We start from the raw sequence: 55190 nt of genomic DNA, 5'->3' as shown, positions 1-55190 counted from the left end.
CACCAGCAGGACTCGCCCGCTGCCTTCGCCCACCGTGCTGGCCTGGGGCGTCGCGCCGGGCAAGGTGGCAGGAGCGCTGGCCAGGGCCAGCGGCATTTCCAGGGTGAAGGTCGAGCCCAGCCCCTCGCGGCTCTCGCCGCGTAACTGGCCGCCCATGCGCTCGGCCAGGGTGCGGGCGATCGACAGGCCCAGGCCGGTGCCGCCGTAGCGCCGGGAAATGGTGTTGTCGGCCTGCTGGAAGGCCACGAACATCATCTCCAGGCGGTTGTTGTCGATGCCGATGCCGGTGTCGCGTACGGTGCAAGTCAGCCAGATCAGCTGGCGGTCGAGCACCTGCCAGCGGGCCTCGATGGCCACCTCGCCGCGCTCGGTGAATTTCAGCGCATTGCCTACCAGGTTCAGCAGGATCTGGCGGATGCGCGTCGGATCACCCACCACCTGCAGCGAGTTCATGCCCGCTGGCAGCTGCAGGCGCAGGTCCAGGTTGCGCTGCTGGGCGCTGTGCTGGAACGACAGCACGCTGCTGGTGATCAGCTCGCCGAGGTTGAAGTCGATATGTTCCAGCTCCAGGGTGGTGCGCTCGATCCGTGAGAAATCGAGGATGTCGTTGATCACCTTGAGCAGGTGGCCGGTGGATTCGCTGGCCACCGCTGTGTAGTCGGCCTGCTCGCTGGTCAGCTCGGTGGTCTCCAGCAGTTGCAGCATGCCCAGCACGCCGTTCATGGGCGTACGCAGCTCGTGGCTCATCATCGCCAGGAAGTCCGACTTGGCGCGGTTGGCCTGCTCGGCTTCCTCGCGGGCCTGGATCAGCTGGCCCATGGCCTGTTGCTGTTCATGGGCGGCCTGGTCGAGGGCGCTGGCCAGGTTGTTGATGTGCCGGGCCAGGTGGCCCAGCTCGCTGTCGTCGACCACCGGCAGCGGCGCGTTGAAGTCGCCCTGCTGGATCGCCCGGACCGCGTGGCCCATGTCACTGATCGGCTTGGACAGGCTGGTGGCCAGGCGCCGGGCCAGCAGGAAGGTGAACAGCAGGGCGAACAGGGCGAGGATCGCGGCCTTGATCACGATCTCCTGCTGGCGCTGACTGAAGGCGTCGTCGGACATGCCGACGATTACTCGACCCAGATAGTCGTCGCCAATGTTCGGCGCTGGCGCCTTGCCCTGCAGGAAGTCATTGTCCAGGCGGATCTGCTGCAGGCGGATCGGAGCCTGGAACACCTCGACGCGTTGGGCGCGGCTGTGGCTTTCGTCGGGTTGCTCGACGTACACCAGGATATGGTTGCGGCTGTCCTGCACCTCGAGGAAACGCACGTGGGGAATGCTCAGAGTGGCGCGCATCAGGCTCTCGAGCACTTCATTGTTGCCCGAGATCACGCCGTACTCCGAGGCCGGCGCCAGCTGGTTGGCGATCAGTTGCCCGGTGTGGTTGAGTTCCTGGCGCAGGTCCTGGATCCGCACGAAGGTGAAGAAGCTGATCAGCAGCAGGGTCAGCAACAGGGCGGGGCCAAGGCTGATGATCTGGGTGCGGGTATGGATGTCCCAGCTCAGGCGCTTGCTCATGGGGTGGAGGCTCCTTCGGCAAGGGCCAGGGCGGCGGCGACCGGGTCGATCGCCTCCAGGCCCAGGGCGCGGGCCACCTGCTGGTTGCCGCTGACACCGAAGTGCGCGGGGTAGAGACTGCGCGGCCAGCGGATCGGTGGCAGGTCGAGCAGTTGCCCGAGCACCGCCAGCCAGTCGTCCTGGTCGCTATAGGTGCTGGCCAAGGCGCCGGCGCGGACGAATCCGACGTTCGGCCCGATCAGCGCCATCTGCCGGCCATAGCTGCTGAGCAGCACGTTCTTGGCCGACTTGGAGTTGTACAGGTCGGGATCGTCCAGGCCGAGCAGTACGTCGCTGTTGCCCAGCAGGTCTTGCAGGGGACGGCTGTCGCGCAAATCGGGCCAGTCCTGGGCGACGATTTCCAGGCCCAGTGCACTGGCGGCCTGGCGCAACTCGTCGAGCAGGAAACGGCTGTGTTCGCCATAGAGCACGCCGATACGCCGCGCCTGCGGCAACAGGTAGCGGGCCAGGCGCAGCTGCCGGGCCAGGGGCGGATCGCTCCACAGCAGGGTCAGGTAGGCAGGGCGCGAGGTGCCCAGGCGCTGTTCGATCTGGACCCGGCTGACCCGCAACGCCAGCGCCGCCGGCCCTGCGGATTCAGCCAGGCGCCACTCCAGGGCCGAGGTGTCGAGGAGGATCAGGCGGGTGTCGGCCTTGAGCTTGGCCGGGCTTGGCAGCTGCTCGACGGTCTGGAACCGCACCTGGTCGTTGGGACGACGTTTTTCCAGGGCCGTGACGAAGCTGCGGATGCCGGGCTGGTCCTCGGCGCCGACCAGCAGGATTTCGCTGGCGGACAGCGATCCCAGGGGCCAGAGGCACAGCAGCAACAGGCGCAGCAGACGGACCATCAGAATTCCAGCTCCGCACTGACGCTCAGGCGGTGGCGGCTGTCGTAACGGTTCTGTTCCAGGGTGATCGGCTCGTCATCCAGGCGCTGCTGCCACAGCGCGGCCAGCTCGAGGTTGCTGCCTTGCACTTTGAAACGCTTGGCCAGGCGCAGGTCGACCCGTTCGTAACGGTAACCATTGAGGGCGTCGTCACCGTAGTAGAAGAGGGCGCTGGACCAGCCTTCGCCCCAATCGCGCAGCCAGCCGGCCGAACCGCTGTTGCGGGCGCTCAGGCGCCGGTCGTTGGGGTTGCTGGCCCAGGCGTCGACGTAGGCGTAGGTCAGACGCAGGCGGTCGCGCTGGGTGGCGTGCCAGTCGAACTGCGCCTCGCTGCCGCTGAAGCGGGCCTTGTTGGCGTTGCTGGCGATGTACTGGTTGTTCTTCAACGGTTCGCTGATCATCCCGGTGATCTCGTCGTAGAACAGTTTCACGTCCATGCTCAGGTCGAGGTCGGTGAAGTAGCCGTTGTAGCCAAGCTCACGCGAGCGCATGCGCTCCTGGTCGAGGTTACCCGGGCCGCGGGTCTTGACGAAATATTCGCCGTTCTGCAGGCCGTAGCGGTTGGGCGTGAGGTTCTTGACGGTGTAGCTCCAGTTGACATTGTTCTCGAACATGTCCGGCGAACGGATCGCCTCGGAATACACCGCGCGCAGGCCATGGCGCGGGGTGATCAGGTAGTTCACCGCCACCCGCGGGGTGAGCGAGTTGCCCGACAGCTGCGAGTGCTCGTGCATCGCCCCGCCCTGGACGATCCAGTGCTCGTCGATGCGCCACTCGAGCTGGCCGAACAGGCGCCAGGTCTGGTCGTCGATGCTGCCGTTGAAGTAGGTCTGCGAGTCGGCCTTGTCGTAGCGGTAGTTCATGCCGGTGACCAGGCGCAGGCTGTCGGTCAGGCTCAGGGTGTCCTGGATTTCCAGGTCGTAGCGGGTCTCGCGGGTGCTTTGGTCGACGTCGCCGCAGATCGTGTTGCGGCCACCGTTGGCCCATTGGTCTTGTACCTGGCCCATCAGCGAACCGAGCTCGGGGTTGCTGGTGGTGGGCAGGTTGCCGGTAAACAGATTGCGCGCGACCTTCTCGGCGAAGTTCGGGTCGAGCTGCCACAGGCGGGTCAGCTCCGGGCTGAAGGCGATCGCCGCATCGCAGGCGCGCCACACCTGCTGGCGGTCGAAGTGCTGGGCCGAGCCCTGCACATACAGGCTGTGCTCGGGGTTCAGGTCGAGGTTCCAGCGCACCGAGCCTGCGTAGTCCTTGGCGTTGACGTCGGCGTTGTCGCCGGCCCGGTAGTTGCCGAACACCGGCTGGTAGGTATAGGGCCGCTGGTTGCTGCCTTCCTTGGCCGCCAGTTGCCATTCCAGGGTCTGGTTCGGCGCCAGGGTGTGGCTGGCGTTGAGGTTGACGCGGTTGAGCCGGCGGCTGTCGCGGTAATCGCGACCGAACTGGTCGTGGTCGAAGCCATCGTCCTGCTGGCCGGAGAGCGACAGGCGCAGGTCGCCGCTGTCCCAGCCAAAGCCCTGGCTCGCGTAGTAATCGTTGATGCCATCCTGGCCACGGGTCAGCTTGACCCGCGAGCCGTGGCTGTCGGCCGGGTTGCGGGTGAGGATGTTGACCACCGCCATCAGCGCGTTGGCGCCGTAGCTGACGGTGTTGGGGCCGCGGAACACCTCGATGCGCTCGATGTCCTCGATCGCCACCGGGATATCGCTCCAGTCCACCGTGGCCAGGCCTGCGCGGTACACCGATCGACCGTCGATCAGCACCTGCATGCGCCGGGCGTCGCTGACATTGCTGCCATGGTAGTTGACCGTCGGCTGGTTGCCGGCGCCGTAGCCGATCATCATCCCTGGCACCAGGCGCAGCAGTTCGGGGATGTCGCGGGCGCCGCTGGCGCGGATCAGCTCGTTGTCGAGCACAGTCATGCTGCCCGGGACCGCCGCCGGGGATTGTTTCAGGCGCGTGGCGGTCAGAACCTGCGGCAGGTCCTGGTTGTCGATGAACAGGTCGTCGGCCACGGCCGGGCCGCCTAGCAGGGCAGTCAGCAACAGCAGGCGTGGATAGGGAGGCGTGCCAGGGAACACGAAACGGCCTTGTTTCACAAATGAATCAGGCATGTTAACCGACCGTACGGCTTTTGCCAGTGATCGACGGATGGCCTATTGCCGCATCGCACCACCTGAACTTTCTCTTGATTGTGTCCGGGTGCGTGGGAGCGGGCTTGCCCCGCGATGCATACGCACTGGTTCTGTCGCAACGGCACCGTATAATGCCCCGGTCGCCACTTACTTTTATTGGTTAACGGATTGGATATGACTGAACAGCAACCTGTTGCGGTTCTTGGAGGCGGCAGCTTCGGCACCGCCGTGGCGAACCTCTTGGCCGAAAACGGCCATCCGGTGCGGCAGTGGATGCGCGACCCGGCGCAGGCCGAGGCGATGCGCGTCGATCGCGAGAATCCGCGCTACCTCAAGGGCATTCGCCTGCACGACGGCGTCGAGCCGGTCAACGACCTGCTCGCCACCTTGCAGGGCAGCGCGTTGATCTTCGTTGCCTTGCCCTCCAGCGCCTTGCGCAGCGTGCTCGCGCCCCATGCCGAACTGCTGCGTGGCAAGGGCCTGGTCAGCCTGACCAAGGGCATCGAGGCGCACACCTTCAAGCTGATGAGCCAGATCCTCGAAGAGATCGCCCCCCAGGCGCGCATCGGCGTGCTGTCGGGCCCTAACCTTGCCCGCGAGATCGCCGAGCATGCGCTGACCGCCACCGTGGTCGCCAGCGAGGACGAGGCGCTGTGCCAGCAGGTGCAGGCCGTGCTGCATGGCCGTACCTTCCGCGTCTACGCCAGTGCCGACCGTTTCGGCGTCGAACTGGGCGGCGCGCTGAAGAACGTGTACGCCATCATCGCCGGCATGGCCGTGGCCTTGGGGATGGGCGAGAACACCAAGAGCATGCTGATCACCCGCGCCCTGGCCGAGATGACCCGCTTTGCCGTGAGCCAGGGCGCCAACCCCATGACCTTCCTGGGGCTGGCCGGGGTCGGCGACCTGATCGTCACCTGCTCCTCGCCCAAGAGCCGCAACTACCAGGTCGGCCACGCCCTTGGCCAGGGCCTGAGCCTGGAGCAGGCGGTCAGCCGCCTGGGCGAAGTGGCCGAGGGCGTCAACACGCTCAAGGTGCTCAAGGCCAAGGCCCAGGAAGTGGGCGTGTACATGCCGCTGGTGGCGGGCCTGCACGCGATCCTGTTTGAAGGGCGCACGCTCAACCAGGTGATCGAGCACCTGATGCGTGCCGAACCCAAGACCGATGTCGATTTCATTTCCACCAGCGGTTTCAACTGAAGGAGCGACCCATGAACGATACTCCCGAGCGCGCCCAGCGCGAGTCGATCATCCTGCGGGTGCTGTGGATGCTGGTATTCCTGGTGGCCTGGCAACTGGCCGAGCTGCTGCTTGGCGGCCTGGTGCTGGTGCAACTGATCTACCGGCTGATCTACGGCGCGCCCAGCGCCAGCCTGATGAACTTCGGCGACAGCCTCAGCCAGTACCTGGCACAGATCGGCCGCTTCGGCACCTTCCACTCCGACCAGAAGCCCTGGCCGTTCGCCGACTGGCCGACGCCGCGCACCCCGGAAGGCGAGGCACCGCATGCCGTCACCCCGGCAGCGCACCCGGTGCGTGATGAGGAGCCGAAGCTGTGAAGCTCTGGGTGCTGCGTCACGGCGAGGCGGAACCCCGGGCCAACAGCGACGCCGAGCGCCGCCTGACCGGCCACGGTCGCGAGCAGGTGCTGCGCAGCGCCGCGCACCTACTCGGCCAGCCGTTGCAGGCGATCATCGCCAGCCCCTACGTGCGCGCCCAGCAGACCGCCGCCCTGGTGCACGGCGCGCTGGGCTTTGCCGAACCGGTGCGCACGGTGCCCTGGCTGACGCCAGACAGCGACGTGCAGCAGGTGATCGGCGAAGTCGAGCGCCTGGGGTTCGAGCACGTTTTACTGGTCAGTCACCAGCCGCTGGTGGGAACCCTGGTCGGCCTGCTCGAGCACGGCCACGGCCAGCAGCCGGCGCCGCTGAGTACGGCCAGCCTGGCGGAGCTGGAAGGGGATTGGCCGCTGGCCGGCCTGATGACCCTGTGTAGCCTGCGTCATTCCGGCTGAGCCCTCAGCCCTTTCAAGGTTTTGCGATTTTTTGGATATGACCGCTCCAACTCAGGATTGCCGGGGTCGCTTTGCGACCCTTTCGCGGCACAAGGCCGCTCCTACAGGAGCACGCGGTCGCCTGTAGGAGCGGCCTTGTGCCGCGAAAGGGCTGCAAAGCAGCCCCGGCAAGTCCAAGCCGGACGCCAAGTATCAAGACCTTGAAAGGGCTGGGCTGAGCCCTGGCAACTGGCATTTCTGTCAGTTGCCAGCCGGGAGGCGGCCCAAGTAGCGTGGCGCGGTGAATGATTCATGGGGCCGACAGGCACAGGGAGTGATGAGTGAGCCGTTATCGCATGGCGCTGGTGCGCTCGGTCGACCCGCAGTGGCTGCTCGACAAGCTGACGGACGATGGTCGGCTGGATTTCGCCGAGTATCGCCTGATGCAGGACATCGCCGATGCCAAGCTTGATGAGCTGATACGCCGGTTCGAAGGCCAGCATGAGTTCGAGCAACTGCGCCAGGCCAGCATCCGCATGGCGCACCTGCTGCAGACCAGCTGCCTGGCCCTGCGCCGGCTGGCTGACAATGAGAACGACTGCAGCCTGGGCCGCCAGGCCCTGGAGTGGCAACTGGGCTACATGCAAGCCTGCCTGCACCGTTCGCTGGCCAGCCTCGAGCGCTGCTGAATGACCTGATCGCCACCGGCGATGACCTTTCCGAACGTTGCCGCCAGGGTCCGGCTTGCCGACAATGGGCTATCCATCCCTCGTGCAGAGCAGGCGGCCATGTCGCAGCAGATCTTCTTCGCCCACGCCAACGGCTTCCCCTCGGCCACCTACGGCAAGCTGTTTGCCGCCCTGGGGCCGGACTACGAGGTGCATCACCTGGCGCAGCACGCCCACGACCCGCGTTTTCCGGTCAACGACAACTGGCAGAACCTGGTGGACGAACTGCTGCATCACCTCGAGCAGCAAGAGGCGCCGGTCTGGGGTGTCGGCCACTCTCTGGGCGGCGTGCTGCACCTGCATGCGGCGCTGCGTCGTCCGGAGTTCTACCGCGGGGTGGTGATGCTCGACTCGCCAGTGCTGACCCGTGCCGATGAATGGCTGATCCAGGCCGCCAAGCGCCTGGGCTTCATCGACCGCATCACCCCGGCCGGGCGCACCCTGGGCCGGCGCGAGGCATTTCCCGACCGCGACAGCGCCCGCCGCTACTTCGCCGGCAAGACCCTGTTCCGCCACTTCGACCCGGACTGCCTGGAAGCCTACCTGGAACATGGCCTGGAGCAGGGCGAGGAGGGCCTGCGCCTGCGCTTCGACCCGGCCACCGAGATCAGCATCTACCGCAGCATTCCCCATGTCAGCCCGGCCCGGCCACGCCAGTTGCAGGTGCCGCTGGCGATGGTACGCGGCGCCCAGAGCCGGGTGATCCGCAAACACCACGCCCTGGCCGTGCGCGCCATGGCCAAGGGCGAGTACCACAGCCTGCCGGGCGGGCACATGTTTCCGCTGGAGCGGCCCACCGACACCGCTGGCCTGATCAAGGGCCTGTTCGACCGCTGGAGCCAGGCATGAGCGCCCAGGTCGAGGAGATCCGCCTGACGCTGGGCCATATCGAGCTGGCCGCGCACCTGTTCGGCCCGGCCGACGGCCTGCCGGTGATCGCCCTGCATGGCTGGCTGGACAACGCCAACAGCTTCGCTCGCCTGGCGCCGCAACTGAAGGGGCTGCGTATCGTCGCCCTGGACCTGGCCGGGCATGGCTACTCCGAGCATCGTCCGGTCGGCGCCGGCTATGCCCTGGCGGACTACGCCCATGACGTGCTGCGGGTTGCCGAACAACTGGGCTGGAAGCGCTTCGGTCTGCTCGGTCATTCGTTGGGCGCAATCATCTCGGTACAGCTGGCCGGGGCCTTGCCCGAGCGGGTCAGCCACCTGGCGCTGATCGACGGGGTGATTCCGCCGACGCTCAGCGAACAGGACGCTGCCGAGCGCTTGGGGCTGGCGCTGCAGGCGCAACTGCGCCTGGAGGGCAAGCGCAAATCGGTGTACGCGACCCTGGAGGCGGGCGTCGAGGCGCGCATGAAGGGCATGGTCGCGGTCAGCCGCGAAGCTGCCGAACTGCTGGCCCAGCGCGGCCTGATGCCGGTGCCCGGCGGCTACAGCTGGCGCAGCGACAGCCGCCTCACCTTGCCCTCGCCAACCCGCCTGAACCAGGACCAGGCCATGGCCTTCGTCAAACGCATCGCCTGCCCGGCCTGCCTGGTGGTGGCCGCCGACGGCATGCTGGCGCGCCACACGGAATTGCTGGAGCAGCTACCCTTCGAGCGGGTGACCCTGCCGGGCGGCCACCACTTGCACCTGAACGACGCCGAGGGCGCGGCCCTTGTCGCAGACTGTTTCAATCGCTTCTTTGGCATTCCTTGACTTGCACCGGACAAGTGTCGAGGCTTGGCGGGTTGAAAGGGAGACAACCATGTACATGCCAGACATCCACGCGCCTTGCCCCGCCACCTGTGAGGGCGGTCGATGAGCGCACCTGTTTTCGTTCGCGGCGCCATTGCCGCCTGCTTCGCCATCGCCAGCCCCCTGTTGTGGGCCGGCAGCCTGCCGGTACCGCCTGACGCCAAGGTGGTCGACCAGCGCCCGGCGGTGGAGCAGGAGCGGGTCTACCCCATGGGACCGCTGCGCAAGATCAGCGGCCGCCTGCGGGTCGACGACAAGGTCGAGAGCCGTGGCCAGGTCAGCTCGGTGACCTATGAGCTGCCGGTCGAGCGCAGCGCCCGCGAAGCTTTCACCAGCGCCCGCGAGGCCCTGCAGCAGGAGGGCGGCTATCCACTGTTCTGGTGCCAGGGCCGCGATTGCGGCGAGGCCAGCCTGTGGGCCAACGACGTGTTCGCCAATGCCCGGCTCAATGGCGGTGACGAGCAGCAAGCGTTCATCCTGCTGCGTCGCTCAGCCGAGGAAGCCGACACCCTGGTGGCGCTGTACAGCGTGACTCGCGGCAACCGCCGTGCTTATCTGCATGTCGAGGAGTTCGTCGCCGGCAGCCCGCTGGGCGAGCTGCTGCCCACTGCCGCCACGGTGCTGCGCGAACTGCGCGATACCGGCAAGCTCGACTACCCTGATCTGGCCGAGCCCCAGGCTACCTGGGCAACGTTGCTGGCGCGTAGCCTGAACCTCGACAGCACCCTGCGCGTCAGCCTCAGCGGCAAGGGCGCCGAGGCCTGGCGCGAGCAGCTGGTCAAGGCCGGCGTGCGCAGCGCGCGGCTGGAGGTCGGTGACGCCCCGACCGAGGGCCTGCACCTGGAACTGATCCGTTGAGTGAGCGCCACCATGGCCAACAATGACCGCCTGTTGATCCAGATCCTGCTGCTGACCCTGCTGGGGGCCGCGCTGTGGGTGATGGCACCGTTCATCTCGGCGCTGCTGTGGGGCGCCATCCTGGCCTTTGCCAGCTGGCCGCTGATGCGCCTGCTGACCCGTGTGCTGGGTGGGCGCGAAACCCTCGCCGCGAGCCTGCTGACCACGGTGTGGATCCTGCTGGTGGCGCTGCCGCTGGTGTGGCTGGGTTTCAACCTGGCCGACCATGTGCGCGATGCCACCGCGTTCATTCGCGACGTGCAGGTCGATGGCCTGCCGGACGCGCCCGCCTGGGTGGCGGGCATTCCGTTCGTGGGCGAGCGCCTGGTGAGCTGGTGGGAATCCTTCGACCAGCAGGGCGCGGCCTTGTTGGCCTCGGCCAAGCCGTACCTGGGCCAGGTCGGCAACTGGTTGCTGGCGCGCAGCGCGCAGATCGGCGGCGGGGTGCTGGAGCTGACCCTGAGCCTGGTGTTCGTGTTCTTCTTCTACCGCGACGGGCCACGCTTGGCAGCTTTCGTCCATCGTCTGCTGCAACGGCTGGTGGGCGAGCGCGCCGAGTACTACGTCGACCTGGTGGCCGGCACCGTGCAACGGGTGGTCAACGGCGTGATCGGTACCGCCGCGGCCCAGGCCCTGCTGGCGCTGATCGGCTTCCTGATCGCCGGCGTGCCGGGGGCCATCGTGCTCGGCCTGGTGACCTTCATGCTCAGCCTGATCCCCATGGGTCCGCCGCTGGCCTGGATCCCCGCCACCGCCTGGCTGGTATGGAAGGGTGACTACGGCATGGCGGTATTCCTGGGGGTGTGGGGCACGTTCATCATCAGTGGCGTGGACAACGTGCTCAAACCCTACCTGATCAGCCGGGGCGGCAACCTGCCACTGGTGATCGTGCTGCTGGGGGTGTTCGGCGGCCTGATTGCGTTCGGCTTCATCGGCCTGTTCATTGGGCCGACGTTGCTGGCGGTGGGGTACAGCCTGCTGCTGGACTGGAGCCGCAATTCGGTGCAGCAGACGCCGCAAAGTTAAGTGGTGGGCTGCAACCGATAGTGGACCAGGTGGACTTGGCTGCGTCCCAACCGCGTGGGGACGCAAGATGAAGCAAGGCCTCAAGTCGCGTCCGTGTGGCTGACCATGCCCTCGATCTCCGCCGCAATTGTCGGCCAGCACTTCCGGAACCACTTGCGCGGTGAGTACTTCTTCGAAATGCGGCTGCCGCCAAGAGGTTGTCCGGGCTTTGCTCTGCGGATATGCAAATACCCTTGGCGGCAAGTCTGCGCCGCCAGTGAGGGTGTTAGGGTCTGTACGAAATGTGTCTGCGCGAAGGCCAGACAAGGCGAAACGGGGGGAGGAAGCGAAGTGTATTGGAGTACATGAGCATTCCGAACCCCGTTACAACGCAGTAAGGGCGAGTGCAGATACATTTCGTACAGAGCCTAGGGTGAAACGATCCAATGCCTATTGCAATCACACCAAGCTGAAAGAGTATGCCACTAAGTGCTGCGTGCTTCAGGCTTGCTCCGCTCTGTCGCGTCAGTATTGGCAGCCAGTTCGTTGGCAAATAGATAATGACCAGCCCCGTGAAAGTGGTCAGCCACATCACGCGCGTGCCGCCTTGGCCATTGCGTAGGGTCTACTTGGGGGCAGCGTCTTGCATATGCTGCCTGCACCGGCGTTGCGCACAACTTGATGGCAAGCCTGGCTTCACAAATATAACGGGGATTTTTTTTGGACCTGCGGGGCCGATGATCGCAACGTGAGTGTCAGTGTCAAGATAAACAATAGACAAAGAAAGCCGACAAGGTCTTTGGTTTTTATTGGAGTTTTCTTCCGTTGTAAGTCTGTTCTGTATTGTCATGCAGAAGTTTCTGCGTAAGGGGTGTGTTGTTATATTCGTATGTAACATTGTTTTTCTTGGTGGTATTTATGTGTTTTATTTTTTGTTTTTCTGCGTATGCTTCGTGTGCTGTCAACATTCTGGCAATTAAAGGTTTGAGGGTAATATGAAGAGGTTTGTCAAAGCCGCTGCGGCTACTGTTGTTATTTCTGCTGTTGCTCTTTTGTCGGGCTGTGCTGGTCAAGTTTACAACGAGGCCAAGAACTGCTCGTACAACTACCTGTTGCACCCGGCGCTCTCCGTTTCGAAGGTTGTCGGTGGCTGCGGTCCAGTGGGTAAATTGTCCCAGTAATCGAAGTGATTTTCGCGCCGGCATCCTCATTGAGCGGGCCACCTACTGTTTGACCCAAACCTCGGCCAAGGATCCGGTCGAGGTTTTTGGGTCCGAAGCCTCAGTCTTTACGCATTCTTTATGCCCCGCCCCCAGCCCTGATCTCGCCCCTTTACGCCCCTCCCTCGGACAATTTCCCCAAAGCGGCCCTCACGCCGCACCAAGGGGAGATTCACTCATGTACATGCTCGACGGGCTGTCACTGCTATTGGCGGTGGCGTTGGCGGTTTACCTGCTGGTGGCGCTGCTGCGCGCCGACCGCGGCTAAGGGGCGACCATGCACAGTTACGATTACCTGCTGCTGCTGGCGTTCTTCGCCATCGTGCTGCTGCCGGCGCCCTGGCTCGGTCGCTTCTACTACAAGGTGATGGAAGGCCAGCGCACCTGGCTGACGCCGATTCTCGGCCCGGTGGAGCGGGGCTGCTACCGCGTGGCCGGCGTGCGCGCCGACCAGGAGCAGAGCTGGAAACAGTACACCCTGGCCCTGCTGGCCTTCAACCTGGTCGGTTTTTTGATGGTGTTCGGCGTCCTGCAACTGCAGGGCAGCCTGCCACTCAACCCGCAGCACCTGCCGGGCCAGGAATGGTCGCTGGCGTTCAACACCGCGGTCAGTTTCATGACCAATACCAACTGGCAGGCCTACAGCGGTGAAGCCTCGGTCAGCTACCTGAGCCAGATGATCGGCCTGACCGTGCAGAACTTCGTCAGCGCCGCCACCGGCCTTGCCGTGCTGGTCGCCCTGTGCCGGGGTATCGCCCGTCGCTCGGCCACCACCCTGGGCAACTTCTGGGTCGACCTGACCCGCGCCACCCTCTACGGCCTGTTGCCGCTGTGCCTGGTGCTGGCGCTGCTGCTGGTCTGGCAGGGCGTGCCGCAGACCTTTGCCGACTACGTCCACGCCGTGACCCTGCAAGGCACCGACCAGACCATCCCGCTGGGCCCGGCCGCCAGCCAGATCGCCATCAAGCAGCTGGGCACCAACGGTGGCGGCTTCTTCGGTGTCAACTCGGCGCACCCGTTCGAGAACCCCACGGCCTGGAGCAACCTGTTCGAGGCGGCCTCGATCATCCTGATTCCGGTGGCCCTGGTGTTCACCTTCGGCCATTACGTCAAGGACCTGCGCCAGAGCCGCGCGATCATCGCCTGCATGCTGGCGCTGTTCCTGATCGGCGGCAGCACCGCGCTGTGGTCGGAACATCAGCCCAACCCGGCCCTGGAAAGCGCCCAGGTACAGCAGAGCGCGCCGCTGGAAGGCAAGGAGAGCCGCTTCGGCACCACCGGCTCCGTGTTGTGGACGGTGACCACCACCTCCGCCTCCAACGGTTCGGTCAACGCCATGCACGACAGCCTCAATCCGATTACCGGCATGGTGGCGATGGTCAACATGATGCTCGGCGAAGTGATCTTCGGCGGCGTCGGCGCTGGCCTCTACGGCATGCTGCTGTTCGTGCTGATCGCGGTATTCCTGGCCGGCCTGATGATCGGCCGCACCCCGGAGTACCTGGGCAAGAAACTCCAGGCCCGTGAAGTGCAACTGCTGGTGGCGAGCCTGCTGGTGATGCCGGTGGGCGTGCTGATCCTCGGCGCCATCGCCGCCAGCCTGCCGGGGCCGGCCGGCGCGGTGACCAACCCCGGCGCCCACGGTTTCAGCCAGCTGCTCTACGCCTACACCTCCGGCACCGCCAACAACGGCTCGGCCTTCGCTGGCTTCGGCGCCAACACCGTGTACCACAACGTGATGATCGGCCTGGCCATGCTGATTGGCCGCTTCGGCTACATCCTGCCGGTGCTGGCCCTGGCCGGCAGCCTGGCGGCGAAGAAGAGCGCACCGCAAGGCCTCAACAGCTTCCCCACCCACGGCCCGCTGTTCACCACGCTGCTGCTGGTGACCATCCTGCTGGTCGGTGGCCTGACCTTCCTGCCGACCCTGGCCCTGGGGCCGATTGCCGAACACCTGAGCCTGGGTTTCTGAGGAATACACAATGAACATGCCCATTCCCGAAGTGAAGGCGCGCCAAGGCGCCAAGGACCAGACCCGCTTCAGCGCGTTGTGGCGTCCGGCGCTGGTACAGGCTTTCGTCAAGCTCGACCCGCGCCAGCTCAAGCGCGCCCCGGTGATGCTGGTGGTGGCCCTCACCGCCGTGCTCACCACCGTGCTGTGCCTGGTGCCCGGCAGCGGCGTGAGTACCGGCGTGGCGGTGCAGATCGCCGTCTGGCTGTGGTTTACCGTGTTGTTCGCCAACTTCGCCGAAGCCCTGGCCGAGGGCCGCGGCAAGGCCCGCGCCGACAGCCTCAAGGCCGGCAGCCAGGGCCTGACCGCCAAGCGCCGCAAGAGTGACGGCAGCTTCGAGAGCGTCGCCGCCACCCAGCTGCGCAAGGACGATGTGGTGCGCGTGGTGGCCGGCGAGATGATCCCCGGCGACGGCGAGGTGCTCGAAGGCATCGCCGCGGTCAACGAGTCGGCGATCACCGGCGAGTCCGCCCCGGTGATCCGCGAGTCCGGCGGCGACCGCTCGGCGGTCACCGGCAACACCCGCCTGGTCTCCGACTGGCTGCTGATCCGCATCACCAGCAACCCGGGCGAGTCGACCCTGGACCGCATGATCGCCCTGGTCGAAGGCGCCAAGCGCCAGAAGACCCCCAACGAGATCGCCCTGGACATCCTGCTGATCGGCCTGACCCTGATCTTCCTGATCGTGGTGGTGACCCTGCAGCCGTTCGCCCGCTTCGCTGGTGGCGAGCTGCCGCTGATCTTCCTCGCTGCGCTGCTGGTGACCTTGATCCCCACCACCATCGGCGGCCTGCTGTCGGCCATCGGCATCGCCGGCATGGACCGCCTGGTGCGCCTGAACGTGATCGCCCGCTCCGGTCGTGCGGTGGAAGCAGCCGGCGACGTGCACACCCTGATGCTCGACAAGACCGGCACCATCACCTTCGGCAACCGTCGTTGCAGTGCCCTGCATGCCGCCTCGGGCGTGACCGCCAAGGAGCTGGGGGAGGGCGCCTTGCTCGCCTCGCTGGCCGACGATACCGCCGAGGGCAAGTCGATCGTCGAGTACCTGCGCCAGCTGCATGACTTCGCCGAGCCTTCGGTCGAGCAGTACACAGCCATCGCCTTCAGCGCCGAGACCCGCCTGTCGGGCATCGATTTCCAGCAGCGCCGCTACCGCAAGGGCGCCGTCGACGCGGTGCTGGCCTTCTGTGGCTTGCAACGCCTGGAGCTGCCCGCCGCCCTGGCCCGTGAAGTGGAGCGCATCGCCCAGAGCGGCGGCACTCCGCTGCTGGTGTGCGTCGACACGCACCTGCTCGGCGTGATCCATCTCAAGGACGTGGTCAAGCCCGGTATCCGCGAGCGCTTCGCCGAACTGCGCAAGCTCGGTATCCGCACCGTGATGGTCACCGGCGACAACCCGCTGACCGCCGCCGCCATCGCCGCCGAGGCCGGCGTGGACGACGTGCTGGCCGAAGCTACCCCCGAGAAGAAGCTGGCGCGCATCCGCCAGGAGCAGAACGACGGCCGTCTGGTCGCCATGTGCGGTGATGGCGCGAACGACGCCCCGGCGCTGGCCCAGGCCGATGTGGGCATGGCCATGAACGACGGCACCCAGGCCGCCCGCGAGGCTGCCAACATGGTCGACCTGGACAGCGACCCGACCAAGCTGCTGGACGTGGTGCAGGTGGGCAAGGAACTGCTGGTCACCCGCGGCGCGCTGACCACCTTCTCCATCGCCAACGACGTGGCCAAGTACTTCGCCATCCTGCCGGCGCTGTTCGCCGCCATCTACCCGCAGCTGGGCGTGCTCAACCTGATGCACCTGGCCAGCCCGCAGAGCGCGATCCTTTCGGCCATCGTGTTCAACGCGCTGATCATCATCGTGCTGATCCCTCTGGCCCTGCGCGGGGTGCGGGTGCAGGCCGCCAGCGCCGCCCACCTGCTGCGCCGCAACCTGCTGATCTACGGGCTGGGGGGCATCGTTGTGCCGTTCGCCGGGATCAAGCTGATCGACATGCTGCTCACTGCGCTGCACCTGGTCTGAGGAGACTGACATGACCGCTTATGTACGCCCGGCCCTGAGCCTGGTCCTGCTGATGACCGTGGTCACCGGCGCGCTGTATCCCCTGGCGGTGACCGGCATCGCCCAGGTCGCCTTCCCTGACCAGGCCAATGGCAGCCTGGTGCGCGATGACCGCGGCGAGGTGCGCGGTTCGGCGCTGATTGCCCAGGAGTTCAAGGGCGACGCCTGGTTCCAGTCGCGGCCTTCGGCGGGTGCCTATGCCACCGTGGCCAGCGGCGCCAGCAACCTGGCGCCGAGCAATCCGGCATTGGCCGAGCGGGTCAGGACCGATGCCGCCGCGCAATATCAGGCACAGCAGGGGCCGGTGCCGCAGGCGCTGCTGACCACCTCGGGCAGCGGGCTGGACCCGCACCTGCCGCCTGAGGCGATTGCTTACCAGCTGCCGCGTGTGGCGGCGGCGCGGCAGGTCTCGGAGGAGCGCTTGCAAGCGCTGGTGAATGAGGCCACCCTGCGACCACTGGTCGGGCCACCCGTGGTGAATGTGCTGGCGCTGAACCAGGCGCTTGAGCGTCTGGCACCGAGCCATTGAAGTCGGGGCCGCTGTGCGGCTCTTCGCGGGTAAACCCGCTCCCACAGGTACTGCGCTGACCTTCAGAGTTGTGCCGAACCTGTGGGAGCGGGTTTACCCGCGAAGGCCTGCGTAGCAGGCCAAAATTGGTAATTAGTGAAGGATGAAGCATGAGTGACTCCGCCCGCGCCGACGCGTTGTTGGCGGGCCTGCCCCGGGAAGGCCGGGGCAGGCTCAAGGTATTTCTCGGCGCCGCGCCCGGGGTCGGCAAGACCTTTTCCATGCTGCAGGCCGCCCACGCCCAGCAACGCCAGGGCGTGCGCGTGGTGGCCGGGGTGGTCGAGACCCACGGCCGCGCCGAGACCGAGGCCCTGCTCGGCGGCCTGACCCAGCAACCGCTGCTGCGCAGCGAATACCGCGGCGTGATGCTTGAGGAAATGGACCTCGACGGCCTGCTCAAGGCCGCGCCACCTCTGGTGCTGGTCGACGAACTGGCCCACACCAACGCCCCCGGCAGCCGCCACGCCAAGCGCTGGCAGGACGTGCAGGAACTGCTCGCCGCCGGCATCGACGTATACACCACGGTCAACGTCCAGCACCTGGAAAGCCTCAACGACAAGGTCCGCGACATCACCGGCGTGCAGGTGCGCGAGACCCTGCCCGACTGGGTACTGCAGGAAGCCTTCGAGCTGGTACTGATCGACCTGCCGCCCCGCGAGTTGCTCGAGCGCCTGCGCGAGGGCAAGGTCTACGTGCCCGAGCAGGCGCGGGCGGCCATCGAGGCCTATTTCTCCCAGACCAACCTCACCGCCCTGCGCGAGCTGGCCATGCAGACCGCCGCCGCCCAGGTCGACGCGGACCTGGCCAGCGGCTACCGACAGCGCGGCCAGGAAGCCCCTGCCTTGCGTGGGCGCCTGCTGGTGGGCATCGATGGCGACGATCAGGCCGAACGGCTGGTGCGCCACGCGTGCCGCGTGGCCCAGCGCCGGCATCTGCCGTGGAGCGTGGTGCATGTGGACAACGGCCGCCTGCGCGACGAAACCGCCCGCCATCGCCTGCAGGCGGCCCAGCAACTGGCCGAGCGCCTGGGCGGCGAAGTGGTGCTGCTGCGTGCCGGGGAAGTAGCGCGGACCCTCATCCAGCACGCCACCGAACGCCGGGCCAGCCTGGTGCTGGTCGGCCAGTCCCGCGACCTGCTGCGCCGGCGTTTCTTTGGTGCCGGCGTCGCCGCGCGCCTGCTGCGCGAGAGCCACGGCCTGGAGATCAACGTCCTCGATCGCGACGCCCAGCCGCAAACGACGCGGGCGGCGGTCAAGCGTGTGTGGGTGTGGCGTCACTACCTGCTGGCGCTGTTCGCCACCGTGCTGGCCACCGGCCTGGCCTGGGCCGTGTCGAGCATGCTGGCGCTGCCCAACATCTCCCTGGTGTTCCTCGCCGCCGTGCTGCTGGTAGCGGTGCGCAGCAGCCTGGGCCCGGCGCTGGCCTGCGCGGCGTTGTCGTTCCTGACCTACGACTTCCTGTTCATCCCGCCGAACTTCTCCTTCGCTATCCAGCGCGAGGAGGATGTGCTGACCCTGGTGTTCTTCCTGTTGATGGCGGCGCTCACTGGCAACCTGGCCGCCCGCCAGCGCCGCCAGCTGCAGGCCCTGCGCGAGACCCAGGCGCAGACCAACCAGCTGCTCGACCTGTCGCGGCGCCTGACCGTGGCCACCGACCGCCAGGCCGTGTTCAGCGCCGCCGGCCAGCATATGGACGGCTGGCAGGACGTGCAGGTGTGCCTGCTGGAGCGCAGTGCCGATGGCTTGCTGCAAGTCGCCAGCGGTGGCAACCATGCCTTCACCGACAACGAGCGCGCCGCCGCCGAATGGGCCTGGCAGCATGGCCAGGCCGCAGGCTTTGGCAGCGATACCTTGCCTCACGGTCGTTGGTGGTGGTGGCCGTTGGCCGTGGAAGAGCAACCCCTGGCGCTGCTCGGCATACGTCCCCGCGATGGCGAGCCGCTGAGTGCCCAGCGCCGCCGTCTGCTCAAGGCCCTGGCGCAACCCCTGGCCCAGGCCCTGGCCCGCGCACGCCTTGGCGAGCAACTGGAAGCCGCGCGCCTGCATGGTGAAACCGAGCAACTGCGCAGCGCCTTGCTCGCCTCGGTATCTCACGACCTGCGCACCCCGCTGACGTCCATGCGCGGCAGCATCGACAGCCTGCTGGCCCTGGGCGACGCGATTCCCCCGGACGACCGCCGCGAACTGCTCGAAGGCACCCGCAACGAAGCCGAGCGCCTGGATCGCTACATCCAGAACCTGCTGGACATGACCCGCCTGGGCCACGGCACCCTCAAGCTGGCCCGCGACTGGGTGGCCCCGGCCGATATCGTCGGCAGTGCCCTCAATCGCCTGCGCGTGGTGCTGGCGCCCCTGCGCGTGCACACCGAAGTGCCGCCCGAGCTGCCGCTGCTGTTCGTGCACGCGGCGTTGATCGAGCAGGCGCTGATCAACGTGCTGGAGAACGCCGCCCGTTTCTCCCCGCCGCAGGGCCGCCTGGAGCTGCAGGTCTCGGTGCGCGACGAGCAGCTGTGCTTCGCCGTCGCCGACGAAGGCCCCGGCATTCCTCCGGACGAGCGCGAAAAGATCTTCGATATGTTCTACACCGCCGCCCGCGGCGACCGCGGCGGGCAGGGCACCGGCCTGGGCCTGGCGATCTGCCAGGGCATGATCGGCGCCCATGGCGGCCGCATCCTGGTCGATGACGGCATCGATGGTCACGGCACCTGCATCACTCTATGCTTGCCGCTGCCGACCCAACCCGATACTGAAAGTGAAGCCCCATGAGCCAAGCCGCCACCCTGCTGGTCATCGACGACGAGCCGCAGATCCGCAAGTTCCTGCGCATCAGCCTGGCGTCCCAGGGCTACAAGGTGCTCGAAGCCGCCACCGGCAGCGAGGGCCTGGCCCAGGCCGCGCTGAACAAACCTGACCTGGTGGTGCTCGACCTGGGCCTGCCGGACATGGACGGCCAGCAGGTGTTGCGCGAGTTGCGTGAATGGAGCACGGTGCCGGTGATGGTGCTGTCGGTACGTGCCAGCGAGGTGCAGAAGGTCGATGCACTGGATGGCGGGGCCAACGACTACGTGACCAAGCCATTCGGCATCCAGGAGTTCCTCGCCCGGGTGCGGGCCTTGCTGCGCCAGGCGCCGCAGGTCGGTAGCGCGACGTCTGCCTCGAGCTTCGGGCCATTGGTAGTGGACTTCGCCTTTCGCAAGGTCACCCTGGATGGCGTGGAAGTGGCGCTGACGCGCAAGGAGTATGCGCTGCTGGCGCAACTGGCCGGGCACCCGGGGCGGGTGATCACCCAGCAGCAGCTGCTCAAGGACATCTGGGGGCCGACCCATGTGGACGACACCCACTACCTGCGCATCGTGGTGGGGCACCTGCGGCAGAAGCTGGGCGACGATCCCACCGCGCCACGCTTTATCATCACCGAGGCCGGTGTGGGGTATCGGTTGGTGGCGCCCTGACGCGCAAGTGCGGAGCGTGGGTTTTTAGCTGTCGGCCCGGCTACGGGTGTCGATCTGGAACAGCAGCGCGTCATGTAGGGTCATGATCACCTCCTCGAGGTTCGCGGCCAGTGGTTCCAGTTCCTCGGTCGAGGCCCCTGACCGGCAGGCGTCCTCGAACGCCTCGCAGTGCCGCACGATCTCGTTTGCGCAGACGATCTTGGCAGCCCCCTTGATCTTGTGCGCGATATCCTTGAGACCATTGCGATCACCGTCGAGTTTGGCGTGCAGTTCAGAAATGTCTTTCTCGTTTTCCAGGATCAGCTCGTGTAGCAGTTCATTTGTGATGAAGTCCACCGGGGCGGGTTGCCTGCTATCGCTGCACGGCTTGGAGCAGGTGACGCTGTGCTTGATGGGGTCGAGTTTCTCGGCCAAGTCGACCAGACGGGTGGGTTTGAACAGACAGTCGTTCATGCCTGCCACCAAGCAGCGCTCGCGTTCATCGGCCTGGGCATTGGCAGTAAAGCCGAACACCATGCAGCGGGGACGCTGCTGGGCCGTTTCGGCCGCGCGGATGGCACGCACCAGGTCATAGCCGGTCATCTCGGGCATGTTGCAATCGGTAATCACCGCGTCCACCCGATGCGCATTCCACAGGGCGAAGGCGTGTGCACAGGTGCTGGCTTGCAGTACGCGGTGGCCCAGGTAGCTGAGCTGGCGGTCGAGCAGAGTCAGGTTCGCAGGGTGGTCGTCGACGATCAGTACGGTCAGGGCCCGCTTGGGCTTCTCGGTGAGCAGGTCGGACACCTGTGGAATCGGCGGAAGCTGCTCAAGGGTCGGCAAGACCAGGCGAATTGTGACACAGGTGCCCTGGTCAGGTTCGCTGCTGAGCGTCAGCCTGCCACCCATCAGTTCGGCCAGGGTCTTGCAGATCGACAACCCCAGCCCGGTACCTTGCTTGCGAGTGCTCTGGCTATCGTCCACCTGCACGAAGGGCGCGAAGATGCGTTGCTGGTCGGTGACGTGGATGCCGACGCCAGTGTCGCTGACACTCAGTTCCACCGTCAGATGATTGTTCGGCGCGTCGGGCAGTGAAACGGCCTGCAGGCGAATCAGCACACTGCCTTTGTCGGTGAACTTGATGGCGTTGGCCACCAGGTTGGAGAGAATCTGTTTGAAGCGCACCGTGTCGACCAGCACATCGGTCTGAATCGCCGGGTCCAATTCCAGCTTGATGGCCAGGCCTTTCTGCCGGGCGAGTCCCTCGAACACCCGGAATACCGAAGTGGCGATGGTGCTCAGGTTGCCGCGCGAGGGCGCCAGGGCCAGATGCCCGGACTCGACCTTGATCACATCGAGGATGTTGCCGATCAACTCAAGCAGGCCATTGGCCGAGTCGTAGGCGACTTCGATGGCAAATCGGTCCAGCTTGCCCTGGTCTGCTTGTTTCAATGACATTTCCAGCATACCGATCACGGCGTTCAGCGGCGTCCTGATCTCGTGGCTCATTGTGGCCAGGAAGGTGGTCTTGGCCTTGTTGGCGATGTCGGCCTGTTCCTTGGCGGCCAACAGGCTGATTTCCAGGACCTTGCGCGCGGTGATGTCGACCCAGCCACCGACGATACCCTGGATCTCACCCTGGTTGTCTCGATAAGGCAGGATCCAGTGGTAGATATCCCGCGTCTGCCCGCTGTCCTTCAAGCGTATGCGTCGGTCTGCGATGATCCGCGCGCCTTCGCTGATGACCCGTGCGTAATCCTGCAGGTAGCGTTCTTCTTCGTCGAGTGTCGCGGAGGGGGCCTGGTCGAGGTTGTTGCCGATGACCTCGTGGCGCTGCACCGACAACGCCTCGAGGTAGGAGGTATTGCAATGCAACAGGATGCCTGCCTTGTCCCTGATATAGATGGGGTTGGGCGTACCATCGATGAGGCTGCTCATGAAACCCAGTTGATCGCCGAGGGCCCGTTCGGCCTCTCTGCGCTTGATGATCTGGCGTCGCAGATGCAGACCCCAGCCGAGAGAGACGGCCAGCAGCAAGCTGATGATCGATCCCAGCTGCAGCAGCATCGTCTTGTTGCGTATCCAGAACGACGGCCCGTCACGAGGGCCGTCGGTCCAGTGATCGTTGATCGCGTCGATCTTCTGGGCAGGTGTGGCGAGCAACGCCTTGTCGAGGATAGACGCAAGGATGTCGTTGTCGTGCAGGCTGGCGAATGAAACGGTCTCGGAGGTATCACCGACCACCGAGGCGATACGCAGTGCGTCGAAACCATTGCGTATCTTGTATTGCGCCGAAACCAGCACGTCGATGGCGGCATCGGCCTTGCCGTTCTCCACCCGTTTGAACGCCTCGCCGATCGTGTTGACCTTGACCAGCCTCACGTTCGGGATGTCCTTGAGAATGCGCGTGCTGGCTCGGCTGTCTTGGATTGTCGCCAGCCTCTTGCCGGCCAGGGATGACACCGAGGAAATGCTGGGGTCGTCCTTGCGCGCCACCAGCACCAGCGTACTGACCAGGTAGGGCCGTGAGAACGACACTTTCGGGTTCTGTACCAAGTCAGGGTTCAGCGCGCCCACCAGGTCGAATTCACGCCGCGCCAGGGCATCTACAAGCTGCTGCTCGGTCATCCCTTTGCTCGGCAACAACTCGAAGGACAGGCCCGATTGGGCACTGATCACATTGAGCAGATCGTTGACGATGCCTTCGACCTGGTCCTGCTTGAGCGCCTTGGACAAGGGTGGGTCATCGGCGTCGACCATGACGCGCACCTTCGGGTGGGTCGCTATCCACTCCAGTTCGGTTTGCGAAAACTGGACACGCTGGGCGCCGAAGATATAGCTGCCGTTGACATCCCAGCGTCGGATGATGGGCATGCTGTCGCTGGGCGTGATCGAGAGCAGGGCGGTGTCCACCAGGCGCTTCAAGGGGGCGTCGGTGTTCTTCATCGCAAAGGCGAAGTTCGCCACGTGGATGGCCGAGAAGTTGGCGGCGCGCAAATGCCTGAACGAACTGTTGCCCGCCCAATGCCCGGTGCTGACCAGATCGCCCAGGTAGGCGTCGGCCTGGCCGAAGGCTACCGCACCGATGCCGCTCGCTGTCGAGGGGAACAGTTGCACGGTGGCCTCCGGGTAGAATTCATGTACTGCGCTCACCGGGAGGTAATGGTTCAACATGGCGATCCGCTTGCCTGCCAGGCGGGTGTTGACAGAGGCTTCCTCGCCCACTCGGGTCAGCAGTACGGGCTGATCGTCCAGGTACGGAATACTCAGTTGCAATGCGGGGTCGGCCGCCTCGAAGCTGTTCGCGCTGCCCAGCAGGTCGATCTCGCCGTGCTTGAGTGCTTCGATTGCACGAGCCCGCGAGGGGAACTGGCGTATTTGCACGGCGACGTCAAGGATCTTTCCGATCAGGCTTGCATACTCGGCGGTTATCCCGTCGTACATCTGACCATTGATGCTGATGTCCAGAGGTGGATAGTCCGGCGCGGACACCCCAATGCTCAGTACGGTCTTATGGTTCAGCCACCCTCGGTCTTCGTCGCTCAGGGCAACGGTAGAGGAGGTATAGGCGCGTTCGACCAGTTTCAGAGGTCTGACGGCCAGACGCTGCTCCTCGCCGAAGCTGAAGGTGCTGACAGCCAGGCAGCCGACCAAGGCCACCTGCAGGCGAAAAAGGGAGGGCACCGATGTCATGCGATCAGGTCTCGCCGGGCGATGTCGAGCAGGTCCACGAAGGTATTGACCTGCAGTTTGTCCATAATTCTGTGCTTGTAGCTGCTGATGGTCTTGTTGCTGAGCATCATGGCATCGGCGATTTCCTTGTTGGTCGCGCCTGCCGCCAGTTGCCTGAGTACTTCGATCTCGCGCCCGGTCAGGCAATTGATGCCTTTCCTTTCCTTCGGCGTCGTGACCACGCTGCTCAATGGCAGGTTGGGGAAGTACGAATAGCCGGCCTTGATGGCTGCCAGGGCACCGCTGAATTCACTCAGGTCACCGGCCTTGCAGACGAAGCCCGCCGCGCCTGCCCACATGCAGCGCGGGGAAAACACAGCGGCCGGTTGCGAGGTGAAGACCAGCGTCTTGGTCAGGCTGCCTTGCAGTTTCAGGCGTTGGATGACGGCGAGGCCGTCGATCTCGGGGATGCCGATATCGAGGATCAACAGGTCGGGCATCAGTTCACGGGTAAGCTGGATCGCCTCTTTACCGTTGCTGGCCTCGCCGACGACGGTGTAACCGCTGTTTTGCAGGACGGTTTTCACAGCCATCCGAATGACGGGGTGATCATCGATGATAATCGCGCGTTGCATGTTGTTACCTCGCTTGAACAAGGATTGTGAGTCAGGATGGGTCTTGGTTGTCGGAAGTCCGTCCGCCGTGTTTCCGACGCTGGTCGCGCCGTCGGCAGCAACCGGCGATCAGGTCGATGGCGCTGCTTGCGGCGGTGGGACCCATGTCTTGTATGAAGTCGCAACTCAATTCGCAAAGTTGCGAAATATCGCGAGGAACAGCGTCAACCACGCCAATGACCGTTATACCCAAGCTGCGGGCGTAGCTCACAATGCTCCAGCTGGCCAGGGTGTGCACATACACCGCAGGAGTGCGTGCAGGACCGGTCGCACATTGCAGCTCGAGGCTGATCGCGCTGATGGGCAGGCGAGACATCCAGTCTTTTATCTGGGCAGTTTCGAGGCTGTTGCAGCTCAGGCAGATGCCAAAACCCATACGCCTGAGCTTGAGCAAGCTCAGCTGCGCCGTGGTGGCGTCGGTATTGAGTGCGTCGCTCTGGATCTCGAAAATTATACCAATCGGATTGACGCCATAGCGCAATGCCAGGCCGGCAATCGTGCGCGGCAGGTCGGGGTTGAGGAGCGTTGCTGAAAACACCGTTAGTGTAATTGTTACACGGTGCTGCTCGTCTGTCAGCGTGCGCTGTAAGGAGAACACTTGGCTGGCCGTGCTCACGAACAGCTGGTCGAGGTGCTGAGAAGTATCGAAGTATTTCAAGAAGTCAGACTCCGCCATGAGTGTACGGTCGGCGCGGCGCCACAGGATCTCTGCCCTGGCCCGTACCCGGTCGGTGGCGCCCATGTCCAACTGGGGCCGGTAATGCACGATGAAACGGCGCTGTTTCAGCGCTTTGTCCAGCTCCTCTGGGTCGAAGGCGGCCGAGTGGCCTGTGTAGCGTGCATGCCGACGGTGGATGAGGTACTCCTCGATGAGCGCCTGCCAGGCAGTAGGTGCGGGCGGCGGCGGTACTTCTCCGAACAGGTGCAGCCCCATGCGCCGACCAGTCGCCAGGATGGCGCCCAAGGTATCGACCGGCAGTTGGTCGCTACGGATAATCGCGCAGAAGACCTGCTGCGGGCGCATCCAGCGCATCACTCGCAGGCCGTCCAGGCCGACCAGCAACGAGGCCTCGCACAGCGCCAACGACAATGGGGCCGGCCTGGGCAGCGCAGTCAGCCCTCGAGTGTCGGATCGCTCGACGACACTGCCGAACCCCACATTTCGCAACAGTTCCACGGCATGACGGCGCAGCGCCTGATCGACCACGATGACCCAGGCACTGGCGTGCCCGAGGCTCTGGGTTCTCGCTTTGTTCATCATCCGGTACCTCCTCCGTCACCGATGGGCAGGTCGTCCCGGGCCTGCCTGGTCTTGCTTACGGTACGTTCGCTTCCAGCTCGATGCGCCCGCTCAGCGTCTTGCGGTCTCGGCTGACCAGCTCATCGAGCGGTAACGTGGTGCTGATCGCCATTTGCACGGTCAACTGGCTGCCGCGGGCCGGTTGACCGGCCTGCATCGGTATCACGCGCTGCCCAGGCAGTACCTGTACACGCGGCGCGCCGGCGTTCGATGCCGCCGGTAGCTGGTCTGTGGCTTGCAGCATCACCGGGCGGCCGTCGAGCAGGGCGTCGAAGACCTGCATATTCAACGCGCCGCGCTCGGCGAAGCGCACGCCATCGGCCTGACGTATGCCACGCAGCATGAGGTTGAGCGGGGACTCGGCGACGCAGTGGAGCTGAACAGTGATCTGGCGGGTGCCGAGCTCGTGCGGCGCGTCGATCGCATGTCCGGGGGCGACTCGGGGGTAGGTGAGGTTGCCTAGCGCGATGCTGGGTTGCGACACCGACAGGGCGCAGGGTTCCGCCTGGGCCAGACCACCCCAGGGCAGGACTGCGCCAAGCAGCAAGCAGGTCAGCCAGAGCGAATGGGCAGTACGAGTGGGAGGGGGGGCGGTCATGTCGGTGTCACCTTTGCGTGAGATCAGAGGGGTGTGCATACGGCCAGGGCTTTCTCGAAATAGGCGTCCAGCTCAGGCTTTTCCGGCAGCATGAAATCGAGGTTGCACAGGCCTCCATTGGCCATGCGCAGCGTCAGGGGTTTTTCGATGTCGTGGTTGGTGATGAAGGCCTTGCCGCCTTCCACGGTCGTGGTGACGAACCGATCGGTTTCGCCGAATACAGGCGCACCTTTGCCCAGTGCCGCGCCGTTGGGGTCGACGATAGTCAGTAGTACACGGCGTGAGGTAACCACCGGGAAGTCGATGGTTTGCACCGAGCCGCGCCCGGCCATGACTGTCTTGTACCCGTTCTGCAGATCGAGGTTGCGTGGCAGGCTATTGGTGCGTACTTGCACATTGCTGCGTTGGTAGGCGGGCAGTTGAGCGACCACGGCACGCCCAGAGCCATCGGTCCACACCGGGCCGCTCGGGGTGTCAAGCCTGACGCCCGGGATATCACCGACCGAGGCCACGGCGAAGGTATCGTTCAGCGCGTAGGGCGAGAAGGTCACGCCGGCGCTGTGCAGCGCGACGCCACCTCGCAATTGGCCGTTGTAGCTGGTGCTTTCGTTGCCGCTCTGCGAGTAGCCCAGGTTCACGCTGGTGTAGTGCGGCAGCAGGTTCACGTTGGCCGAAAGATCGTCGCGCTTGGCCTGTAGGTTGCGTTCGGCCGATAGGCTGTAACCGGCGAATTCGTTACTGTTGTCGTTGAAGGTCGCGCCCATGCGGGTCACGCCATCGCGCTTGTTGGCATAGCTGCGCAAGCTACGGTTGCCGCCCAGAGGAATGCTGGCGCTCAGGTAAATCGCGGTCTCTTCGCGGTAGGCCCGGCTACCTTGGCGGTCGTTCTTCGAGCGGCCCTGGTTGCCGAGCGCATGCTGGACATTGGCGCTGACGCTCAAATGCTCGAAAGCCTTGTTCCACGAGGCATTGAGGTAATCGGATTTATTGCCCCCGGCGGAGACCGAGGTGCTGTAGCCCAGGCCGAAGCCACCAAGCAGTGGGTTGCTCCAGGCCAATCCCACGCCATACTGATCGAGACGACGGTCATGGTAGCGTTGGCTGTTCAGGGTATAGGTGGTGTCCTGCAGGTCGCGATAACCGGTCGAGCGGCGAGTGGCGTTGACGTTACCGCTGAGCCTGTCGGTGAGCTGGGTCGACAACGCCGTGCTGATTTCATGGCCCTTGGCCTGCTGCCGACCAGCATGGGACAGCGTATTGCGCAGGTTGAGACTGGTGCCTGCAGTCAGCTGCGAGCCCAGCGACCAGGCGACGGCCTTATAGTCGTTTTCCGCCAGCATCACCCCGGCGGAGAGCAGGTTGGCGGGCGTCACCGACCAGCCGCCGGTGCCGGTGGCCACCATCGGTGCAAGCATGCCTTTGCTGTTGAAGGTCCGCACCTTGCCCGCTGCGAACGAATAGCCTGGCGCGCTGCTGTTGAAGCGTACCAGCGAGGCGGCGGGAACGTTGAAGCGATGGCTTTCGCCGTTGGCTTCGATCACCTGCACATCGAGATCCGTGTTGCTGTTGAGCAGTGGAATGTCGGGCAAGCTGAACGGTCCGGGGGGCACCAGCGTGGTGTAGATCAGCGCCCCGGCCTGGCGCACTTCCACCCGGGCCTGGCTCTGGGCGATGCCGGTCACCGTGGCCCCTTGTCGATTCTTGTCGCTCAGTGCCTGTTCGGGAAACACCTGGAGGCCAGTGATCGCAGCACCGGTGAACACCGAGTTGGCAATGTTGATCTCACCGGCTTGCACCAGCGCTTGATGGTCGACGAATGTTTTCTGCACATAGGTGTACAGGTTTTGGAACGTGCGCCTTTCGTTCTGCACACTGTAGTTTTGACGGCTGCGCACGATCCAGTCGTTGGCGTTCAGGCCCAGCTCCGTGCTGGCGGATAAATAACGCTGGCGGTCACCGGAGAACTCGCTGGTTTGCCCGAGCAAGTCATAGTTGACCAGGCCAGCCACGCCGCCTTGATGATAGAGCGCTGTGTCCTGCTCGGTACGTAATGCTGCGGAAGGCACTACCAACTCCACTTCTTCGCGTGCAGGGCGCAGGTTGAGTTGCGCCTGTGGGTTGTGGGCCAGGAAATCGTAACAGTCACCGTTGGCCAGGCCGGCCTCGGGCAGCTTGAGCCCAGCCTGATTGAGCAGCGCCTTGTCGAAGCACAGCTGGCCTTCGCTGTCGAAACGGGCGTCGACGTTACCGCGTGGGTTGCCATTGACCTGCAGCGAGACACGGCGGACACCGGTGACAAAACGCGGCGCCTGACGAAAGTAGTCGGCCACTCGCGGGTCGATGCCGCGGCTTTTCAGCAGGCCTGGGTCGAAGCTGGCAAAGGTTTCGCCGTCGGACGGTGCGCGCGCGTCGGCTGCATTCACAGCATCGCTGCCGTAGGCCAGCAGGGCGACGATGAACAACTGCGGTTGCAGCGCGCGGTGCTTTGCCGTCCGGAGATTGTCAGTGGCAGTGCGAGAGGGTAGGAAATATTGTGTTGGGCCGGGCATCTAAAGCGCCTTATTCCGGATGTACCGAAGCAGTTCCACTAGAAAGTGAGCGGGGCGTCGTAAGGTTCCACCTGTGCTCCATACAGGCTTGCCGGGTAGATTCGGACCTTGTTCCTGGCGGTCACTTCCTTGCCTGCCGGCAGCTCGAGGTGGTAGGTCTCGCCGGGCAGCAGGTAAGTGCGGGACAGACTCAGTGGCAGCTTCTCCGGCAGCAGCTCCAGTTGCTCGTTGAGCCGCACGACATAACGGCTGTCGTTGTTGACGATCAGCTCGCGGCCCTTGGCCGTCCATTTGAGCAGGGTCCAGGGGTCGCTCTTGCTGGCAAGGCCCTGCGGGTTGATGATCAGCGGAAGGTTCTGGCGCACGTTGATGCTGACCGTGTTCTTGCCCCCGTCCGCTTGCGGGATGCCTTCGAACGTCACCCGCTTCATGCGCTGCGTGGTGATCGGCGCGGCGGCCTGGACGATGAACCGCACCCGCTGTTTTTCACCTGGTTCGACCCGACTGATGGGCGCGGTGACGATTACCAGTTCCTCGGTGTCCTCGGGTAAGTCCTCTACATGAACATAAAGCAGCGCCACGCTTTTATCGGAGTTGGCGACATCAATGCTGCCTTCGCCGATGGCGGCATCAATCAACACGATGGAGGTGTCAGGCACCATACCGGTCGCGTTGGCGGGTAAGTTGGTGAACAGCGAAAGCGCCACGGCAGAGAGCGCGAGGCCGTGCTGGCGAAGACGAGTAGGCGTCATGAAGCATCTCCATCCTTTGCAGGCAAGGTGATTGCAAAAAAGTCAACGTGCTGGAGTGGGTGAAACCTCGGGGTAAAGAAGCTTCACCCCGAGGTTTGAGTGTCAGAGGTACTTGAGCGTGAAGGTCAATGTCTGGGCGGCGGTGATTTCGCCTTTGGAGAAGTCCACCTTCGGAATCTCGTGGAACTTCGCGTTCAGATCGAACGAGGCATTGGTGATGGCGGAAGGCGTGATGCCCCCAGCGGCAGGGAAGAAGCTTATTCTGGTGTTCGTAGCGGCGGCGGATGTGGGGATGAAGTTGTTGGGGTCGAGAGTGGACCAGGAGTCGCCGGTATTCGAGCTCGAGTAGAACAGACTTCCGTTTGCACCATCCACGGTCACCCTCATAGGCAGCAGCCAGAATGCCGAAAGATCTTTGCCTCCCTGGCTCCAGGCGGCTGGTACGACCGGATTGCCTGTCATCGCTCCACTGGTGGTGACGCCGATGTTCATTTGGGTAGGGGCCGCACAGGTCACGCTCACCGTGCCCAGGGGACGAATGATTTCCGGGACTTTTCCGGTAGAGTCTGGTTGGATGCCACCCAGGTCGAGTTTTGTCTGAGAGGCCACGATACCGCAGGCCGTCGGGACGACGTTGCCGACGATCTCGATACTGGCCGTCATGGCGGCGAATGCACTGCTTGCAGCGCTCATGGCAACTAAAAACGCTAGAGGTTTCATGGTAGGCATGTCATTTGCTCGGTTGAGTGTGAATGAGTTTGGTGTTCATATCTGAGGTTTCTCTCTCAGATGTGAAAAGGCTATCACCTACCCAAATGGGCTTTGAGTAGAGCGGTTTTATTTTTCCTTGAAGAATTACTGCAATGGTGTGAGGAAATTTCTGCACTCAATGAGGGGCTGCTATGTGCGGTGGGCTGGATTGGCCAAGTACGCAAGGTGGGAGCATGCATTGTTGTGAAACTTCCAGGTGGGAGTCACGCCTCGGGAGAAGTGGATTTGAGCAATTTCAATGTGTATTGCATTAAATATCGACACGTCCTGGCGAGGTGGCCACTGCATCCACACAGCCGCATGGTGACGTCGGTCGGCAATAGGAGGGGGAGTCCGCACCTGGCACGGTGTAGAGATAGGGGTGAGGAAACTCACCCCCAAAGCCATTGATCTCAGAGATACTTGAGCTCAAAGGTCAGCGTCTGGTTGGCACGGATCGGACCGTTCGAGAAGTTGGCCTTTGTGATTTCCGCGAATTTCGCGCTCAGCTCGACTACGGCAGTCGTCATCGCTTGTGGGGTCGTGCTGGTTGTGTTGGAAAAGGACAACCGGTTGCTTAGGTTGGACAGTGGAATGTAGTCGGTGGTTGAGACAGTGCTCCATCTGTCTCCAGTAGCGTTAGGTGAGTACAAAAGAGCGCCAGCTACATTGTCAACCGTCGTCTTGCTTGGCATTAACTGCATGTTGGCAATACCCTTGCCATCTTGGACCCAGCCGGCGGGTAAAAGGGCGTTGCTGCCGACGGGTGCGGTATTGGTGTAGCTGAGCTGCATGCGAGTAGGGGCGGCACAGGTTACGGTCAAAGTGCCAAGGGCGCGTGTAATTTCCGCAACTTTTCCATTGTTGTCGGGCTTGATGTCGCCCAAATCGATTTTTGCCTGTGATGCCACGATACCGCAGGCGGTGGGGATGACTTTACCGGCGATCTCGACGTTGGCTGTCATGGCGGCGAATGCGCTGCTTGCAGCGCTCATGGTGATTGCGAAAGCCAAATAATTTTTGATGCACATGTCAATATCCCTCGCAGGTTTTAGAGGTTGGGTTTTACTGTTCTCTGCATCTGAAGTGTTTCTTTCAGATATTGAAATGCTATTGTTCGTTGAGAGTGGGTGCTAGAAGAACGGTTTCATTTTCGGTTAAATAAGTTCTGCGGCTATATGCAGGGATTGCTGCACTCGATGGTGCTGCGCTTGCGGGGTTCTGAGCGGGTGGGAAGGCTCTTTCATCTCCTGGGAACTCTTGGCGTCAGTGATATCAGGGTGTGTACGAGAAGTCGCCGCGCAAGTGCTTTTCGTACAAGGCCTAGTCTGCGTCCTTGGCCTATGTGTGGGTTCGCAACTATCACCCTGTATCAAGGCCAGCACTTCTTCGTCTTTCTTGCAGATCAAAAGCTTGTTAAATAAGTGTCGTTCGTGTCAGAGGTATTTGATTTCAAAAGTGATCGTCTGGTTGGCGATGATGTCGCCCTTGGAGAAATCGGCTTTGGCAATTTCATCCAGCCTGAAATCGAGGTCAATGCTTGCAGTCGAGATGCCCAGTGGCACGATGCTGCCCGCTTTGGCAAAGGAAACGATGTAGTCGCCGCCGGCAAGTGGTATTGGCTGGTCGGCGTTGATCCCGGTCCACACGCCGCTCATGCCCCTGATGAGGGTGCCGTTATCGTTATTCGCGGTGGTCTTGGTGGGTACTATCCTTGAGTTTGCCAGGCTGGTACCTGCCTGGTGCCAACCTGTCGAGTAGTTCTTGCTGCTGCCTGCGGGTGCTGTGCTAGTCACGGCGAGCGTGAGTGGGGTGGCTGCCGAACAGGTGAGGCTCAGCGTACCCATGGGTTGGCTCACGGAGGCCACTTTGCCGGTAGCGTCCGCCAGCACGTTGCCCAAGTCGAGCTTGGCTTGGCTGGCCGTCACGCTGCAGACAGCGGGTACCGCCTTGCCAGTGATCTCGATACTGGTCGAGGTGGCGGCGGATGCGCTGCCAGCGCAGCTCATCGCAAGTGCAAGTACCCAATACTGTTTGGCGGGCATGTAAATTCTCCTGGCTATCCATATTTCGTGCTTGCTTGAAATTTTCGTCTGAAGTTTCACGAACAGACGGCCCATGGTATCGCTTGTCTAAAATCGGGAAGAACAAGGCGCGCCTGAAACTGTTTTGAGACAAGCTTGCAAGCGTATGGGGATAATGCCGTGGCTTTAGGAAAGGTCCGTATTGGGTGTGCGGAAAAGTCTGCGTTTCAGGTAAGGAAGCGGGGGGGGGCGGGTTGGGATATTGATGACAGGGTTTGGCGTTTTGCGGCACAAAGACGGGGGCAGGAGTATGGCGCTCACGGTGCAGCCGCTCTTCGTGCAAAGCCTGAGGGCATTAGTTGCAGGGGGGCAGTGCGCTGAAGGCAAGCGCGACAGCGTGGGCGTCGCGGTGGGGTGAGAAAGTCTCACCCCGAAGGTTGCACCTGTCAGATGTACTTGATTTCGAAGGTCAGTGTTTGGTTGGCGCTGATATCGCCTTTTGCGAAGTCTGCTTTGAGGATTTCATCCAGTTTGAAGTCAAGGTCGATGCTGGCGGTCGTAATGCCCAGCGGCACGAGGGTGCCTGTCTTGGCGAAGGAGATCGTGTAGTCGCCACCGGCAAGTGTGATGGCTTGGCCGGCGTTCATTCCGGTCCAGACACCGTTCAGGCCGTTGATAAGAGTACCGGACTCGCTATTGACCATGGTCTTGGTTGGCACCACCCTGGCGTTCGCAAGGTTTGTACCAGCCTGATGCCAGCCTGACGAATAGTTCTTGCTGCTGCCGGCGGGTGCCGTGCTGGTTAACGAAAGGCTCAGCGGAGTGGCTGCCGAGCAGTTGAAGTTCAAGGTGCCCAGGGATCGACTAATGGCGGCCACTTTCCCGGTAGCATCTGCCAGCACCTCGCCCAGGTCGAGTTTGGCCTGACTGGTCGTGATGTTGCAGACGGCAGGGATAGCCTTGCCAGTGATCTCGATACTCGTCGAAGTGGCGGCGAATGCGTTACCTGCGCAGCCCAGTGCAAGTGCAAGTGCAAGGTACTGTTTGGCACCCATGTTAATTCTCCCTCTATCCATGTTCCATTTTTCAAGCTTGGTGTGGTTGGTGCCTGACGTTGCTTGTCAGGCACACCAAGGCTATCGCTCGCCTGGAAATGGGTAGAACAAGCCGGGGCTGATCTTCGTTTGAGGCAGGCTCCAAAATATTTGGCGAGAACTCCTTGGTGCCGAGAAATGTACACGGCCGGGCTGCGGAGAGTTCTGCATTGGCGCGTGTCGTGCGCGGGCCTTATACCTCCAGCTCCAACGCCAATAGCTCCTCCACGCGTTGACGACGACGGATCATCCTCATTCCGTTGTTTTCCAGCAAGAACTCCGGCAGCAATGGCCGGCTGTTGTAGTTCGACGACATCGACGCGCCATAGGCTCCCGCATCGTGAATCACCAGCAGGTCACCCACCTTGGCCTGCGGCAGCGTCTGGGGTGTCAGTTCCTGGTCGTCCTGGGTGAACACATCCCCCGACTCGCACAGCGGCCCGGCCACCACGGTCGGTTGCAGCGGACGGCTCACTGGCCGGCCCACGGCATCGAACAGGCTCATGCGGTGGTAGGCCCCGTACATCGCCGGGCGCATCAGGTCGTTGAAGCCGGCATCGACCAGGATGTAGTGCCGGTTGCCCATCTGCTTGACGGCGCGCACCTCGGTCACCAGGCAACCCGACTCCGCCACCAGGAAGCGGCCCGGTTCGATCTCCATGCGCACGGGGTGGCCGAGCATGGCTTCGATCTCCGCCCGTGCCACCGCCCAGGTGCGGGCGTAGCGTTGCAGGTCTACCGGCTGGTCGTCGCTGCGGTACGGCGTGGACAGTCCGCCACCGATGGAGAAGGCCTCGATATCCATGCCCAGCTTGCCGATCAGCCCGACCATGGCGCCGGCCACCTGTTCCAGGTGCGCGTAGTCCACCCCCGAGCCGATGTGCATGTGCACGCCCACCAGGTGCAATCCGTGCTGCTTCACGCAGGCCAGCGCCTCGGGCAGTTGCTCGTGCCAGATGCCGTGCTTGCTGTTCTCGCCCCCGGTGTTGGTCTTGCGGCTGTGGCCATGGCCGAAGCCCGGGTTGATGCGCAACCAGACCCGGTGCCCACGGGAGTGCTCGCCCAGCTGACGGAGCATGTCGATGGAACCGGCGTTCACTTCGATCTTCGTCTCTACCACTCGGGCCAGGGTCGGCTGGTCCAGCACGTCGCAGGTCAGCACCACGCCGGCCGGGTCACCGTCCACCGTCGCCCCGGCCGCGAAGGCCCGCTCCATTTCCCCCAGCGACACGGCATCGAGCACCAGGCCACGTTCGCGCATCAGGCGCAGGACGTGCAGGTTGGGGTTGGCCTTCTGGGCGAAGCGGACCGTGTCGAAGTGCTGCTGCAACTGGTCGATGCGTTGGTGGATGGTCTGGGCGTCATAGGCCCACAGCGGGGAGCCGTGTTGGCGGACGGCCTGGGCCAGGAGGGTGGTGGTCATGGTGGTGTTCCTTGTAATGGATGCACCGATATTGAGTGAGTTGGATGATTCATAAAAATAGATAATTTTCAGAAGGTCATCCGTATTTGATATACATTCGACTGCTGTAGGAGCGGGCTCGTCCCGCGAACACCGGCAAAGCCGGTGCCATCCACCGCGTTGCCGGTGTTCGCGGGACAAGCCCGCTCCTACAGGTCCCTGCCAAACGTTCAGGTGTTGCATGCCCCCATGAAACTCTCCATCCGCCACATCGAAGTGTTCCGCGCCATCATGGCTGCCGGCAGTGTCACCGGCGCCGCGCGCCTGCTGTTCACCTCGCAGCCCACCGTCAGTCGCGAGCTGGCGCGCATGGAGCAGGTTACCGGTCTGAACCTCTTCGAACGCGAAGGCGGGCGCCTGGCACCCACGGCCCAGGCCTTGCTGCTGATCGAGGAGGTCGAGCGCGCCTTCGTCGGCCTGGAGCGTATCGATCGCTTCGCCCAGGCCATCCGCAACTTCGAACAGGGCCGGCTGGCCATCACCTGCCTGCCACTGTTCTCGCAAACCCTGCTGCCCAAGGCCTGCAAGGCGTTCCACCAGCAACACCCCGGCGTGAGCGTGAGCATCACCGCGCAGGAGTCGCCGCTGCTGGAGGAGTCGCTGGTGGCCCAGCAGCACGACCTCGGCCTGACCGAAACCGCGCAGGTGCCACGGGGCGCGGTCGGGGAGCTTCTGTTCAGTGCCGACATGGTCTGCGTGCTGCCCGAAGACCACCCATTGCAGGCCAAGCCGGTGCTGGCGCTGCAGGATTTCCACGAGGTCGACTTCATCAACCTGGCCAGCCTGGACAGTTACCGGCAACAGCTTGACCGGCACTTCCGCGAAGCCGGGGTGAACCGCCGCACGATCATCGAAACCACCAGCGCGGCGTCGGTATGCGCGATGGTCCGGCAGGGACTGGGCGTGGCGATCATCAACCCGCTGAGCGGGCTGGAGGCAGCGCAGGGCGGGCTGCCTATGCGGCGTTTGAGTCTCTCGGTACCGTATCAGGTGATGCTGATCCGACCGGAACTGCGCCCGGCGTCGGCGGTACTGGAGCCATTTTGCCAGGCACTGCGCAGGGAGGCACGGGAGATGGAGGCCGCGCTGGCGACAGTCTTCTGAACACGCCTGGAAGGAGGCTTGAGAGGCTTGGGAGCGGGCTTGCCCCGCGCTCATGGCGTCCGGTATTGCTCCAGGTGGTCGCACAAAGCCTCGCCAATTGCCTCAAAGGACCTGGCAATCCGCTGGTGCCTGCGCAGGTCATTATGCATCGCTATCCACACCTCGACGTCGAAGCCAAACACGTCCGGCAGCACATGAACCAGCCCATGCGTTCGGGCGATGTTGGCCGGACACAGGCCAAATCCCAGCCCCGCCTTGAGCGCCGCCAACTGGGCCAGGTGGTTGTCGGTGGCAATGGCGAATGCCTGGTCGGCCTCGCACAGCCCGGCCTCGACCAACCGACGCAGGTCGGCTGTACGCCGGTCGGGGCCGATCAGTGGCCCGCGGCGCACGGCCTCGAGGCTGTCCGGCCGGCCATGACGCGAGAGGCAGGTGGCGCTGGCATGGATCCCGACCTGCAGGTGGCCGACGCACCGGGCGACGATGTCGGCTTCGGTAGGCCGCGCAAGGCGCACGGCGATATCCGACTGCTGCCTTGCAATGTCCTCCAGGGCGTCATTGATGCTCAGTTCGAACTTCAGCCGGGGATGGCGATACTGGAATTCGCTCAGCAGGCCCGGCAACACCTCCACGCCCAGCAGGTCCCCGCAGGTCACCCGCACGCTGCCCATATCCGTCGCTGTCGCGGCGCTGGCCATGCGGTTGAAGGCCTGTGCGGCGATATCCATAGACTCCACATGCTCGGTCAACTGACGGGCGCAAGGGGTAGGGGTCAGGCCGTTCGGGGTACGGGTGAACAGGCTCAGGCCCAAGGATCGCTCCAAGGCATCCAGCCGTCGCCTGGCCGTGGCTTGGGCGATGCCCAGCAGCCTGGCCGCCCCACTGAGGCTGCCGGAACGCAGCACCGCCAGAAACACCCGTTGGCTTTCCCATTCCAGTGCGTTCATACATTCCTTACCAGCAGCTGCTGCATTTGCAATCTTCTCTCCGGTGAGCCGAGCAGGGATCATTTGCCTGTCATTTTTGTCGCACGTCATTGTAAGGAGCAACACCATGCAATTCACCGGTTACTGCCGCTGCGGGCAGCTCAGGCTCGACATCGAAGCGCCAGCGCTTCCTCCTGTGTACGCCTGCCATTGCCTGAGCTGCCAGCGCTGGAGCGGCAGTGCGTTCGCCTTGCACATGCTGTGCGCCGCGCCCTCGGTGCATGTGACTGGGGAGGCGGCGATCCACGAACACGGGCAGGACGGCCAGCGTTCAACCCAGTACGCCTGCGCGAAATGCTTCACCCGGCTGTTCAACGAGACGACTGCCGCCCCCGGCATGCGCGTGGTACGTGCCGGTGTGCTGGAGGGGGCCGCGCAGCTGGCGCCCGTGGCGCATATCTGGGTACGACGCAAGCACCCCTGGATAAGCTTGCCGGCGCACGTTGCGCAGTGGCAGGAGAGCCCGACGCCGGAGGCGTTCGCCCGCGTGGTGCTTGGCTGAACAGGCGTGTGAGAAAACCTGAACGATCCGATTCCCCTCAGGGTCAACCCTCCAGCAGTGAACAAAAAGTCCACAGCATGAGGATTGGCCATGAGCACCCTGACGATCGAAGGCTGGTGCAAAGCTGACGGTGACCGCCGGTCCACCCCGGTGGGCGACATTCACTTCGACATCCAGGGCCCGGCCCATACGGCGCTGGAGCAGGCCGAGGAGCGCTTGCAGCAAAGCCACGAGCGCGAAGCGATGGTGGATGTCGACATGGACTCGCTGAACCTGGTCTTGCCCGAAGGCTATGGCCCCTTGTCCGACTGCCGCCTGCGTGTCTACCTGAGCGACGACGAGCGGGGCCAGTTCCACCTGGTCGGGCATCGGGCCAGCGACGGCAGCCTGATCTACACCAATGCGGTGCTGATTGCGCAATTGAGCTGAGCCTCAGCTGCACTCCAGCTGTGCGGCCACCTCCTTGGCCAGCCTCAGGAAGGCCTGCGCCGCCGCTGTCTGATAGACACCCCTGCGCTGCATGAGCACGGCCGTGCGTTGCAGGCGCAAGGGGTCGAGGGCGATGGCGGTCAGGTCGTCATGCGCCAGGACGATGTTGGCGGGGAGCAGCGTCGACAGCGTCGTCCTGCGCACCACTTCGATGACCGCGCCGATAGCATTGGCCTCCATCCGCACCTGCGGGCGTATGCCGTGCTGCCGGCAATAGCGCTCGATCTGCTCCCGAGTGGCGAATTCGGCGCTGAGCAGGATCATCGACTCGTCGTTCAGCGCCTGTAGCCCGATGGCGCGTGCATGGGCCAATGGGTGCTGGCTGCCGACCACCAGCGCCAGTGTCTCGACCAGCAATGGGTAGGTGTCGATGTCCTGGGCGTGGGGCTCATCGAAGGCGATACCGACATCCAGTTCGTCCGCCAGCAGCAGTTCCTCCATGTGCTCCTGGGCGATTTCGCGCAAGTTCAGGGTGATATTCGGGTACCGGCTGTGGAAGGCCTCGACCAAGGGGCCGACCAGATAGCTGGTAAAGGTCGGCGTCACCGCCACCCGCAATGACCCTCGGCTGAGGTCGCTCACATCATGGATCGCGCGCCTGGCCTCCTGCAGTTCCTGCGACGCCCGTTTCGCATAGCGCAGATAGACCTCGCCGGCATCGGTCAGCCGAGTCGTGCGCCCCGAGCGATCGAACAACTGCGCCCCCAGGCTTTCCTCCAGTTGCCTGACCTGCTGCGAAAGCGCGGGCTGGGAGACGTGCAGGGCTGCCGCCGCCCGAGTGAAGCTATGGTGTTGCGCGACCGCGAGAAAGTACTGGATGTGCCGGGCGAGCATTTCACGCTCCATAAGATAATCTGATGACATGCATCATAAATGAGACTTTTACCTTATGTAACGCGAAGCCTAACCTTTGCCTCACACACCGCGACACTGAGGCATCAGCCATGCAAGACATCATCGACGGCTTCCTGAAGTTCCAGCGCGACGCTTTCCCCGAGCGGGTCAAGCTGTTCAAGGACCTGGCCACCCAGCAAAGCCCGCGGGCGCTGTTCATCTCCTGCTCCGACAGCCGCCTGGTGCCCGAGCTGGTCACCCAGCGCGAGCCGGGCGACCTGTTCGTCATCCGCAACGCCGGCAACATCGTGCCGTCCTACGGCCCTGAACCCGGCGGGGTGTCGGCCTCGGTCGAGTATGCCGTCGCCGCCCTGCAAGTGGCCGATATCGTCATCTGCGGTCACTCCGACTGCGGCGCCATGACTGCCATCGCCACCTGCAAGTGCCTGGACCACATGCCCGCCGTGGCCGGCTGGTTGCGCTACGCCGACTCCGCCCGTGTGGTCAACGAAGCCCGCCCGCATCAAACCCCTCACGCCAAGGTCGAGGCCATGGTGCGAGAGAACGTGATCGCCCAGCTGGCCAACATCCAGACCCACCCCTCGGTGCGCCTGGCCCTGGAAGAGGGCCGCGTGGCCCTGCATGGCTGGATCTACGACATCGAGAGCGGCCGCATCGACGCCTTCGACGGACGCACCGGCCAGTTCGTATCCCTGGCGGACAACCCAGGCGTCCGCGCTGTTTCCCACGCTTCCCGGCACGTTGCCTGAACCCGATTTTCAACCCAAGGAGACACTCCCATGATCCAGTCGCAAATCAGCCAGAACGCCCGTCTTGCCCTGAGCGAGGTCATCCTCCTGGCCAAGGCCCGCAAGGACCTGTCGTTCGCCCAGATCACCGATGGCACCGGCCTGTCCGAAGCCTTCGTCACCGCCGCGCTGCTGGGCCAGCACCCGCTGCCGGCCAGCGCCGCCCAGGTGGTGGGTGACAAGCTCGGTCTGGACGCCGACGGCATCGCACTGCTGCAGACCATCCCACTGCGCGGCAGTATCGAAGGTGGCGTGCCGACCGACCCGACGATCTATCGCTTCTACGAGATGCTGCAGGTGTACGGCACCACGCTCAAGGCGCTGGTCCACGAGAAGTTCGGCGACGGCATCATCAGCGCCATCAACTTCAAGCTGGATGTGAAGAAGGTCGATGATCCGGAAGGCGGTTCCCGCGCTGTGATCACCCTGGATGGCAAGTACCTGCCGACCAAACCGTTCTGATTCGCCCATAGGGACATGGCCCGGTCTCCACAGGGTGGCCGGGCCATTTCTACAGACGATATTGGCCCCCTGTAGGAGCGGGCTTGCCCCGCGAACACCGGCAAGGCCGGTGCCATCCACCGCGTTGTCCAACATCGCGAGTACAGGGTGTCGACCGTAATGACTGATTACGAGAAACGACGGCATGGACCTGATCATCAGAAATGTCCGCATCGACGATGCAAAACCCTTGATGGATGTGGCCGTGCACAACGGCAAGATCACTGAAATCGCCCCGACGATCACCGCAACGGCAACCCAGGAAATCCAAGGCAATGGCAATGTCCTGATCCCAGGCTTCGTCGAAGGCCACCTGCACCTGGAAAAAGCCAATGTCATGCAACGCAAGGCCAACCGCTCCGGCACCTTGAAGGAAGCGATCGCCGTCACCGCCGAGCTCAAGCCCACGCTCACCCGCGAAGACATCCGCGAGCGCTCGACCCAGGTGTTGCGCGCGCTGGTGCAGGCCGGCACCACCCATGTCCGTGCCCACGCCGAGTTCGACCCCGCCCAGGGTTTTACTGGCCTGGATGTGGTGCTGCAGCTACGGGAAACATTCCGCGATGTCATCGATATCCAGGTGGTCGCCTTTCCCCAGGAAGGCATCCTCAAGTTGCCCGGCATGAAAGCGATGATGGTCGAGGCGATGGAGAAGGGCGCCGATGTGGTCGGCGGCATTCCCTACAACGACGTATCGCCCCACGAGCACATTGATTTCGTTTTCGACCTGGCCAGGCGCTACGACAAGGACATCGACCTGCATCAGGATTTCGCCGATGACGCCGAGCAGATGACCATCGAATACGTGGCCCGCCGGACCATCGCCGAGGGTTACCAGGGGCGGGTGTGCGTCGGCCACCTCACCAGCCTCGCGGCCGTCGAGCCCGAGCGGCAGGCACGTATCGTCGCGCTGCTGCGCGAGGCCGGTATCAGTGTGATGTGCCTGCCGGCCACCGACCTGCACCTGGGCGCCCGTGGCGACAGCCACAACGTGCGCCGTACCCTGACACCGGTGCGAGCCTTGCGCGATGGTGGGGTGAATGTCTGCCTGGCCACCAACAATATCCGCAACGCCTTCACCCCTTATGGCACGGGCGACCTGCTGAACATCGCGCAACTGGCCATCCCTGCCTGCCACCTCGGGGGGGCGGATGACCAGGCCACAGTGCTGTCGATGCTCACGACCAACCCGGCCAGGGCCTTGGGCTTGCGCGACCATGGCCTGGCCGTGGGCAAGGATGCGGATCTGGTGTTGCTGGATACCCAGCGCGTCAGCGATGTGATCCTCGACCTGCCGGCGCGATTGGCGGTGCTCAAGCGTGGGCGGGTGGTGGCGACGGCCGAGCATCGCCGGTCGGTGGTGTTCTGAGCGGTTGCTACGGTTCCTGCCCCAGATGCGCTGCCACTGCTGCTTCCAGGATGAGCACAAGCTCAGGATCCATGTATTGGAAGTCGTCGGGAATGTCGAGCACATGCAGCCGTTTGTGTTCAAGCAAGCGTGCGAACTGAGCTAGCAAGCGTTGCTGGTGTTTGCGCTCCATCACCAAAATGACGTCGGCCCAGCGAATGTCCGCCGGGCTGACAGGCTTGCGTGCATTCGGGCTGGTGCCCGCCGACCGGGCGGCAAAGCCCGGGCGACGGCGCCAGATCATCTCGGCGGTGGGGCTGCGCCACTGGTTGCGGCTGCAGACGAACAGGAGATTGGTCACGCTTGGTCCAATAGTTGGCGAGTGCTGCGGATGGGGTAGCTGAAGCCGAGCTGGCGCGCCCTTGCCAGCTTCGAGGCGCGGGTGTAGAGCAGCTTCCAGTTCTTTTCTGGCTTGAACACCTGTGGGCACACCGCAGGATGGTGAGCATGTTTGCGGGCCTGGGAGCGTCGCCAGGCGCGAGATCTTTTCATGGGAGATTCCTCGTGGATAACCGGGTTCAGCAGCCACGGCAATACGAGTGGGGAGAAGGTTACACGTTAATCGGGAGGGTGGCCAGATAGTGCCAAATCCCAAGTGCCAATCGTGTTTATCCGCAGCAAAGCCACCGTGATATCAGGCGGCAGGCCGAAAGTGGTGAAAGGAGACAGAAGCGCACGTCATGGCCGCAGTGAAAGGTTTGGCTATCGTCCGCTATCAACGCGATCAATGTTGGCAGACGTGCTTTGCCATCTCCCTCTAGTTTGCGCAGGGCGTGCTGGAACCCCGAACAACAATAACGAGGGACCCGACTATGCCCACCGCCATCCAAGCGTCCAACGCCTGGCGCATTCTGTTCCTGCTGTTCCTGGCCAACCTGTTCAACTTCTTCGACCGCACCATCCCCGCCATCGTCATCGAGCCGATCCGCCTGGAGTGGCACCTGAGCGACTTCCAGATCGGCATCATCGGCACCGCCTTCACCCTGGTCTATGCCATCGCCGGCCTGCCGCTGGCGCGCATCGCCGACACCGGCTCGCGCAGTCGACTCATGGGCTGGGGCCTGCTGGCGTGGAGCGGGCTGACGGCGGTCAACGGCATGGTCGGCAGTTTCTGGAGCTTTTTGCTGGTGCGCATGGGCGTGGGCATCGGCGAGGCCAGCTACGCGCCGGCCGCCAACTCGCTGATCGGCGACCTGTTCCCCGCCGGACGGCGGGCGCGGGCGATGGGCATCTTCATGCTCGGCTTGCCGCTGGGCCTGCTGCTGGCGTTCTTCACCATCGGTGCGATGGTCCAGGCCTTCGACAGCTGGCGCGCGCCGTTCTTCATCGCCGCCGTGCCTGGCGTGCTGCTGGCGCTGTTCATCTTCATGATCCGCGAGCCCGCGCGCGGCGCTGCGGAGACGGTGGCCACCGCCCAGGCCCCGCTGGACCGCCCCCTGCGGCGGGTGCTCAGCGTGCCCACTTTCGCCTGGCTGGTGCTGGCGGGGCTGACCTTCAACTTCGCCTCGTATGCCTGCAATTCGTTCATGGTGCCGATGTTGCAGCGCTACTTTGCGCTGGCGCTGCACGACGCCGCGGTGGCCACCGGGATGATCGTCGGCCTGAGCGGCCTGGTGGGGCTGACCCTTGGCGGCTGGGTGGCCGACAAGGTGCACCAGCGTTTTGCTAACGGCCGTCTGGTGTTCGCCGCGCTGAGCATGTTGGGCGCTACCTTGTGCACCGCCTGGGCGCTGCATGCCGGGCGCATCGAGTTGGGCGTGTTTGTGGCGGTGTTCGGGATCGGCTGGTTGTTCTCGTACAACTTCTACACCTGCGTGTACACCGCCATCCAGGATGTGGTGCAGCCGCGCCTGCGGGCCACGGCCATGGCGCTGTTCTTCGCCGGGCTCTACCTGCTGGGTGGCGGCCTGGGGCCAGTGGTGGTCGGTGGGCTGTCGGACCACTTTGCCGGAGCGGCCATGGCGGCGGCGGGCGAGGTGGCGATGAGCGAGGCGTTCAAGGCCCAGGGGCTGCATGACGCGATGTACCTGATCCCTGTGGCCCTGTTGCTGACCATGGTGTTCCTGCTGGCGGCCTCGCGGTGTTTCAGTCGGGATGCGCAACGGATGCGCGAGGGTATGGTGCTGGATGGGGCAGAGGTGGCGGGGCAGGCCGCACAGGCCTGAACCCCCGTAGTTTGGCCAGATGTCGCGGCTCGATCATCATCGGTTTCATCGTGGCTGATGCCGAGCCAGCCATTGATCATAGGCCGCCGTCATTGTTCGCCACGTGGTGCCGTCGGCCGGCACCAGGTGTTCGATGCGCAGCGAAGCCACGGTGATGTCCTGTGGCATGCCGAAGGTGGTGAAGGTGGACAGAAACCTCAGCTCACCTTCGCCAGACCGCACCCGCGTCAGCACCACCGGTGACAGCGGCGTGTCCGGCATTATGGCGGGAGGTACGGGCAAGCCTTGTAGCCGCCGCGCCAGGTCACGATTGCCCATCGCCTCCCTGGCCGCCCGCTGCCAGGCGATCGCCCGTATCTCATCGGCATTGACCAGATGATCCCCCAGTCCGCCCGGGCGCAGCAGTGTGTCCAGCAGGTTGAGGCCCGAGGTGCTGCTCGTCGGTACCCCGGCCATGGTGAACAGCAACCCGGCACTGGCATTGGCCGCAGTGATGTCCCAGTTGCTGGCGATGACGATGGCCGGTGCGGGGTTGTTGGCCTGCAGGATGTGCTCCAGCGCGTCGAGCACCATCTTCATGGCCGGAGCGTCGGGTGCCGTGGCTGCGTAGCGCGGTGCGTAGCCTGCCGCAAGGAACACATCGTTGCAGTGGTCGAGCGGCACTTCCAGTGCGCTGAGCAGGGCGTGCAGCGTGCTTGGGCTGGCCTTGGCGCGGCCAGTTTCCACGCAGCTCAGGTGGCGTTGCGACAGGCCTGCCAACAGCGCCAGGTCGAGTTGGCTGAGGCCGGCCTGGCGGCGCAGTCGGCGCAGGTGCTCTCCTGCATCGGTGATGGCAGGTGTTTGCGTGGAATGAAAGGGAGAAGGGCTCATGCTGCGACTCTGGCTGTCCTTGGCTGATGCGTCCATGACCTGCGAGGTCATTGAGGCGGGGACGACTCTATCACTACCGTGAAAGCAAGATCGCGTTCATCGAACAAAGCACAACTCTTAGATTTTACTGGGGCTGCGGGGGAGCGGGCTGGTCCCGCGATCACCCGCGTAGCGGGTGCCAGGCTCCGCGGCGCCTGCATCGCGGGGCAAGCCCGCTCCTACAGGTCCCTGCCAAGGAGTCGGACAATGAAAGCTGAATGGATCGCGCTACCAGTGTTGCTGCTGTTTACCCTGTACACCGGCTGGACCCTGATGATTGCGGATCAGTCGCTCATCGCCTTTGGCCTTGACCTGATGTCCCGACCCGATACGGCCCAGGTCGTTATCGACCTGTATGTGATGGCCGGGCTGGGCTGTGTGTGGATGGTAAGCGACCAGCGCCAGCGAGGCGGATCGTTGCTTGGTGTCTTGCCCTATCTGCTGCTGACGGCGGTGTTTGTCTCCCTGGGGCCGTTGCTGTACATCGTGGTCAGGGGCTTTGCGCAGAGGCGCGGGGCATGAGCGGCGCTCTCGCGGTCTATGCCTGCTGCGTGGCGGTGCTGGTCATCGATGGGCGGTGTTCGGCGCAGGGTTCAGCAAGCGCAATTGGGGCTGCTGCGCAGCCCATCGCTGGCAAGCCAGCTCCCACAGGACCGTGCTGCTCCTGAGGATTGCGCTGTACCTGTGGGAACCGGCTTGCCGGCGATGGGCCGCAAGGCGGCCCTGCTAGCACTCGTGCCCGAAGGCCGGCTGTGCTAGCGTGCGCCGCCCAGCCACGAGGCTGCGGGCCGTTGGTTCTCGAATGACAAGGACAGTCGATATGAGCGATACCCCTTCCGTACTCAGGAAACTGGCCATTCGGCTATTGGGGTTGGTCGTGGTGCTGCCCGTGTTTTTGGTAACGGGATACTGCACCACATTCGCCGTGTTCTTGCTCCCGGGGATGATCTATAACGGGTTCAATGACCCTTGGGGCTATCAACTGAATCGCATTGGGTTGGTCATTGTGTTGATCGTAGGCCTTGTCGGCGTGAACACAGGGCTAAAGCTGTACCGGCACTTCCTGCGCAGCACCCGGGCGCCGGAATGGATCGGCTCGGCCTGGGCGGGGCTGGGCTGCGGGGTCGTAGCGAACCTGGCGATCATGTGCTGGTTTCCAGGGTCGCCGTGGTTCAAGGTGTTTCTGGGATGGCCATTGCTGGGCTGCGCGGTGTTTGCCCTGTTGTTGCTGCAAAGCACCGGATGGACAGGGAGCAGCGTCAGTCAAAAAGCCTGACTTCAACGGGTACAGAATGCATCCGGCTTGGGCACAAAGAACCGAGCAAACAATTCAGACTGTGACTTGATGTTCAACTTGGCGTAAATGTTCCGGCGGTGCACTTTCACCGTTTCCGCCGAGAGCGAGAGTTTTCCGGCAATCTCTTTGTTGGAGAAGCCGCTCAGCAGCAGCCTAAGTACATCGCTTTCACGGGTGGTGATCTGCGCGCCCAGCTGGTTCAGTGTTTCCTGCCAGGGCGGTGCCTCGGCAAGGTCCTTCTCGACGTCCACCTCGAAGGCCATGCGCTGGTGCATCAAGGCCGTCACCCAGGGCTTGATGAGGTCGAGGATGGTGATTTGCTCCTGGCTGAAGCGCGCCTTGCTGCCAATGGAGATGCACAGCGTGCGGTCAGCGTCGAGTTGAACGTTGTACTGCGCCTCATCGGCCGAGATGTAGTGCGCGAAATACTGATGGTAGTACTCGGTTTCGAGAAAGTACTCCGGCGCGATATCCAGCAGGTGGAAGAAACCGCTCTGCGGGTTTTCCCGGTTGGCGATGTAGAACGGGTCCAGCAGGTAGAGCCCCTTCACATAACGATGGATAAAGGCGTTGACCTCTTCGGCATCCGCCACCTCGGGCAGGCTCACCACTTCCACTTGCTGGTTGGCGAAGATCAGCACCACCCAGTTGTCGATCTGCACGTACTCGTTCAACACCCGAACCAAGGAGCTCCAGAACGCCGGACGGTCCAGCTGCATGATCAGCTTGCCGATCGATCGGTGCCAGGCCAGGCTTTGCAGGTCGAACGGCATTATCTACCCCTTTTGGGTTAGGCATTCGCGGGTCAGAGGTAAGTATTCCGAGGTATTTACTATCCGGTCCTGCCCGGTATAGTCGCTCACTGGGCCTAGGATGGCCGTGAAGATACATCGATTCGATAAGGATGTTGCATGACAAGGTCACGTTTGCGAACCCTTTTTTCGGCCTCGCTGCTTTGCGCAGGGATCAGCACATCGGTGCTGGCCGCCGAGCCCGGGATGCACCTGTACAACTGGTTCGGGCTGCTTGCGCCGGAGACGCCGAAGGCGTTCGAACAGGAAACCGGCACCCGCGTGCACATGGACGCGTTCGACAGCGCCGACATCATGCAGAGCAAGGTCATGGCCGGGCGCACCGGTTACGACGTGGTGGTGGCGACCTCCAATGTGCTGCCCAGCCTGATCGCCGCGGGCGTGCTGCAGCCGCTGGACCGTGCGCAACTGGGCAACCTGTCGCATATCGACCCCGATATCCTCGCCCAGCTGGCGGTCAACGACCCCGGCAACCGCTACGCCGTGCCCTACCTGTGGGGCACCACCGGCATCGGCTACGACATCGACAAGGTCAAGGCCGCGTTGGGCGACCAGGCGCCGGTGGACAGCTGGGACCTGATCTTCAAGGAAGAGAACATCAGCAAGCTCAAATCCTGCGGCGTGGCGATGCTCGACTCGCCCAGCGAGATCATCTCGATTGCCCTGAACTACCTGGGCCTGCCCAGCAACAGCAGCAACCCGGCGGACTACCAGAAGGCGCAAGACCTGCTGATGAAGATCCGCCCGTACGTGCTGTATTTCGACTCGTCGCGCATCGACACCGACATGGCCGACGGCAATATCTGCGCGGTGGTCGGCTGGGCCAACGGCGCCCTGGCCGCCCAGGCCCTCAACGAGAAGAACAACACCGGGCGGCGGATCGGCTACAGCCTGCCGCGCGAAGGCGCGCTGGTGTGGTCGGAAAACCTGGTGCTGCTCAAGGATGCGCCCCATCCCAAGGCAGGCATGGCGTTCATCAACTACATGATGCGCCCGGAAGTGATCGCCAAGACCTCGAACCACACCCTGTACCCCAACGCCAACAAGGACGCCACCCAGTTCGTCGAACAGGCGCTGCGGGACAACCCGTGGATCTACCCCGACAAGAAGACGGTTGCCACGTTGATCCCGCTCGAGCCGCTGCCGTTGAAACTGGAGCGGATCCGCACACGGGTCTGGACCAAGGTGAAGAGTGGCGTTTGACCTGAATTGACGTGTCGCCCGCTGCCCGGTGCAAGGGAGTACCGGACAACGCGTTGACCAAGGTTGCCTGCGGCCGATTGCTTCAAGCACCAGCGAACACCATCGTCTCGCGGTATCCGGCTGCCCAGCCGAGGCGGTCGATGGACTTGCGCACCTGATTTCATCTTGAGCCGGAGGAGAACAGTGGATGTTCAGCCCAGCCCATAAGACACACTTGAACTTGACGATCGAAGGTGTGGAGCACGATTTCCAGGTGCTCGGCTACACCGGGGAAGCGGTGGCCAACAGGCCTTTCTTTTTCAACGTGGAACTGGCCAGCGAATGGCCTGACCTGAACCTTGAACGCTTCCTCGACCACGAGGCGTTCTTCAGCTTCGACATGAACGGCAATGGCATCCATGGGCGGATCTACCACATCGCACCGATGGGGCAGGCCCCGTGTTCGGCGCGTTACAGGTTGACCCTGGTGCCGCATTTGTCCTACCTGCGTCACCGCATCAACCAGCGGATCTTTCAACAGTTCTCGGTGCCCAGGATCGTCGCGTTGATATTGGAAGAGCATGGGATCGTGGGAGACGCCTATCGCTTCGAGCTGAGTGCGAGCTACCCCGAGCGCGACTATTGCACCCAATATGGCGAAACGGATCTGCACTTCGTCCAGCGCTTGTGTGAAGAGGAGGGCATCCGTTTTCACTTCCAGCACAGTGCCCAAGGCCATGTGCTGGTGTTTGCCGATGGTCAGGCGGTGCTGCCGTGGGGCGTGCTGTATCGCCCGCCCCTGGTTCATGCCAAACCACGGGTGGTGGAGAACCAGACCGCCGTGGTCATTGCCGTGGAGGATGACGAGAGCCGGTGTGATCGGCGCCTTGCCCGGATTCAGGTCAAATTTCCCTGGGATCCTGAGGACAGGTTTGACGATAAGAGCTGTTGCTGGCTGCCGGTGGCTTCCGATTGGTGTTGTGCGGTCACGCCTCCGCGAGCGGGGATGGAGGTGATGGTCTCGTTTCTCGGAAACGATCCTGACCAGCCGCGGGTCAGTGGGTGCCTGTGTTGCCGATAGCCTCATTCCGGCCACGGCAGCTTTATCCGAAATTATTCCAGGCCGATAATTATTGGCATCCCATAATTGCGAATAAACCCATGGCTGACGATTCCCTGCCCCCCGGTGGTGCGCACCGATGAACATCGACTCTCGATATGGCGTGATTACCGTCGTTGACGAGCCCACCTACACGTTCGACTCCACAGACAATATCCGGTGTTATGCGCGGGAAATCATCCTGGGCGACGATGGCGTGTCATCGGTTCATGGCGTAATGCTGGGCGACACCGGCCTGCTGGTGGTCGGTGCCGGCGGGGGCGGGGCAGGAGTACATGCACAGTCGGCGCTGGTGATCGACGACAAGCTGCTATTGGCCGTGGGCAACCAGGTTGCCTGCGTGTCGCTGACCCCTCCCCATGACCTGCTTTGGTCGCGCAAGGTGGATCTGGCGACGTGTTTCGGTCTCTATTGGGCAGCGCGGCAGCGTGCTCTGATTTCGCACGGCGAGCTGGAAATCACAGGTTTGTCTCTTGAGGGCGACGTTATCTGGAAGGCCATGGGTGCCGACATCTTCACCGGGCGCTTTCAGCTGGCGCCTGATCATGTGGAGGTCGTGGATTTCTACGACACCATCTACCGTTTTGATGTGGTGACGGGGGAGGCATTGAAAGGCAGTTGATGCATGGAGCCGATTGTACGTCCCCATGCAATCCTTCTGCGTCCTGCCCTGTCGTGTTCTCCTTTAATCGATAACCAGCTCCCATATACCACTGGCATGCTCGATCCGCTCACCCGGCAACCGGATGCGCTGGTTGGCGCTGTAGTCATGGAAGGCGCGGGCCTTTCCGATCAGCGACAGGTCCAGGGTCACGCTATGCCGTGACTCGCCGCGCCCGGCCTCGAACAACGTCCGGCCATACGGGTCCACCGCCAGGCTCGCCCCCACGAACACGCAGCCATCCGGCCCATCGCCCACGCGGTTGGCGACCACGGCGAACACCTGGTTCTCCATCGCCCGGGCCATCACCGACACCCGGTGCACATGATCCTCCGGTTCGGCCAGGCCATCGGTGATCAGCATCAAATGCGCGCCCAGGGCCTTCAGTGCCCGCGCCGTCTCGGGGAATTCGCTGTCGTAGCAGATCAGCAGGCCCAGGCGCACGCCGCGCCATTCGACGGTGGCGAAGCGGTCGCCCGGTACCACGATGCCGTGCTCCGGCAACCACAGGTGGGTCTTGCGGTAGGTGAGCAGGATGCCTTCGGGGGCGATGAACAAGGTGGTGTTGTAGAAGGTGCCGCCGTCGTTCTCGTACAGCCCCAGCACCACCGCGACATTGTGCTGGCGCGCCGCCGCGACCACTGCCTGCACGGCATCGCCGTCGATGGCCTCGGACAGCATGCCGACATCGTCCGCGGTGAGGAAACCGGTCAGGTGCGACTCGGGGAACAGCAGGATATCGGTGTCCGGCGCGCACTGGGCCAGGGCCTCGAGGATGGCGCGCAGGTTGTGGGCGGTGTCGCCGTCGCGGGTTGTCGTCTGTACCACTTCGATCTTCATGGGCAATCCGTCTCGCTGGGCCCGACCCTTCCGCGGGCGAGTGACATTTGCGAAGGGTGGTGCAAGTATGAAAACAATCACTGGCAAAACAATCACTTCGACGGGTTAACCCGGGGGTAGGGCATGAGCTTGAGCCTGCAGGATCTTTCGTGGCACCAGGGTGTGGGCCAATGCATCGAACACCTCGACCGGCCGAGCTTCTGGCGCACCCTGGCGACGCTGCTCGGCGACTTCGTCGAGGTGGATACCTGGGTGGCGCTGCTGTTCAGCCACGACAAACCGCTGATCTTCGACCAGAGCCCTTACGAGCGCGAGGGCATCGACCCGCTGGTGAGCGAGTACGCCAACGGCCTGTACCTGCTCGACCCGTTCTACATCAGCAGTCGCGAGCGGCCACTGACCGGCCTGGTGCGCCTGGCCGACGTAGCCCCGGAGCAGTTCCAGCAGACCGACTACTACCGCCTGTACTTCACCCACAACGTGGTCGCCGACGAGGTGCAGTTCAACCTGGCCCTGGGCGATGGGCGTACGCTGTGCCTGTCGCTGGGCGGGCGCTCACGTTTCGACGCCCAGGCCATCGCCCAGCTGGAGCTGGTGCGCCCCTGGCTGATCGGCCTGCTGCGCCAGCGCCTGCACTTCGAGCAACTGCCCGAGCGCGCACCGGCCAAGCCCGCGCTGGGCCTGGCCCAGGGGCGCGACGAGGCACGGCGGCAGCTGGAGTCGGTGCTCACGGCGCGGGAGCTGGACGTGGTGCGGCTGATCCTGTCGGGGCATTCGAACAAGGAGACGGCCATCAAGCTCCAGCTGTCGGCCGAGACGGTGAAGGTCCATCGACGCAACGTGTACCGCAAGCTGGACGTGAACTCCCAGAGCGAGCTTTTTTCGCTGCTGTTCCTGGCCGGCGAAGACCTCGCCAGCCTGCAACCGGCGCCGTGATTCCCCCGCGCCATTACCCCCAGGTTAATCCTTCGACGTTATAGGAATCCGCACCGGGATCCGCATACTGGCCCTGCACCTTGTAGGCGCGGGCTGGCCCCGCGATCACCGGCAAAGCCGGTGCCTTCCCCCGAGTAACTTGCTGTGCACGCCGTCCCTGCGCCCGCGCGCAGCCAGACCGGCTGGGCAATTTCCTAGAACAATCACAAGAGGATGACCCATGGCTCATTTCGCTCACGGCCTGGCCCGTGGCATCGCCCCTGCGCGCCAGGAGGCCACCCATGCCTGACGCCACCCCCGCAAAACTTTCCCTGACCTCCCTGACCGTCTTCGGCCTGGCCTACATGTGCCCGAGCCTGGCCATGGTGATCTTCGGCGTGATCTCCGAGCGCAGCGACGGCATCGCCCCCAGCGCCTTCCTGCTGGCCACCGGCGCCATGCTGCTGTCGGCCCTGAGCTACGCCAAGCTGTCGCGCCTGTTCCCGGTGTCCGGCTCGGCCTACTACTACGCCAAGCGCCTGCTCGGCCCCGGCTGCGGCTTCGTGGTCGGCTGGGCGGTGCTGCTGGCCTACCTGTTCATGCCCGTGGTCGCCTGGCTGCTGCAGTCGGTGTTCCTCAACGCCCAGTTCCCGCAGGTGCCCACCTGGGGCTGGCTGCTGATCAACATCGGCCTGACCACGGCGGTGACCGTCAGCGGCATGACCCTGACTGACCGCCTGAACAAAGTGCTCACGGTCTTCAGCGTGGCCCTGGTGCTGCTGTTCATTGGCTACTGCCTGCGCTATGTGGCCGGCCAGCCCCAGGTCGGCTTCACCCACCCCGTATGGAACGAACACAGCACCTTGACCGGCCTTACCGCCGCCGCCGCCATCGCCGCCTATTCGTTCCTCGGTTTCGACGCTGTGACCACCCTGGCCGAGGAGGCCGAACAGCCCAAGCGCGACATCCCCCGGGCGGTGCTGCTGGTGATCAGCGTGGGCGGGCTGCTGTTCACGGCGGTGGCCTACCTGATGCAACTGAGCCACCCCGGTGGCCAGTTCGCCGACCCAGAGACCGCGACCTACGCACTGTCGATCAAGGTGGGCGGGCAGTTCTTCGCCGACTTCGTCAATCTCGGCGGCATCGTCGCCGGCTTCGCCTCGTGCCTGGCGGTGCAGGTCAGCGCCAGCCGCTTGCTGTACTTCATGGGCCGCGAAGGCGTGCTGCCGCCGCGTTATTTCGCCAAGCTGCAGGGCAGGGCGCGCACGCCGGTGTTCAACCTGCTGCTGATTGCCGGGCTGGGGTTGATCGGGATCGGCGCGGATGTGAGCTCGGCCGCTTCGCTGATCAACTTCGGCGCGTTTCTGGCGTTTGCGGCGGTGAATGTCTGCGTGATCGCCTACTACCTGCGTGAGCGGCGCAAGCAGCGGTTGAGTGGGGTGGGGTTCGTGGTGTTTCCGCTGCTGGCGATTGGAGTGAACCTGTATCTGCTGTCGCTGTTGAGCACGGTGGTGATACTGGCCGGGGTGGCTTGGCTGGTGTGTGGCGGGTTGTACCTGATGTGGCTGACGGCGGGGTTCAGCAAGCCCACGCCGGGGCTGATGGAGGTCGAGACCTGAAAGGGCGGTGCGGCCGAATGCAGGTAATTTGTCGATTCCGGCACGGTCTTCGACCAAGGCGTGCCAATCATTCAATAGCGAGGTGTCGTACGGGCACCCCGCTCCCGGTGCTGCGCTATACGGCTATTGTCCGTACGACCTTGACTCGTTGGCGGCGTACGGCTATCATCCGTATCAGTTGTCAGCGTTTGTCTGGCAGCGCTAAGTACTAAACGTGCAAAGGAGGATAACAAGAGTTTAATAAAGTATTTCAGACTAAATATATTGCAGATTTTATATATTGAGATGTTATACCCAGCAAGGGTAATTATATGATGATTTTGGATGGTATATATATTCGTTTTGTGTTTGTAACATGTGCCCAATGAGCTAAGGAGAGTGGATAGGAGAAGATAAATGACCAATAGAGTGTTGGAAAGAACCACCAAGACCGCCCGCGTTGAGTTGAAAACCAGCGATGAGGCAAAAGACACCATCCGCCAAGCTGCGGCGGCCTACGGGCTTGACCTGAGCTCTTTTATTCTTTCCGCTGCTATCGAGCGAGCAGAGATGGTACTGGAACGTCAAAGGCGGCGAGAGCTGTCTGAGGCGGGATGGACCAGATTGAATGAGGTGCTCAATAGTCATTCCGCGCCGACCCCAGCATTGGTTTCACTGATGCGAGGTAAATCGAAGAATGAGCGCAACACCACAAGAGAAAGACGCCGAGAGCACTAAGCGCTGCGAGCCCGTCGAAGTCACCTATGGTCGCTTTGACCCCAGCGTTAGTTACGGCGCTCAAAAGAAGTTTGACTGCGGGAACCCGATCATTAACGGGTATTTTCAAAACGGTCTCAAACCTGCCGTGAAAAAAGGCGACTGTGCGTGTATTGTCGCCACGGGGACTGATGGCCTGTTTATTGGTGCATGCACCTTTTCGGCTTACAGCTTGCATCGTGAGAAACTCAAGGGCAGCTACGAGCGGAGCTTGCCGTCGGATGTTTCGGTCATGCGGCTGATCATGCTGGGTGTGCGTGCCGATTACCAGAAGCGGGACATCGGAAAAGAGCTGATGGCCAATTTCCTCGAAGCTGTCGCCCACGCTCATGCGCATGTGCCATTTCGTGGGGTTTACCTCGACTCGCATCCTGATGCAGTGAAATTCTACAAGAGCTTGGGGTTTCAGCCGTTGGAGGCGCCTTCTGGCCCTGAAGGCGAAGTGCCCATGCTCCTGAAGATCGAAGACATTTTTGCTGCCTTCGATTAAGTAATGGTCCAAGTGCTACAGGCTAAGGGACGGGCAGAGCCCGTTCTTGGTCTGTATCAAGCTGTTGTTGTTGCTACGGCCATCGGCGGTTTCCGATGACGGGGTTGTCAGGCGTCGAGCGGGACATACAACGGAGCAGGGGAGAGGGTGGATATCCAACTGCCTCATTCGTAGTCCATTCTCAATGCCTGCCCCTGGACCGCCAGCTCATTTATCGCAGCCCGGCTGATATCGTCACGCTTGTTCTTGTAGGCAATCAGGTCAGAGAACAAGATGTATCGTTTTTCGTTAGTGCCGGTATGAGATATCGCACCCTCATCCAACAGCGTCATCAAATGCTGGCAAGAAACGTTGAGGGCATGGGCGGCTTCCTGAATGGTCAACGTGGATTTCTCCATGATGATGGTGCGTTCCACGCCATGGAATTCATCACGAAGCTTCTGATACCCCAACCGTGCATAGAAGCCTTGGGCAGTGATGGATGAAGGAACGCGCAGTGCCGTGACCCCCGCCCTGATCGCCGCTGCATGGATGGCCTCCATCAGCAGTCTGCCAATACCCATCCCATGATGGGTGGGCGCGACAAACACTGTCCTGACCACCTCGCCATCGAGGCTTGCCGTTCCTAGCAGATTGTCCTGGTTGACT

At 63.4% G+C, this 55190-nt stretch carries 53 protein-coding genes and 1 pseudogene (2 of these 54 running past the window's edge); 31 read left to right on the top strand and 23 right to left on the bottom strand.

What is annotated here, in order from left to right:
- The 3 genes in view from PRtIB026_RS20795 to PRtIB026_RS20785 are tightly spaced (each overlapping or abutting the next) and all read right to left on the bottom strand, a layout consistent with a single transcriptional unit that may run on beyond the window.
- Positions 1-1557, bottom strand: partial view of a response regulator gene (locus PRtIB026_RS20795; protein WP_203651825.1) — the 5' portion only. The gene continues 372 nt to the left of window position 1, outside the view; 1557 of the gene's 1929 nt are visible here — the first part of the coding sequence; it begins with the start codon at positions 1555-1557; its stop codon lies off the left edge, out of view.
- Positions 1554-2444: an ABC transporter substrate-binding protein gene (locus PRtIB026_RS20790; protein WP_203651826.1), complete on the bottom strand. Its 891-nt coding sequence runs from the start codon at positions 2442-2444 to the stop codon at positions 1554-1556. Before PRtIB026_RS20790 ends, PRtIB026_RS20795 begins: the two co-directional genes overlap by 4 nt.
- Positions 2444-4591 carry a TonB-dependent receptor plug domain-containing protein gene (locus PRtIB026_RS20785; RefSeq protein ID WP_203651827.1) on the bottom strand — a complete coding sequence of 716 codons (2148 nt, stop codon included), beginning with the start codon at positions 4589-4591 and terminating at the stop codon, positions 2444-2446. The genes PRtIB026_RS20790 and PRtIB026_RS20785 overlap by 1 nt, the downstream gene beginning before the upstream one ends.
- Positions 4592-4786: 195 nt before the next feature.
- On the opposite strand from PRtIB026_RS20785, the gene PRtIB026_RS20780 reads away from it, so the two are divergent.
- The 15 genes from PRtIB026_RS20780 (at position 4787) to PRtIB026_RS20710 (ending at position 20289) form a co-directional block, all read left to right on the top strand.
- A complete protein-coding gene (locus tag PRtIB026_RS20780; protein ID WP_186733895.1) occupies positions 4787-5812 on the top strand; it encodes an NAD(P)H-dependent glycerol-3-phosphate dehydrogenase in 1026 nt (341 codons plus the stop codon).
- Between the two features lie 11 nt (positions 5813-5823).
- Positions 5824-6171 carry a DUF4389 domain-containing protein gene (locus tag PRtIB026_RS20775; RefSeq protein ID WP_203651828.1) on the top strand — a complete coding sequence of 116 codons (348 nt, stop codon included), beginning with the start codon at positions 5824-5826 and terminating at the stop codon, positions 6169-6171.
- A complete protein-coding gene (gene sixA / locus PRtIB026_RS20770) occupies positions 6168-6626 on the top strand; it encodes a phosphohistidine phosphatase SixA (protein ID WP_203651829.1) in 459 nt (152 codons plus the stop codon). The genes PRtIB026_RS20775 and sixA overlap by 4 nt, the downstream gene beginning before the upstream one ends.
- A 320-nt stretch (positions 6627-6946) precedes the next feature.
- Complete coding sequence (locus tag PRtIB026_RS20765) at positions 6947-7294, top strand: hypothetical protein (RefSeq protein ID WP_203651830.1); 348 nt, start codon at positions 6947-6949, stop codon at positions 7292-7294.
- 99 nt (positions 7295-7393) lie between these two features.
- Positions 7394-8182, top strand: coding sequence for an alpha/beta fold hydrolase (locus tag PRtIB026_RS20760; RefSeq protein WP_203651832.1), 789 nt, complete (start codon positions 7394-7396; stop codon positions 8180-8182).
- On the top strand, positions 8179-9033 hold the full coding sequence (locus PRtIB026_RS20755; protein ID WP_203651833.1) for an alpha/beta hydrolase: 855 nt from the start codon (positions 8179-8181) through the stop codon (positions 9031-9033). Before PRtIB026_RS20760 ends, PRtIB026_RS20755 begins: the two co-directional genes overlap by 4 nt.
- Positions 9034-9135: 102 nt before the next feature.
- Positions 9136-9930, top strand: a complete 795-nt coding sequence (locus PRtIB026_RS20750; protein ID WP_203651834.1) for a DUF4892 domain-containing protein — start codon at positions 9136-9138, stop codon at positions 9928-9930.
- A 12-nt stretch (positions 9931-9942) separates the two neighbouring features.
- Positions 9943-10995, top strand: coding sequence for an AI-2E family transporter (locus PRtIB026_RS20745; RefSeq protein WP_203651835.1), 1053 nt, complete (start codon positions 9943-9945; stop codon positions 10993-10995).
- A 974-nt stretch (positions 10996-11969) separates the two neighbouring features.
- Entirely contained in the window at positions 11970-12155 is a 186-nt protein-coding gene (locus PRtIB026_RS20740) for a DUF4223 family protein (RefSeq protein ID WP_203651836.1), read from the top strand.
- A 217-nt stretch (positions 12156-12372) separates the two neighbouring features.
- Entirely contained in the window at positions 12373-12462 is a 90-nt protein-coding gene (gene kdpF / locus PRtIB026_RS20735) for a K(+)-transporting ATPase subunit F (protein ID WP_011534724.1), read from the top strand.
- 9 nt (positions 12463-12471) lie between these two features.
- Positions 12472-14166, top strand: coding sequence for a potassium-transporting ATPase subunit KdpA (gene kdpA / locus PRtIB026_RS20730; protein ID WP_203651837.1), 1695 nt, complete (start codon positions 12472-12474; stop codon positions 14164-14166).
- 10 nt (positions 14167-14176) lie between these two features.
- Positions 14177-16231 (top strand): potassium-transporting ATPase subunit KdpB, encoded by a 2055-nt coding sequence (gene kdpB, locus PRtIB026_RS20725; RefSeq protein WP_203651838.1) that lies wholly within the window; start codon positions 14177-14179, stop codon positions 16229-16231.
- Between the two features lie 10 nt (positions 16232-16241).
- Positions 16242-16799, top strand: coding sequence for a potassium-transporting ATPase subunit KdpC (kdpC, locus tag PRtIB026_RS20720; protein ID WP_203651839.1), 558 nt, complete (start codon positions 16242-16244; stop codon positions 16797-16799).
- Between the two features lie 149 nt (positions 16800-16948).
- Positions 16949-19603 (top strand): sensor histidine kinase, encoded by a 2655-nt coding sequence (locus PRtIB026_RS20715; RefSeq protein WP_203651841.1) that lies wholly within the window; start codon positions 16949-16951, stop codon positions 19601-19603.
- Complete coding sequence (locus PRtIB026_RS20710) at positions 19600-20289, top strand: response regulator (RefSeq protein ID WP_203651843.1); 690 nt, start codon at positions 19600-19602, stop codon at positions 20287-20289. Before PRtIB026_RS20715 ends, PRtIB026_RS20710 begins: the two co-directional genes overlap by 4 nt.
- 24 nt (positions 20290-20313) lie before the next feature.
- Here the strand turns inward: PRtIB026_RS20710 and PRtIB026_RS20705 are convergent, their stop codons facing one another.
- The 11 genes from PRtIB026_RS20705 to lysA all read right to left on the bottom strand — a co-directional run bounded on the left by PRtIB026_RS20705 (position 20314) and on the right by lysA (position 35104).
- Positions 20314-23961: an ATP-binding protein gene (locus tag PRtIB026_RS20705; protein ID WP_203651844.1), complete on the bottom strand. Its 3648-nt coding sequence runs from the start codon at positions 23959-23961 to the stop codon at positions 20314-20316.
- On the bottom strand, positions 23958-24575 hold the full coding sequence (locus PRtIB026_RS20700; RefSeq protein ID WP_203652623.1) for a response regulator transcription factor: 618 nt from the start codon (positions 24573-24575) through the stop codon (positions 23958-23960). Before PRtIB026_RS20700 ends, PRtIB026_RS20705 begins: the two co-directional genes overlap by 4 nt.
- 31 nt (positions 24576-24606) lie before the next feature.
- Positions 24607-25875, bottom strand: a complete 1269-nt coding sequence (locus tag PRtIB026_RS20695) for an EAL domain-containing protein (RefSeq protein ID WP_203651845.1) — start codon at positions 25873-25875, stop codon at positions 24607-24609.
- Between the two features lie 55 nt (positions 25876-25930).
- Positions 25931-26512, bottom strand: coding sequence for a hypothetical protein (locus tag PRtIB026_RS20690; RefSeq protein WP_203651846.1), 582 nt, complete (start codon positions 26510-26512; stop codon positions 25931-25933).
- Between the two features lie 23 nt (positions 26513-26535).
- Positions 26536-28974 (bottom strand): fimbria/pilus outer membrane usher protein, encoded by a 2439-nt coding sequence (locus tag PRtIB026_RS20685; RefSeq protein ID WP_203651847.1) that lies wholly within the window; start codon positions 28972-28974, stop codon positions 26536-26538.
- Between the two features lie 125 nt (positions 28975-29099).
- Positions 29100-29813: a fimbria/pilus chaperone family protein gene (locus PRtIB026_RS20680; RefSeq protein WP_203651848.1), complete on the bottom strand. Its 714-nt coding sequence runs from the start codon at positions 29811-29813 to the stop codon at positions 29100-29102.
- A 102-nt stretch (positions 29814-29915) separates the two neighbouring features.
- On the bottom strand, positions 29916-30533 hold the full coding sequence (locus PRtIB026_RS20675; protein ID WP_267812826.1) for a hypothetical protein: 618 nt from the start codon (positions 30531-30533) through the stop codon (positions 29916-29918).
- 443 nt (positions 30534-30976) lie between these two features.
- Positions 30977-31594, bottom strand: a complete 618-nt coding sequence (locus PRtIB026_RS20670) for a hypothetical protein (protein WP_203651852.1) — start codon at positions 31592-31594, stop codon at positions 30977-30979.
- A gap of 405 nt (positions 31595-31999) precedes the next feature.
- Positions 32000-32608 (bottom strand): hypothetical protein, encoded by a 609-nt coding sequence (locus PRtIB026_RS20665; protein ID WP_203651854.1) that lies wholly within the window; start codon positions 32606-32608, stop codon positions 32000-32002.
- Positions 32609-33033: 425 nt separating this feature from the next.
- Positions 33034-33642, bottom strand: a complete 609-nt coding sequence (locus PRtIB026_RS20660) for a hypothetical protein (protein ID WP_203651856.1) — start codon at positions 33640-33642, stop codon at positions 33034-33036.
- A 232-nt stretch (positions 33643-33874) separates the two neighbouring features.
- Entirely contained in the window at positions 33875-35104 is a 1230-nt protein-coding gene (lysA, locus tag PRtIB026_RS20655) for a diaminopimelate decarboxylase (protein WP_203651858.1), read from the bottom strand.
- Between the two features lie 228 nt (positions 35105-35332).
- On the opposite strand from lysA, the gene PRtIB026_RS20650 reads away from it, so the two are divergent.
- Positions 35333-36247 (top strand): LysR family transcriptional regulator, encoded by a 915-nt coding sequence (locus tag PRtIB026_RS20650; RefSeq protein ID WP_203651861.1) that lies wholly within the window; start codon positions 35333-35335, stop codon positions 36245-36247.
- A gap of 50 nt (positions 36248-36297) precedes the next feature.
- Here PRtIB026_RS20650 and PRtIB026_RS20645 read toward each other — a convergent pair whose 3' ends face one another.
- Complete coding sequence (locus tag PRtIB026_RS20645; protein ID WP_267812822.1) at positions 36298-37194, bottom strand: LysR family transcriptional regulator; 897 nt, start codon at positions 37192-37194, stop codon at positions 36298-36300.
- Between the two features lie 106 nt (positions 37195-37300).
- Here PRtIB026_RS20645 and PRtIB026_RS20640 point away from each other — a divergent pair, with 106 nt between their 5' ends.
- Together PRtIB026_RS20640 and PRtIB026_RS20635 are read left to right on the top strand one after the other, a co-directional pair.
- Positions 37301-37735 (top strand): GFA family protein, encoded by a 435-nt coding sequence (locus PRtIB026_RS20640; protein WP_203651863.1) that lies wholly within the window; start codon positions 37301-37303, stop codon positions 37733-37735.
- Positions 37736-37825: 90 nt separating this feature from the next.
- A complete protein-coding gene (locus tag PRtIB026_RS20635; RefSeq protein ID WP_203651865.1) occupies positions 37826-38164 on the top strand; it encodes a hypothetical protein in 339 nt (112 codons plus the stop codon).
- 3 nt (positions 38165-38167) lie between these two features.
- Here the strand turns inward: PRtIB026_RS20635 and cynR are convergent, their stop codons facing one another.
- The gene (gene cynR, locus PRtIB026_RS20630; protein ID WP_203651866.1) at positions 38168-39058 is read right to left on the bottom strand and encodes a transcriptional regulator CynR; all 891 of its coding nucleotides are present in this window, start codon (positions 39056-39058) and stop codon (positions 38168-38170) included.
- A gap of 110 nt (positions 39059-39168) precedes the next feature.
- Here cynR and PRtIB026_RS20625 point away from each other — a divergent pair, with 110 nt between their 5' ends.
- From PRtIB026_RS20625 to PRtIB026_RS20615, 3 genes are all read left to right on the top strand, one after another.
- The gene (locus PRtIB026_RS20625) at positions 39169-39828 is read left to right on the top strand and encodes a carbonic anhydrase (protein ID WP_186714929.1); all 660 of its coding nucleotides are present in this window, start codon (positions 39169-39171) and stop codon (positions 39826-39828) included.
- Positions 39829-39858: 30 nt separating this feature from the next.
- Complete coding sequence (cynS, locus tag PRtIB026_RS20620) at positions 39859-40329, top strand: cyanase (protein ID WP_186714928.1); 471 nt, start codon at positions 39859-39861, stop codon at positions 40327-40329.
- Positions 40330-40513: 184 nt separating this feature from the next.
- The gene (locus PRtIB026_RS20615) at positions 40514-41737 is read left to right on the top strand and encodes an amidohydrolase family protein (protein WP_267812819.1); all 1224 of its coding nucleotides are present in this window, start codon (positions 40514-40516) and stop codon (positions 41735-41737) included.
- Between the two features lie 7 nt (positions 41738-41744).
- On the opposite strand, the gene PRtIB026_RS20610 is transcribed toward PRtIB026_RS20615, so the two are convergent.
- Together PRtIB026_RS20610 and PRtIB026_RS20605 are read right to left on the bottom strand one after the other, a co-directional pair.
- Positions 41745-42077 carry a low molecular weight protein tyrosine phosphatase family protein gene (locus PRtIB026_RS20610; protein ID WP_203651868.1) on the bottom strand — a complete coding sequence of 111 codons (333 nt, stop codon included), beginning with the start codon at positions 42075-42077 and terminating at the stop codon, positions 41745-41747.
- Positions 42074-42268, bottom strand: a complete 195-nt coding sequence (locus PRtIB026_RS20605) for a hypothetical protein (protein ID WP_186733912.1) — start codon at positions 42266-42268, stop codon at positions 42074-42076. The genes PRtIB026_RS20610 and PRtIB026_RS20605 overlap by 4 nt, the downstream gene beginning before the upstream one ends.
- Positions 42269-42588: 320 nt before the next feature.
- Between PRtIB026_RS20605 and PRtIB026_RS20600 the strand changes: the two genes are divergently transcribed.
- Positions 42589-43941: a spinster family MFS transporter gene (locus PRtIB026_RS20600; protein ID WP_203651869.1), complete on the top strand. Its 1353-nt coding sequence runs from the start codon at positions 42589-42591 to the stop codon at positions 43939-43941.
- 45 nt (positions 43942-43986) lie between these two features.
- Here the strand turns inward: PRtIB026_RS20600 and PRtIB026_RS20595 are convergent, their stop codons facing one another.
- Positions 43987-44811: a helix-turn-helix domain-containing protein gene (locus PRtIB026_RS20595; RefSeq protein ID WP_203651870.1), complete on the bottom strand. Its 825-nt coding sequence runs from the start codon at positions 44809-44811 to the stop codon at positions 43987-43989.
- 246 nt (positions 44812-45057) lie between these two features.
- Here PRtIB026_RS20595 and PRtIB026_RS20590 point away from each other — a divergent pair, with 246 nt between their 5' ends.
- On the top strand, positions 45058-45372 hold the full coding sequence (locus PRtIB026_RS20590) for a DUF2834 domain-containing protein (RefSeq protein WP_203651871.1): 315 nt from the start codon (positions 45058-45060) through the stop codon (positions 45370-45372).
- A gap of 298 nt (positions 45373-45670) precedes the next feature.
- Complete coding sequence (locus tag PRtIB026_RS20585; RefSeq protein ID WP_203651872.1) at positions 45671-46126, top strand: hypothetical protein; 456 nt, start codon at positions 45671-45673, stop codon at positions 46124-46126.
- Positions 46127-46128: 2 nt separating this feature from the next.
- Here the strand turns inward: PRtIB026_RS20585 and PRtIB026_RS20580 are convergent, their stop codons facing one another.
- The gene (locus tag PRtIB026_RS20580; RefSeq protein ID WP_203651874.1) at positions 46129-46920 is read right to left on the bottom strand and encodes a helix-turn-helix transcriptional regulator; all 792 of its coding nucleotides are present in this window, start codon (positions 46918-46920) and stop codon (positions 46129-46131) included.
- A gap of 138 nt (positions 46921-47058) precedes the next feature.
- On the opposite strand from PRtIB026_RS20580, the gene PRtIB026_RS20575 reads away from it, so the two are divergent.
- From PRtIB026_RS20575 to PRtIB026_RS20565, 3 genes are all read left to right on the top strand, one after another.
- Positions 47059-48162: a polyamine ABC transporter substrate-binding protein gene (locus PRtIB026_RS20575; protein WP_203651876.1), complete on the top strand. Its 1104-nt coding sequence runs from the start codon at positions 47059-47061 to the stop codon at positions 48160-48162.
- Between the two features lie 187 nt (positions 48163-48349).
- The gene (locus PRtIB026_RS20570) at positions 48350-49222 is read left to right on the top strand and encodes a contractile injection system protein, VgrG/Pvc8 family (protein ID WP_203651879.1); all 873 of its coding nucleotides are present in this window, start codon (positions 48350-48352) and stop codon (positions 49220-49222) included.
- Positions 49223-49340: 118 nt separating this feature from the next.
- A complete protein-coding gene (locus tag PRtIB026_RS20565; RefSeq protein ID WP_203651880.1) occupies positions 49341-49883 on the top strand; it encodes a hypothetical protein in 543 nt (180 codons plus the stop codon).
- 63 nt (positions 49884-49946) lie between these two features.
- On the opposite strand, the gene PRtIB026_RS20560 is transcribed toward PRtIB026_RS20565, so the two are convergent.
- A complete protein-coding gene (locus PRtIB026_RS20560; RefSeq protein WP_203651882.1) occupies positions 49947-50762 on the bottom strand; it encodes a carbon-nitrogen hydrolase family protein in 816 nt (271 codons plus the stop codon).
- Positions 50763-50885: 123 nt separating this feature from the next.
- Here PRtIB026_RS20560 and PRtIB026_RS20555 point away from each other — a divergent pair, with 123 nt between their 5' ends.
- The 4 genes from PRtIB026_RS20555 to PRtIB026_RS20540 all read left to right on the top strand — a co-directional run bounded on the left by PRtIB026_RS20555 (position 50886) and on the right by PRtIB026_RS20540 (position 54542).
- Positions 50886-51698, top strand: coding sequence for a helix-turn-helix domain-containing protein (locus PRtIB026_RS20555; RefSeq protein WP_203651883.1), 813 nt, complete (start codon positions 50886-50888; stop codon positions 51696-51698).
- A 281-nt stretch (positions 51699-51979) separates the two neighbouring features.
- Positions 51980-53296 carry an APC family permease gene (locus PRtIB026_RS20550; protein ID WP_203651884.1) on the top strand — a complete coding sequence of 439 codons (1317 nt, stop codon included), beginning with the start codon at positions 51980-51982 and terminating at the stop codon, positions 53294-53296.
- 396 nt (positions 53297-53692) lie between these two features.
- Positions 53693-54013 (top strand): DUF1778 domain-containing protein, encoded by a 321-nt coding sequence (locus PRtIB026_RS20545; RefSeq protein ID WP_203651885.1) that lies wholly within the window; start codon positions 53693-53695, stop codon positions 54011-54013.
- On the top strand, positions 53973-54542 hold the full coding sequence (locus PRtIB026_RS20540) for a GNAT family N-acetyltransferase (protein WP_203651886.1): 570 nt from the start codon (positions 53973-53975) through the stop codon (positions 54540-54542). The genes PRtIB026_RS20545 and PRtIB026_RS20540 overlap by 41 nt, the downstream gene beginning before the upstream one ends.
- A 164-nt stretch (positions 54543-54706) precedes the next feature.
- Here the strand turns inward: PRtIB026_RS20540 and PRtIB026_RS26495 are convergent, their stop codons facing one another.
- Together PRtIB026_RS26495 and PRtIB026_RS20535 are read right to left on the bottom strand one after the other, a co-directional pair.
- Entirely contained in the window at positions 54707-54874 is a 168-nt protein-coding gene (locus tag PRtIB026_RS26495; RefSeq protein ID WP_324256569.1) for a hypothetical protein, read from the bottom strand.
- Positions 54875-54931: 57 nt separating this feature from the next.
- A pseudogene (locus PRtIB026_RS20535) lies at positions 54932-55190 on the bottom strand (GNAT family N-acetyltransferase); its annotated part runs 182 nt beyond the window's last position; the annotation flags it as partial.

This window comes from Pseudomonas sp. RtIB026, from assembly GCF_016861355.2.
Lineage (GTDB): Bacteria > Pseudomonadota > Gammaproteobacteria > Pseudomonadales > Pseudomonadaceae > Aquipseudomonas > Aquipseudomonas peradeniyensis.
The sequence above is the reverse complement of the archived record's forward strand: the minus strand, read 5'-3'. Positions and strand labels throughout refer to the sequence as shown.

Excerpts from the sequence above, each read along its gene's own strand:
- PRtIB026_RS20705 (WP_203651844.1), bottom strand. The coding sequence starts at position 23,961 with ATGACATCGGTGCCCTCCCTTTTTCGCCTGCAGGTGGCCTTGGTCGGC.
- PRtIB026_RS20760 (WP_203651832.1), top strand. The coding sequence starts at position 7,394 with ATGTCGCAGCAGATCTTCTTCGCCCACGCCAACGGCTTCCCCTCGGCC.
- PRtIB026_RS20650 (WP_203651861.1), top strand. The coding sequence starts at position 35,333 with ATGAAACTCTCCATCCGCCACATCGAAGTGTTCCGCGCCATCATGGCT.
- PRtIB026_RS20695 (WP_203651845.1), bottom strand. The coding sequence starts at position 25,875 with ATGATGAACAAAGCGAGAACCCAGAGCCTCGGGCACGCCAGTGCCTGG.
- PRtIB026_RS20710 (WP_203651843.1), top strand. The coding sequence starts at position 19,600 with ATGAGCCAAGCCGCCACCCTGCTGGTCATCGACGACGAGCCGCAGATC.
- PRtIB026_RS20600 (WP_203651869.1), top strand. The coding sequence starts at position 42,589 with ATGCCCACCGCCATCCAAGCGTCCAACGCCTGGCGCATTCTGTTCCTG.
- kdpB (WP_203651838.1), top strand. The coding sequence starts at position 14,177 with ATGAACATGCCCATTCCCGAAGTGAAGGCGCGCCAAGGCGCCAAGGAC.
- kdpC (WP_203651839.1), top strand. The coding sequence starts at position 16,242 with ATGACCGCTTATGTACGCCCGGCCCTGAGCCTGGTCCTGCTGATGACC.
- PRtIB026_RS20745 (WP_203651835.1), top strand. The coding sequence starts at position 9,943 with ATGGCCAACAATGACCGCCTGTTGATCCAGATCCTGCTGCTGACCCTG.
- PRtIB026_RS26495 (WP_324256569.1), bottom strand. The coding sequence starts at position 54,874 with ATGACGCTGTTGGATGAGGGTGCGATATCTCATACCGGCACTAACGAA.
- PRtIB026_RS20675 (WP_267812826.1), bottom strand. The coding sequence starts at position 30,533 with ATGAAACCTCTAGCGTTTTTAGTTGCCATGAGCGCTGCAAGCAGTGCA.
- cynS (WP_186714928.1), top strand. The coding sequence starts at position 39,859 with ATGATCCAGTCGCAAATCAGCCAGAACGCCCGTCTTGCCCTGAGCGAG.
- PRtIB026_RS20640 (WP_203651863.1), top strand. The coding sequence starts at position 37,301 with ATGCAATTCACCGGTTACTGCCGCTGCGGGCAGCTCAGGCTCGACATC.
- PRtIB026_RS20645 (WP_267812822.1), bottom strand. The coding sequence starts at position 37,194 with ATGAACGCACTGGAATGGGAAAGCCAACGGGTGTTTCTGGCGGTGCTG.
- PRtIB026_RS20780 (WP_186733895.1), top strand. The coding sequence starts at position 4,787 with ATGACTGAACAGCAACCTGTTGCGGTTCTTGGAGGCGGCAGCTTCGGC.
- PRtIB026_RS20680 (WP_203651848.1), bottom strand. The coding sequence starts at position 29,813 with ATGACGCCTACTCGTCTTCGCCAGCACGGCCTCGCGCTCTCTGCCGTG.
- PRtIB026_RS20790 (WP_203651826.1), bottom strand. The coding sequence starts at position 2,444 with ATGGTCCGTCTGCTGCGCCTGTTGCTGCTGTGCCTCTGGCCCCTGGGA.
- PRtIB026_RS20570 (WP_203651879.1), top strand. The coding sequence starts at position 48,350 with ATGTTCAGCCCAGCCCATAAGACACACTTGAACTTGACGATCGAAGGT.
- PRtIB026_RS20540 (WP_203651886.1), top strand. The coding sequence starts at position 53,973 with ATGAGCGCAACACCACAAGAGAAAGACGCCGAGAGCACTAAGCGCTGC.
- kdpA (WP_203651837.1), top strand. The coding sequence starts at position 12,472 with ATGCACAGTTACGATTACCTGCTGCTGCTGGCGTTCTTCGCCATCGTG.
- PRtIB026_RS20595 (WP_203651870.1), bottom strand. The coding sequence starts at position 44,811 with ATGAGCCCTTCTCCCTTTCATTCCACGCAAACACCTGCCATCACCGAT.
- PRtIB026_RS20585 (WP_203651872.1), top strand. The coding sequence starts at position 45,671 with ATGAGCGATACCCCTTCCGTACTCAGGAAACTGGCCATTCGGCTATTG.
- PRtIB026_RS20740 (WP_203651836.1), top strand. The coding sequence starts at position 11,970 with ATGAAGAGGTTTGTCAAAGCCGCTGCGGCTACTGTTGTTATTTCTGCT.
- kdpF (WP_011534724.1), top strand. The coding sequence starts at position 12,373 with ATGTACATGCTCGACGGGCTGTCACTGCTATTGGCGGTGGCGTTGGCG.
- cynR (WP_203651866.1), bottom strand. The coding sequence starts at position 39,058 with ATGCTCGCCCGGCACATCCAGTACTTTCTCGCGGTCGCGCAACACCAT.
- PRtIB026_RS20690 (WP_203651846.1), bottom strand. The coding sequence starts at position 26,512 with ATGACCGCCCCCCCTCCCACTCGTACTGCCCATTCGCTCTGGCTGACC.
- PRtIB026_RS20550 (WP_203651884.1), top strand. The coding sequence starts at position 51,980 with ATGCCTGACGCCACCCCCGCAAAACTTTCCCTGACCTCCCTGACCGTC.
- PRtIB026_RS20580 (WP_203651874.1), bottom strand. The coding sequence starts at position 46,920 with ATGCCGTTCGACCTGCAAAGCCTGGCCTGGCACCGATCGATCGGCAAG.
- PRtIB026_RS20635 (WP_203651865.1), top strand. The coding sequence starts at position 37,826 with ATGAGCACCCTGACGATCGAAGGCTGGTGCAAAGCTGACGGTGACCGC.
- PRtIB026_RS20545 (WP_203651885.1), top strand. The coding sequence starts at position 53,693 with ATGACCAATAGAGTGTTGGAAAGAACCACCAAGACCGCCCGCGTTGAG.
- lysA (WP_203651858.1), bottom strand. The coding sequence starts at position 35,104 with ATGACCACCACCCTCCTGGCCCAGGCCGTCCGCCAACACGGCTCCCCG.
- PRtIB026_RS20605 (WP_186733912.1), bottom strand. The coding sequence starts at position 42,268 with ATGAAAAGATCTCGCGCCTGGCGACGCTCCCAGGCCCGCAAACATGCT.
- PRtIB026_RS20670 (WP_203651852.1), bottom strand. The coding sequence starts at position 31,594 with ATGTGCATCAAAAATTATTTGGCTTTCGCAATCACCATGAGCGCTGCA.
- PRtIB026_RS20560 (WP_203651882.1), bottom strand. The coding sequence starts at position 50,762 with ATGAAGATCGAAGTGGTACAGACGACAACCCGCGACGGCGACACCGCC.
- PRtIB026_RS20750 (WP_203651834.1), top strand. The coding sequence starts at position 9,136 with ATGAGCGCACCTGTTTTCGTTCGCGGCGCCATTGCCGCCTGCTTCGCC.
- PRtIB026_RS20755 (WP_203651833.1), top strand. The coding sequence starts at position 8,179 with ATGAGCGCCCAGGTCGAGGAGATCCGCCTGACGCTGGGCCATATCGAG.
- PRtIB026_RS20700 (WP_203652623.1), bottom strand. The coding sequence starts at position 24,575 with ATGCAACGCGCGATTATCATCGATGATCACCCCGTCATTCGGATGGCT.
- PRtIB026_RS20615 (WP_267812819.1), top strand. The coding sequence starts at position 40,514 with ATGGACCTGATCATCAGAAATGTCCGCATCGACGATGCAAAACCCTTG.
- PRtIB026_RS20590 (WP_203651871.1), top strand. The coding sequence starts at position 45,058 with ATGAAAGCTGAATGGATCGCGCTACCAGTGTTGCTGCTGTTTACCCTG.
- PRtIB026_RS20775 (WP_203651828.1), top strand. The coding sequence starts at position 5,824 with ATGAACGATACTCCCGAGCGCGCCCAGCGCGAGTCGATCATCCTGCGG.
- PRtIB026_RS20665 (WP_203651854.1), bottom strand. The coding sequence starts at position 32,608 with ATGCCCGCCAAACAGTATTGGGTACTTGCACTTGCGATGAGCTGCGCT.
- PRtIB026_RS20555 (WP_203651883.1), top strand. The coding sequence starts at position 50,886 with ATGAGCTTGAGCCTGCAGGATCTTTCGTGGCACCAGGGTGTGGGCCAA.
- PRtIB026_RS20575 (WP_203651876.1), top strand. The coding sequence starts at position 47,059 with ATGACAAGGTCACGTTTGCGAACCCTTTTTTCGGCCTCGCTGCTTTGC.
- PRtIB026_RS20715 (WP_203651841.1), top strand. The coding sequence starts at position 16,949 with ATGAGTGACTCCGCCCGCGCCGACGCGTTGTTGGCGGGCCTGCCCCGG.
- PRtIB026_RS20660 (WP_203651856.1), bottom strand. The coding sequence starts at position 33,642 with ATGGGTGCCAAACAGTACCTTGCACTTGCACTTGCACTGGGCTGCGCA.
- PRtIB026_RS20565 (WP_203651880.1), top strand. The coding sequence starts at position 49,341 with ATGAACATCGACTCTCGATATGGCGTGATTACCGTCGTTGACGAGCCC.
- PRtIB026_RS20785 (WP_203651827.1), bottom strand. The coding sequence starts at position 4,591 with ATGCCTGATTCATTTGTGAAACAAGGCCGTTTCGTGTTCCCTGGCACG.
- PRtIB026_RS20625 (WP_186714929.1), top strand. The coding sequence starts at position 39,169 with ATGCAAGACATCATCGACGGCTTCCTGAAGTTCCAGCGCGACGCTTTC.